The following is a 54,485-nucleotide window of genomic DNA, read 5'->3' on the forward strand; positions in this document are numbered from 1 at the left end:
CCCCCCCCCCCCCCCCCCCCCCCCCCCCCCCCCCCCCCCCCCCCCCCCCCCCCCCCCCCCCCCCCCCCCCCCCCCCCCCCCCCCCCCCCCCCCCGCCGCAGGACCGGCGTGGCCCGTCCACGGGTGGACGGCGGCGGAGGCGGGTAGCGGCAGCCCATGGCCGAGCTCTCCCCCGGACACCTGCAGGGCCTGCGGGTCGCCGTCACCGGCGCCAGCGGCAACGTCGGGACGGCGCTGCTGCGGCGGCTCACCGACCCGGCGCACGGCATCGCCGAGGTGCGGGGCCTCGCCCGCCGCCGCCCGCCCGGGACCGCGCCGTACACCGGGGTCGACTGGCACCTGGCCGACCTGGGCGAGCAGGCGAGCGAGGAGGACCTGGCCCGCGCCCTCGACGGTGTGGACGCCGTCGTCCACCTGGCGTGGGCGCTGCAGCCGGGCCGGCAGCCCGAGCGGCTGCACGCGGTCAACGTCGACGGCACCTACCGGGTGGCGCGTGCTGCCGCCCGAGCCGGCGTGGCCCACGTCGTGCACATGTCCTCGCTGGGCGCCTACGCCGCCGGCGCCCGGGACCAGGAGGTGCGGGAGGACTGGCCGGTCACCGGCATCCCCAGCTCCCAGTACAGCCGGGACAAGAGCTCGGCCGAGCGCGTCGTCCGCCAGGTGCTCGGCCACCGGCCGGAGACCACGCTGACCGTCGTCCGCCCGACGCTGGTCCTCCAGCCGGAGGCCGCCAGCGAGATCGGCCGCTACTTCCTCGGGCCGCTGCTGTTCGCCGCGGCGCGGGCCCTGCCGGGGCCGGTCGCGCAGGTGCTGCCGCTGCCGCTGCCCGCGCTGCGGGTGGGCTTCGTGCACGCCGACGACGTCGCCGACGCGATCGTCCGCATCCTCGACCGGCGGGCGCCGGGACCGTTCAACCTGGCCGCGGAACCGACGCTGGACGCCGACGGGCTGGCCCGCGCGCTGGGCACCCGGCGCATCCCGGTGCCCGCCGTGGTCCTCCGGGCCGCCCTCGCCGCCGCGTACGCCGCCCACCTGGTACCCACCGAGCCCGGCTGGCTGGACCTGGGCCTGGGCGCGCCCTCCCTGGACACCACCCGGGCCCGCACGCAGCTGGGCTGGGCCCCGGAGCAGGCCGGGGACGACGTGCTGCGCCGGTTCGTCGAGGCGCTGGGCCGGGGAGAGGGCGCGCCCGGGCCCCTGCTGCGGCCGGCCGGTGGCCCGTCGCGGGACCCGGCCGGCGATCCGGCGAACGTTCCGGGCGGCAGCTGAGGCAGCGGCCGCGGTCAGGCCGGCGCGTCCCGCGGGGTCACGAAGACCGCCTCGGCGTCGGCCAGGACCTCCCCCGCACCGCCCTCGACCCCGAGCCCGGCCCGGACGCAGGTGCGCCGTCCCTCCTGGCCCACCACCTCGCCGGTGAGCAGCAGCGGGACGCCGACGGGCACCGGCCGGCGGTAGCGGACCGTCAGGGTGGCGGTGACGCCGGCCCGGCCGGTGGCCCGGGCGGAGGTCTGCGCCAGCACGGCGTCGAGGACCGCGGCCAGGACACCCCCGTGGACGAGTCCGGGGAACCCCTCGTACGCCCGGCCCACCGTCACCCGGCCGACGGCCCGGCCCTGCTCGTCGACGCCTGGCGCGAGCATGGGCGCCACGGGGCTGCCCGGCCCGTAGACCGGGTTGTACGCGGGCACGCCCCCACCGGGGACGTCCACCGCGGCGGGCCGGCCCGGCTCGCGCTGCACCGCCCGCAGGCGCTCGGCCAGCTCGCGCACCGCGCCGGCGGCGGCGCCGAGGTCCGCGTCGGCCACCTCGGTGCCGACGGCGGCGTCCGCGAGGTCGCGCAGCGCCGCCCCCAGCTCCGCCACCGCCTCCCGGCGGCCTGCCCCGGTCCCGGGGGGCGCCGCCGCGAGCGGGTCAGCCACGCGGCATGCCCGCCTCGCGCAGCAGCCCGCCGCCGATGATCACCCGCTGCACCTCGCTGGTGCCCTCGTACAGCCGGTACAGGCGGGCGTCGCGGTAGAAGCGCTCCACCGGCGTGCTGCGCAGGTAGCCCATGCCGCCGTGCACCTGGACGGCGCGGTCGGTGGCCCGGCCGACCATCTCCGAGCAGAAGAGCTTGGCCGAGCTGGGGCCGATCGAGGTGTCCTCGCCGGTGTCGTAGCGGGCGGCGACGTCGCGGACGAGTGCCCGGCCGGCGACGAGCTCGGTGTGCATGTCGGCGATCAGCGCCTGGACCAGCTGGAACCGGCCGATCGGCGCGCCGCCCTGCCTGGCGGTGGCGGCGTGGGCCACGGACTCGTCGAGCACCCGCTGGGCCATGCCCACGCACATCGCCGCGATGTGCAGCCGCCCGCGGGAGAGCACCGTCAGCGCCTTGGCGTAGCCGCGCCCCTCCTCGCCGACCAGCGCGTCGGCCGGCACGCGGACGTCGTCGAAGAAGACCTCCGACGTCCAGGCGCCCGACTGGCCCATCTTCTCGTCCTTGGCGCCCAGCGAGACCCCCGGCGCCGTCGCGTCGACGACGAAGCTGGAGATGCCCCGCCCGCCGCGCTGCTCGGGGTCGCTGCGGGCGAAGACCACGAACAGGTCGGCGATCGGCGCGTTGGTGATGTACCGCTTGCTGCCGCTGATGACCCACTCGTCGCCGTCCCGGCGGGCGGTGGTGCGCAGGCCGGCGGGGTCGGAGCCGGCCTCGGCCTCGGTGAGGGCGAAGGAGCCGATGAGCTCCCCGGCAGCGAGTCGCGGCAGGTACCGCTTCTTCTGCTCCTCGCTGCCGAAGCGCGCGATGACCTGCCCGGCGATGCCGTTGTTGGTGCCGAACAGCGACCGGAACGCCGGGGTGGTGTAGCCGAACTCGAAGGCGAGCTCGACGTCCTCGCTCATGGTGACGCCGAGACCGCCGTACTCCTCGGGCAGCGCGTAGCCGAACAGGCCCATGTCGGCGATGGCGCCGCGCAGCTCCTCGGGGATGCGGTCGTGCCGGTCGATCTCCTCCTCGCGGGGGACGACCACCTCCCGCACCAGCTGGCGAACAGCGTCCCGGATCTGGCTGAAGTCCTCGGCGTCCACCGCCCCATCGTGCCGGAGGAGATCTGTCGGCGTGACACCGACAGATCTCCTCCGCGGAGGTCAGGCCAGGGCGTCGAGGCGGGCCATGTCCTCGTCGGAGAGGGTGAGCCGGGCCGCGCCCAGGTTCTCGGTCAGGTGATCGACGGACTTGGTGCCCGGGATGGGCAGCACGACCGGGGACTTCTGCAGCAGCCAGGCCAGCGCCACCTGGGACGGAGTGGCGCCCAGCTCGCGGGCGATGTCGGCGACCGGGCTGTGCGGGGCGGCGAGGTCACCGGTGGCGATCGGGAACCACGGGATGAAGCCGATGCCCTCTGCGGTCGCGTGGTCCAGGACGTCCTGGGACTGCCGGTTGGTCAGGTTGTAGAGGTTCTGCACGCTGACGATCTCGACGATCTCGCGCGCGGCGCGCAGCTGCTCGACCGACACCTCCGAGACCCCGATGTGCCGGACCTTGCCCTCCTCCTGCAGTTCCGCGAACACGCCGAGCTGGTCGGCGAGGGGGACGTCGGGGTCGATGCGGTGCAGCTGGATGAGGTCGATCCGCTCCAGCCGCAGGTGCCGCAGCGAGAGCTCGACCTGCTGGCGCAGGTAGGCGGGGCGGCCGACCGGGGTCCAGATGCCGGGGCCCTGCCGGGTGAGCCCGGCCTTGGTCGCGATGACCAGTCCCTCCGGATAGGGGTGCAGCGCCTCGGCGAGGATCAGCTCGCTGACGAAGGGGCCGTAGGAGTCGGCGGTGTCGATGAAGTCCACGCCCTGCTCGACGGCGGCGCGCACCACGCGCAGGGCGCCGTCGCGGTCGGCCGGCTCACCCCACACGCCGGGGCCCGGCAGCTGCATCGCGCCGTAGCCGAGCCGGTGCACGGGCAGGTCCCCGCCGAGGGAGAAGGTGTCGCTCAGCTGTGCGGTCGTCATGCCGGGTGCCAGCGCGTCCCCCCGCGCGCGTGTTCCCGCCGGCGTGTTCGATGACCGGGTGAGTTCCGACCGGGTGGGACAGATCGTCGTGCTGCGGCACGGGCAGACGGAGTGGAGCCGCAGCGGGCAGCACACCGGGGGAACCGACCTGCCGCTGCTGCCCGAGGGCGAGGAGCAGGCCCGCGCGCTGGCCCCGCGGCTGGCCGAGCGGCGCTTCGCCGAGGTGTGGACCAGCCCGATGCAGCGCGCCCGGCGGACGGCGGAGCTGGCCGGGTTGACCGCGACCGGGATCGACCCCGACCTGGTGGAGCTGGACTACGGCGGCTACGAGGGGCGCACGACCGCCGAGATCAGCGAGGAGCTGGGCCGGCAGTGGTCGGTCTGGCGCGACGGCGTCGTCCCCGGCGACACCCCCGGGGAGACCCTGGCGCAGGTCGCCGAGCGGGTCGACCGGGTGCTGGACCGCGCCCGCGCGCGGCTGGCGGACGGCGACGTGGCGCTGGTCGCCCACGGCCACGTGCTGCGGGTCCTGACCGCCCGCTGGCTGGGGCTCGGCCCGGAGGCCGGTGCCCTGCTGGCGCTGCCCGCCGGGGCCTACGGCGTCCTCGGGCACGAGCACGCCCGGCCGGTGCTCACCGGCTGGGGGCTGTGAGCTCCGCCGCGGGCTCCTGCACGGGCTCCAGCACCGGCTCGAGCACGACCGGGCGGCCGAAGAACCAGCCCTGACCGAGGTCGACGCCCAGCGCGGTGACCCGCTCGGCGGTCGCCTCGTCCTCCACCCCCTCGGCGACGACCAGCGCGTCGACCCGGTGGGACGCGTCGACCACGGCGCGGACCATCGTCCGCGCCATCTCGTCGGGCAGCGCCTGCACCAGCCGCTTGCCGAGCTTGACCACGTCGGGGCGCACCGTGGCGAGCAGCTCGCGGCTGGCCCAGCCGGCGGCGACGTCGTCCAGCGCCACCCGCCAGCCCAGCTCCCGGTACTGCTCGAGCACCGAGAGCAGGTGCCCGTGCTCGGCCACGGCGGAGGGCTCGGCCACCTCGATGACCAGCCGCTCGGGCTCGAGGCCGGCGTCGGCCATCAGCTGCCGGGTGCTGGCCAGATCGGCGTCGGGACGGTGGACGGAGGTGGGGTGGGTGTTGACGAACAGGTCGGCGTCGCCCAGCCACGGCGCGGCCCCGGCGACGGCGCACTCCCGGCCGATGCGGTCCAGCCGCGGCAGCCAGTCGGCCGACGCGGCGACGAAGAACAGGTCGCCGCCCCCCACCTCGCGCCCGTCGACCAGACCGCGCAGCAGCGCCTCGTGCGCGACGACCGCGCCGTCGGCCAGCCGGACGACCGGCTGGTAGACGCTCCACAGCTCGGCCTCGGCCAGGACGCCGACCTCGGCGGTGATCCCGCGGCGGGCGAGCTCCACGGCCAGGGTCGGCGCGGTGAGCAGGCGGGTGACCAGCGCCGTGTACTCCCCCGGGGGGTCGGTGGCCACGCGCACCACCTCGGCCTCGGCGGTGGTGAGCTCCCGAGAGAGCCGGTCGAACAGCCGCTCCACGCCCAGGCCGTCGCGCTCGTCGGTCAGGTCCAGCAGCCCCTCGGCCCGGTAGACCGACAGCCCGACCGCCCGGGCGATGCCGGCCACCACGGGCAGCACGCTCCCGACCGGGCTGGCCATCAGCAGGCGGGTCGCCACCTCCGGCAGCTCCCACGTCTCGCGCCGCCGGCTCGTGCTGATGGTGCTGGGCACCCCAGCAGGATGACCGAGGTCGTGCCCGGTCACGGGCAGGCGCGCGGAGCCACCCCGTCGGGCGACTTCCCCGGTCCGGGATCCGCGAGATCCGGAACTTCACAGCTTGAGTGTCTAAGGTCGAGGACATGACGACCGTCGTGAGCCCCGAGACCCCGCGCACCAGCCGAGGAGGCCGGCCGCGCGATCCCAGCCGGGACGGGGTGATCCGGGAGGCGATCCTGCGCCTGCTCGGCGACGTCGGGTACGGCGCGCTGACGATGGACGCCGTGGCCGCCGAGGCCGGGGTGGGCAAGGCGACGATCTACCGGCGCTGGCGGACCAAGCAGGACCTGGTCGTCGACACCGTCTCGGTGATGAACCAGTCGCTGGCCACGCCGGTCGACACCGGCTCGCTCGAGGGCGACATCCGCGAGGTCATCCACCGCTTCGTCGACCTCATCAACGGCCCGGTGGGCACGGCGATCCGCTCGCTGCTGCCGGTGATGCAGCACCAGCCGGAGCTTCGCCGGGCGTTCGACACCGGCTTCCTGGGCACCTGGCGGTCCTTCTACGCCCAGATGTGGCAGCGCGCCGAGGCCCGTGGCGAGCTGACCAGCGGCGTCGAGGGGTCCACGGTGGCCGAGGCCACGACGGCCCTGCTCGTGCAGCGCTGGCTCTACACCGACCGGCCGGTCGACCACCCCTACGCCGACGAGGTGCTCGAGACCGTCGTCCTCCCGCTGCTGCGCACCCGGCGTCCCTGAGCCGGGCGGGGTCACCAGCCCCGCGTGCCCGGCTCGCCCTTGAACGGGCCGACGACGTCCGGGGTGATCCACCCGCCGTAGAAGTCACCGGCCTGCGCCCGCACCTCGACCCCGTCGACCCGGGCGGCGTCGACCCGGCTCGGGTAGAACGCGACGGCTCCGCGCAGGTGCTCGTAGCCCGCGGTGGGCCGCTCGTAGGACCAGCCGACCGAGCGCACGCCGCGGCCGTCGACGACGGCGTCCCAGTAGCTCGCGACGCCCTTCCACTCGCACCACGAGGCGCCCTCCCCGGGCTGCAGCACGCCGGGCTCGACGTCCTCGCGGGGCACGTAGTAGACGGGCGGGTGGCTGGTCTCGCAGACCCGCACCGCCCGGGTGGTCCGTGCGACCACCCGTCCGCCGAGCTCGACCTCGACCAGCCGCCCGGTCACCTCGGCCGACGGCGGGCGCGGGTAGTCCCAGACGGACTCCTGCCCCGGCCCGACGGGGTCGCGGCGAGGGGCAGGCATCGGCGGGTCAGCGCGTGCGCTTGCCGGTGAGCGCGCTGCGCCGGCGCCGGCGCCCGCGCACCGAGTTGACGACGACGACGGTGACGAACACGCCGACCGCGCCGACGGTGGCCTTGCCCGCCGGGGACTGGAAGAACCGCACGACGGCGGCCTGCCCCTGCGCCTTCAGCCGGGCGGGGCTGCTCCGGTGGGCCAGCTGGTCGAGCGTGGCCGCCAGCGACTCACGGGCAGCGTCGATCTCCAGCTGGATCTGTCGGGGGTCGCGAGGGGGCACGCCGACAGCCTGCCAGAACGCCCCCGTCCCGGCGCGCGGCCGCGGTGCCGGGCACCCGCACGGGCGACCCGCCCCCTCTCCCTCCGCGAGATCTGCACACTCGTCGCCATCAGCCGGCGATGCCGTCGAGTGTGCAGATCTCGTCGAACGCAGTGGGGGCAGCAGGGCCCCGGCCGTAGACTCCGGGGCCGCGCGGGAGTGGTGTAACGGCAGCCACGCCAGACTTAGGATCTGGTGCCTTCGGGCGTGCGGGTTCGACTCCCGCCTCCCGCACAGCGGCGTCCGGGGACGACACTGGGCACCCATGGGCACTCCCAGCCGGCTCCTCCGCACCCGGCTCCCCGCCGCGCCTCCCGAGGGCGACGTCCGCGAGCGCGTCTGCGCCGGGCTCGTCGGGGACGTGGTCGAGATCGGCTACGGCGCCGGGCTCAACCACCCCCACCTGCCGCCGGAGGTCACCGGGGTATGGGCGATCGAGCCCTCGCCGGCCGCGCTGCACCGCGCCGGGACCGGCCGCGGCGACCCCGCCGTCCCGGTCGTCGTCGCCGGCGCCGACGCGCAGCGGCTGCCCTTCCCCGACGACCGGTTCGACTCGGCGCTGTCCACCTGGGTGCTCTGCGGGCTGCCCGACCCGGCGGCGGCGCTGGCCGAGGTCGCCCGCGTGCTGCGCCCCGGCGGCGTCCTGCACTTCGTCGAGCACGGCCGGTCGCCGGACCCGGCGGTGCGTCGCTGGCAGCGCCGCGGCCCGCGGGCCGAGCGGCTGCGCACCGCGTGCTCGCTGGACGACGACGTGGCGGCGCTGCTGGCCGCCTCGCCGCTGACCGTGACCGAGCTGGTGCGCTACGACGAGCCGGGCCAGCCGAGCTGGGCCGGGTACACCTTCGAGGGCCGCGCGACCGCTCAGTTGGCGAACCGCTCCCGGTAGTCCTCCCCCGGCTCGTAGGCCACGCCCGCGGCGACGAGGTCGTCGATCTCCCGCTGCGAGAGGCCGATGCCGTCGAGGACCTCCCGGGTGTGCTGGCCGACCAGCGGCGCCGGCCCGGCGATGCGGCCCGGCGTCTCGGAGAAGTCGATCAGGTGCCCGAACTGGCGGGTGCGACCGAAGACCGGGTGCTCGTACTCGGCCACCAGGCCCAGCCGCACGTTGTCGGCGTCGTACAGCGGGGCGACGCCGCCCTGGGTGTCCAGCGGCAGCTCGCACGGCACCCCGGCGGAGTCCAGCGCGCGCTTCCAGTTCCAGCTGGTGCGCCGGGCGAACGCCGCCTCCAGCGCGGCCTCGACCTCCTCGCGCGGATCCCCGCGGCGGCCGGTCAGCTCGTCGGCGCCGACGGCCGCGCACAGCGCCGCCCACTGCCCGTCGGTGGTGGCGCACACCTGCAGGTACTGGTCGTCCTGGCAGCGGTAGAGCCGGTAGCCGGGGCCGACGCCGTGCAGCCCGGCGTCCAGGTGCGGCCGCTCCAGCGGCACCCCGTCGACCAGCAGCGCGTCGGAGGCGAACACGGCGCCGCCGTCGAGCAGCGACGTCCACAGCTCCTGCCCCTGACCGGTGCGGTCCCGGTGGGCCAGCGCGAGCAGGACGCCGACCACCGACAGCACCGCGTTGGCCTGGTCGGTGAAGCCGAAGCGCACGTACAGCGGGCGCTGCCCCAGGTGCACCGCGCCCTGCTCGAACTCGATGCCGCTGCTGGCCTGGTACAGCGGGTCCAGGCCGCCGGAGCGGCCGAGCGGGTCGGGCAGCCCGTAGGCGTAGGTGTTGCAGTAGATGACGCCTTCGTTGACCGCCCGGCAGTCGGCGTAGCCGATGCCGATCCGGTCGGCGACGCCGCGGGTCATGTTGTGGTGGACGACGTCGGCGGTGCGCACCACCTCGAGCGCGATCTCGCGGCCGCGGGGGTTCTTCAGGTCCAGCGCCAGCGAACGCTTGCCCCGCTGGCAGCCGTTGAACGGCGCCTGCGCCATCCGCATGGCGTCGCCGGTGACCGGCTCGATCTTGACCACGTCCATGCCGAGGTCGCCCAGCAGCATCGGGCCGAACGGTCCGGCGAGGTACTGCCCGACGTCGACCAGCCGCAGCCCACCCAGCGCCGTCGGCCGCGCCGGGCCGCCCGACGGGACCGGCGCGGTCCGCTCGGCACCCCAGCCGGAGGCGCGCAGCGCCGCGCCGTGCTCGTCCAGCCGGGGCCGCGGCGAGACGATCGCGCCGGGCGTGCCCAGGAGGTGGACGGGCACGCCCATCTGCGTGGTCGCGCCCAGCTCCGGGTCGGTCACCTGCGCGACCATGCCGTTGGCGGCCAGCTGCGGGTGCGGCTCGGCCAGCGACTGCTCGGCCGGGACCACCGGCTCGCACGCGTGGTTCTCGTCCCGCAGGACGGCGGCCAGGTCGGCGGTCTTCCAGGTGGCGAAGGCGGCGACCCGCTCGGCGTGCCAGGCCTCCCGCTGCTCGGCCGGTGCGGACGCCTGCAGGTAGGGGTGCGGCTGGTCCAGGCCGAGGATCTCCTCGATCGACCGCTTCGGCGTCAGCCCGGAGAGCACGGAGAGGTGGATCCACCCGTCGGCGGTCTGCCAGATCATCCCCTGGTGGATGCCGGGCGGGTACGTCTTCGCCATGACCTCGTGGAACGCCGGCGCCCAGTGCTCGACGTCCTGCCAGATCTGGGTCGTGTACAGGAACAGGCCCTGCAGCAGCGACGTCCGCACGTGCTGGCCGCGACCGGTGGTGGCGCGCTGGCGGAGCGCGGCGAGGATGCCCATGGGTGCCAGGAAGACCGCGCCGAGGGTCGGCGTCGGCGCGTGGTTGTACACCGGCCCCGGCCGCCAGCCGGGCTGCTCGAACTGGGCGCCGCCCGCGGCCTGGACCAGCGCGTCCCAGCCGGGGCGCTGCTCGTTGCGGTGGCCGACCGGCCAGGCCGGGACCGAGCAGTAGACCAGCGCCGGGTGCCGCGCGTGCACCGCGTCGTAGCCGAGGCCCAGCCGGTCCATGACACCCGGTCGGAAGCCCTCGACCAGGACGTCGGCGCCGGCCAGCAGCTCCTCGAGCACCGCGGCGTCCTCGGCGTCGGTCAGGTCCAGCGCGATCGACCGGCGGCTGCGGTGCCAGACGGCGCTGCCGTGGTAGCCGCGGAACGGATCGCCCCCCGGCGGCTCCACCTTGACCACGTCGGCACCGTGCTCGGCCAGCATGGTGACGCCCACCGAGGCGCCCGGGCCCCAGGTGAGATCGAGGATCCGGATGCCGTCCAGGGCGCTGCCCGACCGAGTCGTCACGGGCGGAGTGTGTCGGCGCTCACCGGGCGGCACAATGCTCCCGGCCTGGATACCGTCAGGCATTCCATAGAGGGAGGACGACGATGTCCGAGGCGGCAGCCGCCGATCCCGCGGCCTGGGCCGAGGCCGGCCTGGCCTTCCGCGTGGAGGAGGGCGTCGCCTGGCTCGTCCTCGACCGCCCGCAGGTGCGCAACGCGATCCACCACCCGCTGCGCAATGCCTTGCTCGCCGCGATCGAGGAGGTCCGCGCCGACCCGGCGATCCGCGCCGCGGTGGTCACCGGGAACGGGACCGCGTTCTGCGCCGGCGCCGACCTGATGTCGCCGCCGCACATCGAGATCCCGCCCGACCGGCAGCGCGGCGCCCCGGCCAACGTCGCCCGCGAGGACGGCCGGCGCTTCGGCTGGTGGCGGCTGGCGCGGGCAATCTGGGAGAACGAGAAGCCGTTCGTCGCCGCCGTCAACGGCCCGGCCTACGGGGGCGGCTGCAACCTCGCGCTGGCCTGCGACCTGGTCGTCGCCGCGGAGTCGGCCCGGTTCAGCGAGGTCTTCGTGACCCGCGGCCTCCCGCTCGAGGGCGCCGCCGCCTACCTGCTCACCCGGTCGCTCAGCCCGGTCCGGGCCAAGGAGATGGCGCTGTTCGGCGACCCGGTCGACGGGCGGACGGCGGCCGAGTGGGGGCTGGCCAACCGCTGCGTGCCCGACGACCAGCTGGTGGAGTTCGCCGGCGGCTGGGCCCGGCGGCTGGCCGCGGGCCCGACGATCGGCATCGGCCACGTGAAGGGCCAGGTCAACGAGGCGTTCGAGCAGAGCATGGAGCAGGTGGCCCGGCACGAGGTGACGCTGCTGGGCCTCGGTATCGGGAGCGACGCGCAGGAGGCCATGCAGGCCTTCCGGGAGCGCCGCGAGCCCCGGTTCACCGGCCGGTGAGCGCCCCCAAGGTGCTCGTCGAGCGACACGGGCACGTGCTGGTCGTGACGATCAACCGGCCCGAGGTGCGCAACGCCGTCGACGGCGAGGTGCACATGACGATCGGCCGGCTGCTCGACGAGGTGGACGCCGACCCCGACGTCCGCGTCGTCGTGATCACCGGCGCCGGGGGCAGGGCGTTCTGCGCCGGCGCGGACCTGAAGGCCAACGCCCGCGGCGAGAGCGTGCTGCCGCGGGGGTTCGAGCACTGGGGCTTCGCCGGCTGGGTGCGCCACCCGATCGGCAAGCCGACGATCGCCGCGGTCAACGGGGCAGCGATGGGCGGCGGCGCGGAGCTGCTGCTCTCCTGCGACCTCGCCGTCGCCGCCGAGCACGCCGTCATCGGGCTGCCGGAGGTGACGATCGGCATGATCGCCGCCGACGGCGGCCCGTTCCGGGCGCTGGCGCAGCTCCCCCAGCGCGTCGGCATGGAGCTGGTGCTGACCGGTGATCCGATCACGGCCGCTCGGGCGCTGGACCTGAACCTGGTCAACCGGGTCGTGCCGGGCCCGCAGGTGCTCGACGCCGCCCTGGCACTGGCCGGCCGGATCGCGGCCAACGCCCCGCTGGCGGTGCAGGCCAGCAAGCGGATCGCCCTCGGCCTGCGCGGCGGCGAGCGGCCGGCCGAGCGGCTGCACTGGGAGCTCACCCGGGAGCACGCGCACGCCACCGCCGGGTCGGCCGACGCGCGGGAGGGCGTGCGCGCCTTCCTGGAGAAGCGCCCGCCCGTCTGGACCGGCCGGTGAGGCTCGGGATGCCGCTGTCCTACAGCGGTGGGTTCCGCGAGGCGGCGGCAGTGATCGGCGAGTACGAGGCCGCCGGCCTCGACGTCGTCCTCGTCCCGGAGGCGTGGTCGTTCGACGCGGTCAGCCAGCTCGGCTACCTGGCCGCACGGACGACGACGCTGCAGCTGGCCGCGGGCATCCTCAACGTCTACTCCCGCACCCCCGCGCTGCTGGCGATGACCGCCGCCGGGCTGGACGCCGTCTCGGGCGGCCGCTTCACCCTGGGCCTGGGCGCCTCCGGCCCGCAGGTCGTCGAGGGCTGGCACGGTGTCCCCTACACCGCGCCGCTGGCCCGGACCCGCGAGGTCGTGGAGATCTGCCGGTCGGTGTGGCGGCGCGAGCGGGTCCTGCACGACGGCCGCCACGTCTCGGTGCCACTGACGCCGGAGCGCGGCGGCAGCGGTCTCGGGAAGCCGCTGGAGCTGATCGACCACCCGGTCCGCGCGCGCATCCCGCTGATGCTGGCCGCGCTCGGGCCGCGCAACGTCGCGCTGGCCGCCGAGCTGTTCGAGGCGTGGGAGCCGATCTTCTACCTGCCCGAGCGCGCGGCGGACGCCTTCGGCGGCCCGCTGGCCGAGGGCTCCGCCCGCCGCGACCCGGCGCTGGGCCCGCTGGACGTCGTCGCCGACACCCACCTGCTGGTCACCGAGGACGCCGACCGGGCCGAGCGGGCCCTGCGGCGGGTGCGCCGGCACCTGGCGCTCTACATCGGCGGGATGGGCGCCCGGGACCGCAACTTCTACAACGACCTCGCCGTCCGCTACGGCTTCCCGGACGCCGCCCGCAAGGTGCAGGAGCACTACCTCGGCGGCCGCCCGCAGCAGGCCGCCGCCGCGCTTCCCGAGGAGCTGGTGCGCGGGGTGTCGCTGGTCGGGCCGCGCGGGTTCGTGGCCGAGCGGGTCGCCGCCTTCCGCGAGGCGGGCGCCACCACGCTCAACGCGACGCCCCTGGGCGAGGACCACGCCGCCCGGCTGGAGTCGCTGACCGCGCTGCGGGCTCTCACCGGCTGACCGCCGTCCTGCCCGGCCGGCCGACGGCGGGGTCAGCGGGACGCCGGCCGGACGCGACACGCCGAGCGCCGCGACGCACCGGGGTCGGGCAGATCACGTCGGTGTGTTTCCGCAGCTCAGCGCTGTGCGCGGGGACCAGGAGCCGGGCGACGGCGGCGGCTGCGTCGTAGCGTGGGGAAACGGCCGCCCTCCCGCCGACGCGGGCCGGCCGCCGCCTGCACGTGCCCGGACACGACCCCTCGGAGCCCATGTCCCCGCCCCGCCCCGCCCCCACCGAGCGCCTCGCCGTCCCCGACGGTGAGCCGGAGAAGAAGAAGATCTCGCTCAGCCCCGTGCAGGTCACCGCCGGTGCGATGGCCTCGGTCTCCTCGGCCGTGGTGGCCTCCTTCTTCGGTGTGGCCGGCACCCTCATCGGTGCCGCGCTGGCCAGCGTCATCAGCACCGTGAGCGCCGCGCTCTACTCGACCTCGCTGGCCCGGACCAACGATCGCCTGCGCCAGGTGCGGGTCCAGCTGGCCGCGCCGGGATCGCCCGGCTCGCCCGGGCGGACGGCCGCGGACACCGCGGACCCCGCGGGGGCGACGGCGGTGCTGGACGGCCCGGCGGACGGGCCGGATGCGGTGGCCCGGCCGGACGACGAGCAGGACGGGTCGGAGCCGGACGACGCCGCGGCCGGGACGCGCGTGCTGCCCGCGGCGCTGGACCCCCGGCGGGCTCCGGCTCCCCGCGCGACGCGCTGGCCCCGGGTGGCCGGCTACGCCGTGGCGATCTTCGGCCTGGCCATGGGGATCGTCACGGGCGTCGAGATCGTCAGTCAGCAGCCGGTGTCCGCCCTGGTCGGGGCACAGGAGGCCTCGTCGACCACGACGCTCGGGGAGCTGACGCGCACCTCGTCGTCGCCGGCGGAGGACCCCGGCGCGCCGGCGCCGACGACGACGCCCGCCCCCGCGACGGAGACCCCCGGCGACGGCACCGGCACCGGCACCACGGCGCCGACCACCGCCGCCCCGACGACTCCCGGTCCGACCACCGGGACGCCGACGGAGGCGCCTCCGCCGACCGGCACCCCGACCGCCGGCCCGACCGAGGGCACCGAGGCGCCGCCGACCGGCCCGTCCCCGCAGCCGCCGGACGGCGGGGCCGCACCCGGCGGAGGCGGCGGCGCCGCACCCGGCGGCGCCGGCGGGATCCCGCCCGCGGCTCCGGCGCCGTGAGGCCCTGACCGGGGGCGGAACTCAGGTCAGGAGAACGCGCAGGTCCAGCGCCACCGAGGGCAGGTCCGGGTCGTCGTCGTCCACGACGGCGAGCAGCCGCACCTCGTCCCCCGAGGCCTCGCGCAGGGCCAACCCCTCGAGCTTGTGCACCCGTCCGCCCGCTGCCGGCAGCGGCGCGACGTCGACCACGCGGTGGTCCTCGACGAGTGCGAGGGCGGTGGCGACGACCGGGCCGTCGTCGACCGCGTTCGGGGTGTCCTCGGCCGCGGCGGCCAGCAGCGTGCGGCCGTCGGGCAGCGCCACGGCGTCGGTGACCGCGAGCCCGACCCCGCCGACCTCGCCGAGGTGGTAGCGGCGGACGGCCCCGACCGGGACGGCGGCGGCGCCGGTCCGCCCGAGCACCGCGCCGACGAGCTCGGCCAGCGGCAGGTCCACGCCGGTCGAGGCCACCCCCGCGGCGAGGTTCCCGCGCTGGTACCAGCGGACCGTGTCCCCGTGCCGGCTGCCGCCCTCGAGGTTCAGCTGCCCGAGCGGGACGCCGGCCGCCTCGGCGACCCGCCGGTACAGCGGGGCGAGGTCGGCGGCGACGACGACCGGCGCCACACCCTCCAGCCGCACCAGCACCCCGGTCATGCGGCGGCGCGAGGACCCCGAGCCCAGGGCCAGCACCGCCGGCGCGCCGTCGACGTCGACCGGGCAGGCGACCTCGAGGTCGGGCTTGAGGTGCTTGGTCCCCGCTGCGGCGGAGAACCGGTCGAGCCCCTCGACCGGGGGCAGCAGCCGCACCGGGACGACCGACGTCCCGCGGCGCCAGGCCGCCGAGGTCGCGTCGTCCTGCACCACCAGCCAGCCGTCGCCCAGCGGGGCCACCCCGGAGGCCGCGCTCACCGGCGTCCCGTCGTCGAACCGCAGCGCGTCGACCGTCTCCACGAGGACCTCCACGCCGGACCGGTGCCCACCGCGGGACCCGCTCACGCGGGCGGCGGGTCAGCGCTGGGCCGTCGCTCCCACGACCGAGTGCGGGAACGGGTCGGCGCCGTCGCGGAAGGCCGCGACCTCGGCGAACACCGGCAGCACGGCTGCGGCGGCGAGCACGGCGAGCGAGGCGGCCAGCTTGCGGAGGACGGACGGCACCGCCCGATCCAAGCCGACGACGCCCGCACCGTGGGGCCCCGGCGCCCAGGTCCGCCCGATCCGGGGACACCGGGACGCCTCAGGCGCCTCCGGAGCCGACCAGCGCCCGGTGCAGGACGGCGATCAGCTCGGTGCGCGTGATGATCCCGACCAGCCGGCCGGCGTCGTCGACCACCGGCAGGGTGCGCAGACCCCGGTCGGTCATCAGCTCGACCAGCTCGGCGACCGGGGTGCCGGCGCGGACGGTGGTCACCGGTGCGGTCATCACCCGCTCGACCGGGTCGAACTCCACGATGTCGCGGTTGAACAGGTCGAACACGGTGATGATCCCGACCACCCGGTCGTCGTCGTCGACCACCGGCACCGCCTTCACGTGGTGCTGGTTGATCACCATCCGCGCCCGGTACAGGGTGTCTCGCGGCCGCACGCTGATCACGTCGCGGGCCATCAGCGTGCCGACCCGCAGGCTGCCCAGCCGCCGGTCCAGCGCGTGCGTCTCGGCGTCCCGGACGAGCGCGACCACGTCACCGGGGAGCACGTCGAGGCCGCGGTCCAGCCGCACGATGGCGCGGGCGACGTCCTCGGTCGAGACGCCGACCCGCTCGCTCGGCGCCGGGTCGGTCCCCTGCGCCGACGGGGGCGGCGGGGGCACGTGCGGGTAGGGCCGGCCGGTGAGGTTGTTCACCAGCGCCCCCACGACGAGCAGCACGACGGTGTTGACGCCGACCGGGAGGACGGCAAACGCGTACCCCTGCTCGGCGACCGCGGACCCCCCGACGGCTGCGAACAGCGCGCAGGCACCGCCGGGTGGGTGCACGCACCGCAGCAGCATCATCACCGCGATGGCCGCGCCGACGGCGACCGCGGCGGCGAGTGTGACGTCGTCCAGCAGCCTGCCCGCCGTCACCCCGACCAGCGTGGAGACGACGTTGCCGACGAGCAGCGACCACGGCTGGGCCAGTGGGCTGGCCGGGGCGGCGAACAGCAGCACCGCGGTGGCGCCCATCGGGGCCACGATGAACGGGAGCGCCTCCGGGCCGCCGGGCAGCACCCGGGCCGCGAGCGCGGCGAGGGCGATGCCGACGCAGGCACCGAGCCCGCCGCGGGCCAGGTCCACCGGCCGGTAGCCGACCGGCCCGGGACGCAGGGAGCCCAGCCAGGCCCGGCGATCGGCGTGCACCCCGTCGTCCTCCCCCGACGGCTGCGCCGCCGTCGACGCGGGGACCCTAGCCCGCCGTGCGGGCGGCGACGGGGTCCGGCGCCTCACCCGTCCGGGGGACGCCGGGGTGGCGGTCGCTGTGCCCGTGCCCGGGGACTGCCGACCCTCCGGTCATGACTGCTGTCCTCCCCCGCACCACCGGCCGGCACCGCGCTCCCGAGACCGCTGCCGAGCCGGGCCGCCCCCCGGCCGACGAGCTCCTGTGGGCCGACGCGGCGGCGTTCCGCGCGGCCTGGACGCGCGGCCGGCACGCCGCTCCGGAGCCCTCCGGGCGGCACGCCGCGGCCGAGGACGGCGACGTCTTCGACTGGCTGGGCTTCGCCCCCGCGACGGACTGACCGGGTGCTGCGCCTCAGCGTCCCCCGAGCGCCCCGGCGACCACCGGGACCAGGGCCGCGAAGGCCTGCGCCCGGTGGCTCCTCGCGTCCTTCTCCGCAGGGTCGAGCTCGGCGCTGGTGAGCTCGAGCCCGTCCGGCACGAACACCGGGTCGTAGCCGAAGCCGTGGGTGCCCCGCTCCGCGCGGACGACCCGGCCCCGCCACTCGCGCTGCACGACTTCCTCGGCGCCCTCCGGCGTCACGAGCGCGGCGGCGCAGACGAACGCCGCGCCGCGTCGCTCGTCGGGCACGTCGGCGATCTGGGCGAGCAGCAGCGCGGTGTTGGCGCGGTCGTCGCCGTGCCGCCCCGACCAGCGCGCCGACAGGATCCCGGGCATGCCGTTGAGGGCGTCCACGGTGATGCCCGAGTCGTCGGCGACCGCCGGCAGGCCGGTGTACCGCACCGCTTCCCGGGCCTTGAGCAGGGCGTTCTCCGCGAAGGTCGCCCCGGTCTCGGGTGCCTCGGGGTACTCGGGCACGTCGCGCAGCCCGACGACCTCGACCCCCGGGACGGCACCGGCGAGCAGCCGCTGCAGCTCCGCGAGCTTCCCGGCGTTGCGGGTGGCCAGGACCAGCCGGGCGGTCATGCCGACAGCGCCCGCTGCTGGATCGCGGTGAGCTCCGCGCAGCCGGCGACGGCGAGGTCGAGCAGCGCGTCGAGCGTCGGCCGGTCGAACACCGCCCCCTCCGCCGTCCCCTGCACCTCGACGAAACCGCCGTTGCCGGTGCACACGACGTTCATGTCCGTGCCGGCCCGCACGTCCTCCTCGTAGGCGAGGTCCAGCCGCGGCTCGCCGTCGACGACGCCGACGCTGACCGCCGCGACGGATTCCACGATCGCCGTCGGCTTCGCGAGCTTGCGCCGCTCCCCCAGCCACGAGACGGCATCGGCGAGGGCCACGTACGCGCCGGTGATCGCCGCGGTCCGGGTGCCGCCGTCGGCCTGGAGGACGTCGCAGTCCACGGCGATGCTGTTCTCGCCCAGCGCACCGAGGTCGATGGCGGCGCGCAGCGAGCGGCCGATCAGCCGGCTGATCTCGTGCGTGCGGCCACCGATGCGGCCCTTCACCGACTCGCGGTCACCGCGGGTGTGCGTCGCTCGCGGCAGCATGGCGTACTCCGCGGTCACCCAGCCCAGGCCCGAGCCCTTGCGCCAGCGGGGCACGCCCTCGGTCACGCTCGCGGCGCACAGCACCCGGGTGCGGCCGAACTCCACGAGCACCGATCCCTCGGCGTGGTCCAGCCAGTTGCGGGTGATCGACACCGGACGCAACTGGTCGGCGGCGCGGCCGTCGGGGCGGGACGTCGGGCTCTGCGGCGCGGGGGTCACGTGAGCCGACAGTAGTGCGCCCTCCGTCCCGGCACGCCGGGAACGGGGGCGCGCGCAGCGTCGCTAGCGTGGCCGGACATGGCGACCACCCCCGCGTCCGAGGAACGCCGGCTGCGTTGGGAGGCCCGCACCGAGTGGCCGCTGATCCTCGCGGCCGTGCTGTTCCTCGCGGCCTACGCCTGGCCGATCATCGACCCGGACCTGTCCCCGACCCGGGCGGCGCTCTGCGCGGCGGTGACGTGGGCGACGTGGGGCATGTTCGCGGCCGACTACCTGGTGCGCCTGGCGCTGGCCGGTCACCGGTGGCGCTTCCTCCGGTCGACCCCGCTGGACCTGGCGGTCGTCGTCCTCCCGGTGCTGCGGCCGCTGCGGCTGCTGCGGCTCGTGACGCTGCTGTCGGTGCTCAACCGGCATGCCGGGCGATCCCTGCGCGGCCGGGTGATGATCTACGTGGTCGGGGCGACGTCGCTGGTCATGTTCGTCGCCGCGCTGGCCCTCCTCGACGCCGAGCGCGGCGCCCCGGACGGCAACGTGGACAGTTTCGGTGACGCCCTGTGGTGGTCCTTCGCGACCGTGACCACGGTGGGCTACGGCGACCGGTACCCGGTCACCGTGCAGGGCCGGGTGGTCGCGGCCGGGCTCATGCTGGCCGGCATCGCGCTGCTCGGCGTCGTCACGGCCACGCTCGCGTCGTGGCTGGTCGAGCGGGTGCGGCAGGTCGGCGAGGAGTCGGAGGCGGTGACCCGCGGCGACCTGCGCGCGCTCACGGCCGAGCTCGCGAGGTTGCGCGCCCAGGTGGCCGCACTGCCGGCGGGGACGCCCTTCGGCGCCGACGGGGACGCGCACCGGAGCCCGTCCCCGCCGGGGTGACCTCCCCGCCCGCCCGGCCGGCGACGGCCGGCCACGGCAGGATCGGCGCATGCGATCCGAGCTCCGCTCCGTCCGGACCGGCGGGGCGCCCGCCGTCGTCGACCTGACCGACGAGTGCGCCGAGTTCGTCTCCGGCGAGGCCGACGGGCTGCTGCAGGTCTTCGTGCCGCACGCGACCGCCGGCGTGGCGATCATCGAGACCGGCTCCGGCAGCGACCCGGACCTGCTCGCCGCGCTCGACGAGCTGCTCCCCCGCGACGACCGCTGGCGGCACCGCCACGGCAGCCCCGGCCACGGCCGCGACCACGTGCTCCCGGCCTTCGTGCCACCGCACGCGACCGTGCCGGTGCTGGAGGGGCGGCTCCAGCTGGGGACCTGGCAGCGGATCTGCCTGGTCGACACGAACCAGGACAACCCGCAGCGGCACGTGCGGCTGTCGTTCCTCGCCGGCTGACCACCGCGGTCCGCTCCTCCGGCGGCCTCCGGTGGGCCTCCGGTGGGTGTCGCCCGACGGGTGTCCCGCAGCGCGGCCGTCGCGCCCGGCGTGGAGCGGGCAGGCCGGGCACGGCAGGATGCGCGGCATGACCGACACCGCCGCCACTCAGGACGCCGCGCCCGTCCGCCTGTCCCCCGGTGACCCGGCGCCGGACTTCACGCTGCCCGATGCCGACGGCAACCCGGTCTCGCTGGCCGACCACCGCGGGCGCCGCGTGATCGTGTACTGCTACCCGGCGGCGCTCACCCCCGGCTGCACCACCCAGGCGGTGGACTTCACCGCCGCGGCCGGGGAGCTGGCCGAGGCCGGGCTGGACATCATCGGCATCTCGCCCGACCCGCCGGCCCAGCTGCTGCGCTTCCGGGAGAAGGAGCAGCTGGGCATCACGCTGGTGTCCGACGTCGACAAGTCGGTGCTCACCGCCTACGGCGCCTTCGGCCCCAAGAAGCTGTACGGCAAGGAGGTCATCGGCGTGATCCGGTCGACCTTCGTGATCGACGGCGAGGGCCGCATCGAGAGGGCCGCCTACAACGTCAAGGCCACCGGCCACGTCGCCAAGCTGCGCCGGGACCTCGGCCTGGGCTGACCTCGCGCACGGTTCGCGGCCGAGCCGGCCACCTGGCCCCCCGTGCCGACGACGATCCTCCCGCTGCGCGCCGGATCACGACACCCCTCCGGTCACGCCGCCCAGGTGCCCGGCCGAGGCTGGCAGGTCGGCGGGCACGGGTAGCCGTCGTCCCAGGGGTAGCGCCCGTCGGCGTGCGGCCAGGCCAGCTGGTAGGCGGGCACGGAGTGCTCCGGCGGCCGGCAGTACCAGCGGTTGGCGCCGAGCACGACGTCGCCGGGGTTGGGGCAGGTCTCCACCACCAGCTCGCGCACCCCGTCGTCGCCGCGGAGGACCTCACCGGGGACCAGGTCCCGGCCCGCGGCGACCAGCCCGGCGGCCCACTGGAGCATCGCGTGCGCCGCCTCGGGGCCGACGCCGACCACCACCAGTTCCGGGTGGCCCAGGCCGAACAGGCCGATGGTGTAGGCGAAGGCCGGCTGGCCGGGCTCCTCGCCGGGGCCGACGTGCTGCACCGCCCAGCGGTGCTCGCGGATCACGGCGGCGAGGTGGGCGTCCTCCTGGTCGAGCCAGGCGGTGGTCTGCGGGTCGAGGGACATGGCCCCAGCCTGGCCGCCGGGGATGCCGGGATGCCGCCGGCCGGCGCCCGGGGTGTGGACGGCGCCGCTCCTGGGTGCAGGCGCCGGGAACCGTCGTCCCCGCGTGCTACGCCCCGCCACCCGCCTGTTCGGTCCCCTGCTCGCCGGCCTGCCGCGCGCGGGCGCGGCGGCGGCCCTCGTGCATGGCCGCGACCCGCGCCACCGGGATGGTGTGGCCCTCGGCCACCACGTCGGCCGGCAGCCGCTGGGGTTCGGGCAGCGCCGTCGCCCACGGGTCCCCGGGTCCGAGCAGCTCGGCCGCCGTCGTCACCGTGACCCGGCCGGGGTCGGCGTCGTCGAGATCGGCCCAGGCGACCGGGGCCGAGACCGGCAGGCCCGGGCGGATCCGCGGGCTGTAGGCGGCCACGATCGTCGTCGTGCCCGACCGGGTGGAGTCCACGAACACCCGCCCGTGCCGGTCCTCCTTGATGTAGGCGGTCGTGGCCAGCTCCGGATCCAGCCGCTCGGCACGGGCGGCCAGCGCCCGGGTGGCGGCCGCGGCGTCGACCGGGTCGGCGTCCCGGATCGGGACGACCACGTGCACGCCCTTGGAGCCGCTCGTCTTGACCGCCCCGGCCAGACCGGCGTCGGACAGGGCGCGCCGCACGACGTGCGCGGTGCGCACCACCACGTCGAACCCGGCCCCCTCGGGCGGATCGAGGTCGAGGACCAGCCCGGTCGGGCCCGCGGCCCCGGCCGGCAGGAAGGGCACGTGGAACTCCACCGCACGCTGGTTCGCCAGCCACAGCAGCGTGCGGCGGTCGTCGCACAGCACCTGGTGGATCTCCCGGTGGGTCGAGGCCGACCAGACCGGCACGGTGCGCACCCAGCCCGGGGCGCCCTTGGGCACGTTGCGCTGCATGAACGGTGCCGAGCCCGGGCGCACCCGCATCACCGACAGCGGCCGGCCGGCGAGCAGCGGGACGAGCCGGTCGGCGAAGGCGTCGAGGTGGTCGACCAGGTCGCCCTTGGTCACCCCGAGCCCGTCGCCCAGCGGTGAGGCCAGCGAGGTCAGCCGGACGCCGTCCCGTTCGTCATCGACCACCCGGCCACCGTGCCGCCCCGGACCGACCCGGGCAAGGCGGAGCGGCTCTGCGTCCCTCGGTCCCCGGGCGACCTAGACGTCGTAGCTCGCGCCGGGCCGGACCAGCTCGGCGGCCGGGAACGCGGCGCGGGCGGCCGCCAGCTGCGCGGCCGGGTCGACCCAGGCGGGCACGTGCGTGACCAGCAGCCGGCCGACGCCGGCGGTGGCCGCGAGCTCGCCGGCCTGCCGGCCGGTCATGTGCAGGGCCGGCGGCTGCTCGGGGCCGTCGGGGTGGGCGGCCTCGGCCAGCAGCACGTCCGCCCCGCCGGCGAGGGCGGCGACGCGGGCACTGGGGCCGGTGTCACCGGTGTAGACCAGCGACGAGCCGCCGGCGGTCAGCCGGACGGCGTGGCACTCGATGGGGTGCTCGGTCCGCGCGGTGCGCAGCTCGAACGGGCCGAGCCGGTCGGTCGCCGGCGCCGGGCGGAAGTCGAAGACGTCGGTCAGCGGCTTGCCGCCCTCCTCGCAGATCACCGCCAGGCGCTGGTCGGCGCCCGGCGGCGCGACGAGCGGGATCCGGCGGCCCGGGCTGCGGCCCGACCAGCGGTGCCAGACGACGAGGGGCGCGACGTCCATGCAGTGGTCGGCGTGCAGGTGGCTGAGGTAGACCGCGTCGACCGAGCCGGGGTCCACGATCGCCTGCAGTGGCCCGAACGCCCCGTTGCCCAGGTCCACGAGCACGCGGAAGCCCTCGTGCTCCACCAGGTAGCAGGAAGCCGCCGACGCCGGCCCCGGTCCGCTGCCCGAGCAGCCGACGACCGTCAGCCTCACCGATGCCCCCGCGTCCGCATGGTGGGGAAGGCTAGTGGCCCCGGCGCAGGACCCTGCGCCGAGCCCGCGACGTGCTGGAGCGGCCCCCTCGCCGAGGCCTGCTGCGAGCGCAGCGAGGTGTGGGGGCGAGGGGGTCCCCGCTCAGGCCCAGAGCTGGCCCTCCAGGGCCGACGTCGCCTCGTCGAGGGTGCCGGCGTAGGCGCCGGTGGACAGGTACTTCCAGCCGCCGTCGCAGACGATGAAGACGATGTCGGCCCTGCGGCCGGCGGCGACCTCCTTGTCGGCGATGCCGAGCGCGGCGTGCAGGATGGCCCCGGTCGAGATGCCGGCGAAGATGCCCTCCCGCTCGACGAGCTGGCGGGTGCGGTGGACGGCGTCCTCCGGCCCGACGCTGAACCGGGAGTCCAGCAGCGAGGCGTCGTACAGCTCCGGGATGAACCCCTCGTCGATGTTGCGCAGCCCGTAGACCAGCTCCCCGTAGCGCGGCTCCGCGGCGACCACCTGCACGCCCGGCTTGTGCTCGCGGAAGTACCGGGAGCAGCCCATGAGGGTGCCGGTGGTGCCCAGACCCGCCACGAAGTGGGTGATCGACGGCAGGTCCGCGAGGATCTCCGGCGCCGTGCCGGTGTAGTGCGCCTCGGCGTTGGCCGGGTTCCCGTACTGGTAGAGCATCACCCAGTCGTCGTGCTCGGCCGCCAACTGCTTGGCCATCGCCACGGCCTGGTTGGAGCCACCGGCGGCCGGCGAGCTGATGATCTGCGCGCCGTACATCTCCAGCAGCTGGCGCCGCTCGATCGAGGTGTTCTCCGGCATCACGCACACGAGCCGGTAGCCGCGCTGCCGGGCGACCATCGCCAGCGAGATGCCGGTGTTGCCGCTGGTCGGCTCGAGGATGGTGGCCCCCGGCTGCAGCAACCCGTCCTTCTCCGCCGCCTCGATCATCGAGATCGCCGCGCGGTCCTTGATCGACCCCGTCGGGTTGTGGTCCTCGAGCTTGGCCCACAGCCGGACGTCGGGGGTCGGCGACAACCGGGGCAGCCCCACGAGCGGGGTGCCGCCGAGGGAGTCGACGAGGGAGGCGTAGCGCGCCATGGCAGGGCTCTTCCGGACGGGGTCGGGGACGGACGGTGGCGCGACGGCTCAGCAGCCGCCGGCGACCGCCGGGAGGATGGTGACCGAGTCGCCGTCCTTGACCTGGGTGTCGAGCGCACCGGTGAAGCGCACGTCCTCGTCGTTGACGTAGACGTTCACGAAGCGGTGCAGCTTGCCCTCCTCGGTGACGAGGCGGTTCTTCAGGCCGGGGTGCTGGCCGTCGAGGTCGTCGACGAGCGCGCCGAGGGTGGCGCCGCTGCCCTGCACGGTCTTGGCCCCACCGGTGTGGGTGCGCAGGATGGTCGGGATCCGGACCTCGATGGCCATGGCGTGCGGTTCTCCTCTGCGGGGTCTTGCGGGATGCGGGCACCGCTGCGCGGCAGCGGGGTGGTGCGTCTGTGCGGGCAACGCCCACCCGCCGCCGGGGATTCCGGTCGACGCACGGTCGGCCCGTGGCCCCCTGCAGGGACCCGCGGCGCGCGGAGCGCGTCGTGGGGAGCAGGGGGTCCTCTGTCAGTCGTAGACGACGGTGGTCGGCGAGTGGCCGAACAGGTAGGACTCGACGACCTCGACGTCCTCCTCGGTGACCTGACCGTCGACGATGCGGAAGCTGCGGAACTCGACCTCGTCACCGGCCAACCCCGTCTGCTCCCCGTGGTGGCGGGTCGACACCAGCACGTAGTGGGCCTCGGGCTCGGAGGCGTAGCTGATGTCGGTGCGCGAGGGATATGCCTCGGTCGCGGTGTGCGAGTGGTAGATGACGACCGGCACCTCGTCCCGGTCGTCCATGGCCCGGTACAGCCGCAGCAGGTCGCCGGAGTCGAACTCGTAGAACGTGGGCGAGCGGGCCGCGTTGAGCATCGGGATGAACCGCTCGGGGCGGTCGCTGCCCTCGGGGCCGGCGACGACGCCACAGGCCTCGTCCGGGTGGTCCTCCCGGGCATGGGCCACGATGGCGTCGTAGATCGCGCGGTCGATGCGCAGCACGGCGCCCAGTCTAGGCGCCCCCCTCCGCGGCCCTCTGCCGTCCTCCCGCCGGGGGATCTGCCCGGACGTGGGCGACGCCGCACCCCGCGGCCGACGTCGCCCCACCCGGCAGGGGTTACGGTCTCGTGTCGTGCTGGTGAACCTGCTCCTGGCCGCCGTGGTGGCGCTGCTCGCGCTCCCGGCGCTGTACCTGGGCGCCCGGGGGCTGCTCGGGCGCCGGGGCCGGTTCAGCGGCGACCCGGGGACCGACCGGTTCACGCTGGTCGTGCTCGTGGTGCTGCGGGTTCTGGCCCTGCTCCTGCTCCTGGGCTGCGCCGGGCTGACGTTGGTGTCGACGATCGGCGCGACGGTCCAGGACGTCGACCTGCACGGTTTCGTCTACGTGTTCTTCGCGCTGAGCGTGCTGCTCGCGGTGCTGGTGCTGGTTACCTTCGGCCGGCGCGCCCGGAGGCGAGGGAGTCCACGAGCGACCCCTGCACGGCGGTGAGCCAGTAGTAGACGGCGAGCTGCTGGTCGGTCTCGCCGGCCAGGTCCATCGGCGGCTCGGTGTCGGCGTCGACGCCCAGCCGGGTGCCCAGCGCCAGCCGCAGGTCGTTGGTGGTGCGCAGCCACGCCTCCGCCTGGTCGGCGTCCAGCCGCACCTGGCCGCCCTCGGCCGGCAGGGTGGCCCGGACCGTGGCCAGGTCCTCGGCCTTCCCGGCGACCAGGCCGGTGCGGGTCAGCTCGCGGTACTCGGCGGCCAGGCGCGGGTCGCCGCGGTGCCCCTCGGGCAGCAACCGGGCGAGGACCTCGTCGCCCTCGACGTCGTCCTGCTCGCCGGTGAGCAGCTGCTCGAGCTGGTCGAGCAGCAGCCCGACGATGCCGGCCTCGGCGGGGTCCAGGCGGGCGACGTGCTCGTCACCCTTCCGCCGGAAGGGCCTCACGAGTCCTTCTGGTAGCTCGCCCACAGCCCGTAGGCGTGCAGCCGGCTGGTGTCGTGCTCCATCCGCTCGCGCGGTCCGGAGCTGACGATCGCCTTGCCCTCGTGGTGCACCTGCAGCATCAGCTCCGTGGCCTTCGCCTCGTCGTAGCCGAACAGCTCCTGGAAGACGTACGTGACGTAGGTCATCAGGTTGACCGGGTCGTCCCAGACGATGGTCACCCAGGGACGGTCGAGGTCGTTCTCCTCCTCGACGACGGTCTCGGGCGTCCGTGTCGGCGCGAGCGGTCCGGCCACGCCGTAGAGCTTAAGGCGCCCGGCAGGTCGGGGCGCCCGGGCCTGCCTAGGCTCGGGCCCATGCCGACCGGAACCGCCCTGCTCACCGACCGGTACGAGCTGACGATGGTCGCCGCCGCCCTGGCCGACGGCACCGCCGACCGCGACTGCGTCTTCGAGGTGTTCGCCCGCCGCCTGCCGCACGGCCGGCGCTACGGAGTGGTCGCGGGCACCGGCCGGCTGCTGGAGGCGCTGCCCGCCTTCCGCTTCGGCGACGAGGAGCTCGCCACGCTGCGCGCCCAGGGCGTGACCGACGCCCGGCTGCTGGACTGGCTGGCCGACTTCCGCTTCCGCGGGGACGTCGACGGCTACGCCGAGGGCGAGTTCTTCTTCCCCGGGTCCCCGGTGCTCACGGTGCGCGCGCCCTTCGCCGAGGGCGTGCTGCTGGAGACGCTGGTGCTGTCGGTGCTCAACCACGACAGCGCGATCGCGTCGGCCGCGGCCCGCATGGTCGGTGCCGCCTGCGACCGGCCGGTCATCGAGATGGGGTCGCGCCGCACCCACGAGCGGGCCGCCGTGGCGGCGGCCCGGGCCGCCTCGCTGGTGGGCTTCGCCTCCAGCTCCAACCTCGAGGCGGGTCGCCGCTACGGCGTCGCGACCACCGGCACCAGCGCGCACGCCTTCACGCTGCTGCACGACGACGAGGCCTCGGCGTTCCGGGCGCAGGTGGCGACCCTCGGCCGCGGCACCACGCTGCTGGTGGACACCTACGACGTCGAGCAGGGCATCCGCACCGCCGTCGAGGTGGCCGGACCCGAGCTCGGCGCCATCCGGCTGGACTCCGGGGACCTGCCCACCCTGGCCACGCGCGCCCGCGAGCTGCTCGACTCCCTCGGCGCGACGCGGACCCGCATCATCGTCACCAGCGACCTCGACGAGTACGCGATCGCGGGACTCATGGCCGCGCCGGTCGACGGATACGGCGTCGGGACCTCGCTGGTCACCGGGTCCGGGGCGCCGACCGCCGGGATGGTCTACAAGCTGGTCGAGCGCGACGGCGTCCCGGTGGCCAAGCGGTCCGAGGGCAAGAACTCCGTGGGCGGGCGCAAGCACGCCGTCCGCCGGCACGACGCCGCCGGGACGGCGACCGCGGAGGTCGTGTGCAGTGCCCCGATCGAGCCCCGGGACGGCGACCGGCAGCTGGTCGTCGACCTCGTACGCGGCGGCCGGGTGTGCCGCGAGCTGTCCCCGCCCGACGCGCTGGCCGAGGCCCGCGCGCACCACGAGCGGGTGCGGGCGACCATGCCCGCGGAGGCCTTCGCCCTCTCCCGCGGCGACTGCGCGATCGAGACCATCCACCAGTGACGACCCCGACTGCGACCCCGAGGACCCCCATGACCCGCGCCCTGCTGGTGATCGACGTCCAGAACGACTTCTGCGAGGGCGGCAGCCTCGCGGTGTCCGGTGGGGCCGACGTGGCCGCCGCCATCAGCGAGCACGCCCGGACGGCGGCCGGGGACTACGCCCACGTCGTCGCCACCCGGGATCACCACGTCGACCCCGGCGGGCACTTCTCGGCCTTGCCGGACTTCGTCGACAGCTGGCCGGCGCACTGCGTCGTCGGGACCGGCGGCGTGGAGCTGCACCCGCGGCTGGACCGCGACCCGATCGAGGCGGTGTTCGACAAGGGTGAGTACGCCGCTGCCTACTCCGGCTTCGAGGCGCGGTCGGAGGGGACGCCGCTGGCCGAGTGGCTGCGCGCCCGCGGGGTGGACGCCGTCGACGTCGTCGGCATCGCCACCGACCACTGCGTGCGCGCCACCGCCCTGGACGCCGTGGCGGAGGGCTTCGCCACGCGGGTGCTCCTGCCCCTCACCGCGGGCGTCTCCGAGGCGACCACCGAGGCCGCCCTCGACCAGCTCCGCACCGCGGGTGTCCAGCTCGAGGGGTCGGTGCACCGCCCGAGCTGAGCACGACCGCGACGTGACCGGAGCCGCTCCGCGGGCAGTGGTGCCCGAGTGGGACCCGGAGGGTTCCGCGAAGGGTGCGACGAAACGGCTCAGCGCAGCAGGCGGACGGCACCTGGCCGCGGTGTCGGCCGGTAGGCCGACAGATCACAGGGCGTCCAGTACTTCATCCCGCGTGAAGCCCAGGACCTGGAGGACGGCGTCCAGGTAGGGCTGGTTGAGCGCCGCGTGCGCCTGCTCCCGGACGACGGGCTTGGCGTTGAAGGCGATGCCCAGGCCGGCGGCGTTCAGCATGTCCAGGTCGTTCGCCCCGTCGCCGACCGCGACGGTCTGCTCGAGCGGGATGCCGTGCTGCGCGGCGAAGCGGGCCAGCGCGCGCGCCTTGCCGGCACGGTCGACGATCTCGCCGACCAGTCCCCCGGTCAGCCGGCCGTCGGAGACCTCGAGGGTGTTGGCCGCCGCGAAGTCCAGACCGAGGCTCTCGGCCAGCGGGTCGGTGATCTGCGTGAACCCGCCGCTGACGATGCCGCAGCGGAAGCCCAGCCGCTGCAGCGTGCGGATGAGCGTGCGGGCGCCGGGCGTGAGCACCAGCGCCTCGCGGACCTCGTCGAGCACCTCGACCGGCAACCCGGCGAGCGCCCCGACGCGGGCGCGCAGCGACTCGGCGAAGTCCAGCTCGCCGTTCATCGCGGCCGCGGTGATGCGTGCGACCTCGGCCGCCCGTCCGGCGCGGGCCGCCAGCTCGTCGATCACCTCGCCCCGGACGAGCGTCGAGTCGACGTCCAGGACGATCAGCCGCTTGCTCCGCCGGGCGAGGCCGACCTGCTCCACGGCGATGTCGGTGCCGGTCTCGGCGGCGACCTCGGCCAGCACGGTCCGCAGCTCGGTCGCCTCCGCCCCGGAGACGGTGAGCTCGAAGCTGGTGACCGGGACGTCGGACAGCCGGCGCACGGCGTCGATGTTGGCGCCCGCGCCCGCGATCGCGGCGGCCGCGCCCGCGACGGCGCCCGGCGTCACCGGCCGGCCCAGCAGGATCACGTGGTGCGGCCGGTCGCCGCCGGCAGCGGCGACGTCGGGGCCGGCCGGCTCGACCCCCACCTGCATGCCGGTCTCCTCGGCGACGCGCGCTGCCAGCCCGGTCAGGCGGGCGACCAGCGCCTGGTCGTCGCCCTCGCCGGCCGGCGCCGCGACGAGGACGCCGAGCACCAGCTGCCCGTGCACGACCACCTGCTCCACGTCGACGACCTCGACCCACGGCAGGCCGTCGGCGGGGGACGCCAGGGCCGCGAACAGCCGGGCGGTGACGCCGGGGCGGTCGGGCCCGCTCACGGTCAGGACGGCGCCGGGCCGGCCGGCGGTCTCCCGGGCGAGCGTGCGGGGGGCGGGGTCCAGCGACACGGCGCCATCGTGCCGCACCGCCCCCGGCGGCCCCGGCACCGGTCACCGCCGGGCCGCCGTGACGCGGCGACGCCCCGCCGGCCGGGAAGGCCGACGGGGCGTCGTCGCGGTGAGGTGCCGGAACAGGCGGCTAGGTGAAGTCGGGGTCGTTCTCGCCCTGACGCCGGCCGGCCGTCCCGCCGATCTCGCTGACACCGGCGTAGGGCTCCTGCCGCTTGCCGACGTGCGCCTCGCGGTGCAGGCGTTCCACGAGGTGCGGGTAGTGCGCCTCGAAGGCCGGCCGCTCGGACCGGATCCGCGGGATCGACACGAAGTTGTGCCGCGGCGGCGGCGAGGAGGTGGCCCACTCCAGCGAGTTGCCGTGGCCCCACGGGTCGTCGCGCAGGGCGAGCTTCCCGTACTTCCACGACTTGAACACGTTGTAGAGGAACGGGATGGTCGAGGCTCCGAGCACGAAGGACCCGATCGTGGAGACCGTGTTCAGGAACGCGAAGCCGTCGATGTCCTGGTAGTTCGCGTACCGGCGCGGGAAGCCCTCGCCGCCCAGCCAGTGCTGCACCAGGAACGTGGCGTGGAAGCCGACGAAGGTCAGCCAGAAGTGCAGCTTGCCGATCCGCTCGTCCATCATCCGGCCGGCCATCTTGGGGAACCAGAAGTAGATGCCGGCGTAGGCCGCGAACACCACGGTGCCGAAGACGACGTAGTGGAAGTGGGCGACGACGAAGTAACTGTCGTTGAGGTGCCAGTCCAGCGGCGGGCTGGCCAGCAGCACGCCGGTGAGCCCGCCGAGGAGGAAGGTGACCAGGAAGCCGAGCGAGAACAGCATCGGCGTCTCGAAGGTCATCTGGCCGCGCCACATGGTGCCGATCCAGTTGAAGAACTTGATGCCGGTCGGCACGGCGATCAGGTAGGTCATGAAGGCGAAGAAGGGCAGCAGCACCGCGCCGGTCGCGTACATGTGGTGCGCCCACACCGCGACGGACAGGACGGCGATCAGCAGCGTCGCCCCGACCATGCCCTTGTAGCCGAACAGCGGCTTGCGGCTGAAGACCGGGATGATCTCGGTGACGATGCCGAAGAACGGCAGCGCGATGATGTAGACCTCGGGGTGACCGAAGAACCAGAACAGGTGCTGCCACAGCATCGCCCCGCCGTTCTCGCGGGAGAAGATCAGCGCGCCGAGGTTGCGGTCGGCCAGCATGCCCATGATCGCCGCGGTCAGGATCGGGAACGCGAACAGGACCAGCAGGCTGGTGACCAGCGTGTTCCAGACGAAGATCGGCATCCGGAACAGGGTCATGCCCGGCGCCCGCAGGCAGACGATCGTGGCGATGAAGTTGACGGCACCCAGGATCGTGCCCAGACCGCTGACCGCCAGGCCGGCGAACCACAGGGTCGCGCCCGCGCCCGGGGAGTGGACCGCGTCGGACAGCGGCGCGTAGGCGTACCAGCCGAAGTCGGCCGCGCCGCTGGGCGTGAGGAAGCCGGAGACGGCGATGAGCGACCCGAAGGAGAACAGCCAGTACGACAGGGCGTTCAGCCGCGGGAAGGCGACGTCCGGGGCACCGATCTGCAGCGGCATGATCAGGTTCGCGAACGCGAAGAACAGCGGCGTCGCGAACATCAGCAGCATGACCGTGCCGTGCATCGTGACGAGCTGGTTGTACTGCTCGGGCGAGAGGTACTGCAGGCCCGGTTGCGCCAGCTCCCCGCGCATCAGCATGGCCATCAGCCCGCCGAGCATGAAGTAGGCGAACGAGGTGACCATGTACATCAGGCCGATGGTCTTGTGGTCGGTGGTCCGCAGCAGGTTCGAGACCCGCGAGCCCTTCTCGACCTCGCGAGCCGGGCTGGGCCGGCTCACGATCGGTGCTGGCGCGATCGTCACAGCGCGAGCTTAGACCGTGCCGCGGGCGGACCTCACGCCGACGCCGGGGCTCGGGATCACGGTGCGGTCACGGTGCGGTCACGCCGCCCGCAGCCAGCTGCTGACCTGCACGGACACGGTGACCCGGACCGGTTCCGCGAGCCCGGCCAGGCCGGCCGCGACGGCGCCGGGCGGCTGGTGCCGGGCGTGCGGGCCCATCCCGACGAGGGTGGCCACGGCCGGCCGCGGCAGCTCGAGGACCTCCCGGTGGACCGTCACCGCCCCCGGCTCCAGGTGGGGGGCCAGCGTGCCCGCCAGGCGGGCGTCCTTGTCGGGGTCCACGCGCAGCAGGCGCAGCGGGCCCACCAGCTCCGCGAGGTGGTCCGGCCCCGGCGTGACGACCACCAGCCGGCCGCCGGGCCGCAGCACCCGCGCGGTCTCGGGCCCGTTGCGGGGGGCGAAGACGCCGAGCACGCGGTCGACGGCGGCGTCGCGGACCGGCAGCCGGGCCCAGGCGTCGGCGACGACGGCGAGCACCCGCGGCGAGGCGGCGGCGGCCCGGCGGGCCGCGTACCGCGAGGCGTCCAGCACGACGCCGACCGCGCCGGGCAGCCGGTCGAGCACGGCGGCCAGGTGGTGGCCGGTGCCGCCGCCGAGGTCGAGCAGCGCGGCCGGCCGCGCCCCTGCCAGCGCCGCGTCGGCCAGCGCCGCGGTGACTCCGGCGAAGGCGCCCGAACCGAGGAAGGCCACGCGGTCGGCGACCATCTGCGCGGTGTCACCGGCCGCCGGCGCGCGCCCCGGCGGGAGGAGAGTGACGTGCCCCTGCCGGGCGCGGTCGAACGCGTGCCCGGCCGCGCAGCGCAGGCCCGTGTCGTCGTCGACCGGCGCGAGCGGTGCGGCGCACACCGGACAGGCCAGCAGGGCGACCGCGGCGGCGGGGAACGGCCGCCGTCCGCTCACCGGGGGATCCGGTGCAGGGTGACGTCGCGCAGCGCGCCGTCCTCGGCGACGGCGGTGAGGTACGTGCCGTGCGGCTGGCGGCGGCGGTCGGTGGGCGAGCCCGGGTTGAGCAGCCGCAGGCCGGTCGCAGCGGTGGTGTCCCACGGGATGTGGCTGTGCCCGAAGACCAGCACGTCGGTGTCGGGGAAGCGGGCCGCGCAGCGGGCCTCGCGGCCCTTCGCGTCGCCGGTCTCGTGGACGACGGCGAGCCGGACCCCCTCGACCTCCGCCCGGGCGACCTCCGGCAGGCGGGTGCGCAGCGGCCCGTGGTCGTTGTTCCCGTGCACCGCCAGCAGCCGCCGGGCGCGCCGCTCGATCTCGTCGAGGAGGGCGACGTCGACCCAGTCGCCGGCGTGCACCACCAGGTCGGCGGCCTCGACGGCCTCCCACAGCACTCCGGGCAGGTCGCGCGAGCGCCTGGGGACGTGCGTGTCGGCCGTCATGACCAGCGAGAGGGGCACGGATCGATGGTCGCAGGCCGGCTCGACGCCGTCCGCTCGACACCGTCCGGTCAGCGCCGGTCGGCCGCCATCGCCCTGAGGCGGGCGTTGTAGGCCTCGAGCTCCGCGTCCTCGGTGCGGTCGGCGGCGCGGTCCAGGCGCCGGGCGCGGCGCTCCTCCGAGCGCATCCAGGAGAACAGGACGACGGCGAGCACCAGCGCGGTCGGCAGCTCGCCGAAGGACCAGGCGATGCCTCCGGCCACGCCCTGGTCCTGCAGCGGGTCGATCCCCCAGCCGGCCGGCGGCTCGGCGAAGCTGTCGACCACCAGCGAGGTCGCCATCATCACGGCGACACCGAAGAAGGCGTGGAAGGGCACCGGCGCGAGCAGCTCGAGCATGCGGCCGCCGTGGCCGGTCTGCCGGGGCCACGGGTCCTGCGCGAGCACCGGCCCGAAGAACAGCAGCCCGGTGACGACGAAGTGGCAGAGCATGAACTGGTGCCCGACGGGCGAGGACATCAGGGCGTCGAAGACCGGGGTGAAGTAGATGCCGTAGAGGCTGGCGATGAACAGCGGCACGGTGAACAGCGGTGAGGCGACCGCCTGCGCCGGCCGGCTGTGCAGCCCGTCGAGCAGCAGCGCCCGCGGCGCCCCGGCCACTCCCTTGCCGCGGGGCAGCGCGCGCAGCGCGAGCGTGACCGGCGCCGCGACCAGCAGCAGCAGCGGCGAGAGCATCGACAGCACCATGTGCTGGGTCATGTGGACGCTGAACAGCACCATGCTGTAGCCGTTGAACCACGTGCCGGTGACCGCGACGATCGACAGGGTGCCCGCGGCCCAGGCGGCGGTCCGCCACCACGGCCAGGACACCCCGCTCCGGCGCAGCCGGGCGACGCCGACCAGGTAGAGGACCAGGCCGAGCAGGCTGAGCACCGGCAGCACCGACCACGCGTCCAGGTGCGGCAGGAACAGCCGCCCCGGCGACGGCGGTTCGCCGGGAACCCACATGCCCGAGTGGTGCCCGTGGTCCACCGCTTGCCTCCAGCCCCTGCCGACGTCGCCGTCCACTGTCCCACCTGGTGACGCGCTGCAGCGGCCGCCCTTCAGGGGCCCGCGCCGAGCCTGCGAGGCGTGGGGGGAAGGGTGGTCCTTCTTCAGTCGTGGACGGGGGCCTCGTGCGCGGCGTGGGTGGCGGGCTCGAGCTGGAACGTGCAGTGCGCCACGTCGAAGCAGTCACCGAGGCAGGCGCACAGGTCGTCGAGCACGCGGCCGCCGTGGCCGCCGGCGAGGGCCTCGTCGCTGACCACGACGTGAGCGGAGAGCACCGGCAGCCCCGAGGTGATCGTCCAGGCGTGCAGGTCGTGCACGGCCAGCACGCCGTCGACCCCCAGGATGTGGGCGCGCACCTGGTCGAGGTCCACCCCGCGCGGGGCCGCCTCGAGCAGCACGTCGAGGGCCTCGCGCAGCAGTGACCAGGCGCGGGGCAGGACCAGGGCTCCGATGAGCAGCGAGGCCACCGTGTCGGCCGGCGTCCACCCGGTGAGCGCGATGGTCAGCGCCGCGACGATCACGGCCACCGAGCCCAGGGCGTCGGAGAACACCTCGAGGTAGGCGCCGCGGATGTTCAGCGACTCCCCCCGCCCTCGGTGCAGCAGCCCCAGGCCGATCAGGTTCACGAGCAGGCCGGCGACGGCGGCGACCAGCATCACCGGCGCGTGCACGTCGGCCGGGGCGGAGACCCGGCGCACCGCCTCGACCACCACGTAGCCGCCGACGCCCAGCAGCAGCAGGCCGTTGGCGACGGCGGCGAGGATCTCGACCCGCTGCCAGCCGAAGGTGCGCCGCCCGCGCGGCGGCCGCTGGGCGAGCGAGACGGCACCCAGGGCCAGGCCGATGCCCAGCGCGTCGGTGGCCATGTGCCCGGCGTCGGCCAGCAGCGCGAGCGACCCGGAGACGACGGCCCCGGCCACCTCGGCGCCGAGGACGGCGAGGGTGAGCGCCAGCACCCACGCCAGCCGGCGGCGCTGACCGGCCGCGGCCGTGCCGTGGAGACCGTGGTCGTGACCGGAGGAGTGACCGTGCGCGTGCCCCGCACCCATCAGCGGCTCACCTCCCCGGGCCGTACCCCCCGGGAAGTGTGCCCGACGTCGGCCTCCCTGCAGGGGCCGCCACGAGCGTGCGAGTGGCGGGAAGCAGGGAGGTCCTCCCTCAGATGTCGACGCCGCGCTCCCGCAGCCACGGGATCGGGTCCACCTTGGTGCCGTTCAGCCCGCCCACGTGCACCTCGAAGTGCAGGTGCGGTCCGGTCGACTGGCCGCGGTTGCCCAGCAGCGCGATCGTGTCGCCGGCGCGGACCACCTGGCCGGGTGCGACGAGGATCTCCTCCATGTGCCCGTAGACGGTGACGTCGCCGTTCTCGTGCTGGATGTAGATCACGTTCCCGTAGCCGCTGGCCGGTCCGGCCTCCAGGACGACGCCGTCCATGGCCGCGTACTCGGGGGTGTACATGGGCGCGGCCAGGTCGATGCCGGAGTGCATGGTTCCCCAGCGGGGTCCGAAGCCGCTGGTGAGCCGGGCGCCCTGGACCGGGAGGACGGCCCGGGGGCGGGCGGCCTCGGCGAGGGCGAGCTCGGTCAGCTGGTCGGCCTCCTGCTGGGCGACCGCGGCGGCGTACCGCTCCATGTCCCGGGTGGTCCGGCTGGCGGCCATCTCGGCGAGCTGCGCGGCCTCGGCGACGACCGGCGCCGGGGCCTCGGGCGCGGTGTCCTCGATGCCCAGGGCGCGGGCGACGCTCACCGACTCGCCGACCGGCTGCGCAGGCTCGGCCGACGCCCTCGTCTCCGCGCCGGCGACCACGCCGAGGCCGGCGGCGGTGACCAGCGCGGCGGCCAGGTAGACGACGGGACGGCGGCGGGCCAGCGCGGTGCGGTGCCGCCCGCGACCGGCCCGGACGACCGGGACCGTGCACGTCTCGGCGGCCTCACCGTCGGCGGCCTCAGCGTCAGCGTCGGCGGCGGGCTCGTCGGCGGGGGCGGGAACCACGACCGGCGCGGCGGCCTCGTCCGCGACCTCCCCGAGGCCGGCCAGCGCCGTGGCCTCCGCCTGACCGGTGAGGTCCGCGAGGTCCTCCGGCGCGGTCAGGTGGGTGCGGTCGTCGGCCTCGGCCGGAGCGGGCCGGAGCGCCCGCCTCGCCCGGAGACGGAGCGGCCACCCGCTCCCTCGTCGGCTCGTGCCCTCCGGGCGCGGACCCGGGACGATCGGTGGGACCTCGCCCGCCGGCGGTACCGGGCGAGCCGGAGCTGCCGCCGCCTTGCCGTCGAGAGGGGTGCCGGGACCCGGGACGGGTGCCGTCGCCTCGTCGAGGACGGGGTCGTGGTGGAGCTGGGACATGCACCTGACTTCCGCAGGGGGCAAGGACGTGTTGCGTGGGGTCCCGGGGAGAGGACGGCAGCCATGTAAACACGCCGTGACCGGTTCGTGATCTCTGAGGCGGGGTAGTACCTATTGCTGCTGTGGCGCAGGCCACTGACCTGCACCGTTGTCATTCGGCTCTGCGTCTAACCGATCTCACGCTGAGTGGTCGACGCGCCGTCGAACACCGATCCGGGGCGCGATGAGGCTCACCACCGGGCAGAGGCCTCTGGTCGGACCCCTCCGACGCCGAGTAAGAGGAGCCCCCCGCATGCGCGCAGTGACCTGGCACGGCCGAGCCGACGTCCGGGTGGACACCGTCCCCGACCCGACGATCCAGGACCCCACCGACGTCGTCGTCGAGGTGACGTCCAGCGGCATCTGCGGCTCCGATCTCCACCTCATCGAGGTCATGGCGCCGTTCATGAGCGTCGGCGACGTCATGGGCCACGAGCCCATGGGGATCGTCCGGGAGGTCGGCCGGGACGTGACCGCCGTCAAGCCCGGGGACCGCGTCGTCGTCCCCTTCAACATCTCCTGCGGCACCTGCTGGATGTGCTCGCAGGGCCTGCAGTCCCAGTGCGAGACCACGCAGAACCGCGAGCAGGGCTTCGGCGCCTCGCTGTTCGGCTACACGAAGCTCTACGGGCAGGTGCCCGGCGGGCAGGCGGAGTACCTGCGCGTGCCGTTCGGCAACACGCTGCCGATCAAGGTCCCCGACGGGCTGCCCGACGACCGCTGGGTCTACCTCTCCGACGTCCTGCCGACGGCCTGGCAGGCGGTGCAGTACGCGGCCGTGCCGCCCGACGGGACGCTGCTGGTCCTCGGCCTCGGCCCGATCGGTGACATGTGCACCCGGATCGCCTCCCACCTGGGCATCGAGAGGGTGTGGGCCTCCGACGTCGTCCCCGAGCGGATCGCCCGGGCCACGCGCCGCGGCACGCAGGTCATCCGCTCCACCGAGCAGGCCGAGGTGGTGCAGGCCATCCGGGACGCCACCGACGGCCGCGGGCCCGATGCCGTCATCGACGCCGTCGGCATGGAGGCGCACGGCTCACCGCTGGCCTCGATCGCGCAGAAGGCGACGGCGATCGTGCCCGACGCGATCATGGAGAAGGTCATGCAGGTGGCCGGCGTCGACCGGCTCGCGGCGCTGAACACCGCGATCGAGGCCGTGCGGCGCGGCGGGACCATCTCGCTGTCGGGTGTCTACGGCGGGGCGACCGACCCGCTGCCGCTGATGCGGATGTTCGACAAGCAGATCCAGCTGCGGATGGGTCAGGCCAACGTGTGGCGGTGGGTGCCCGACATCCTGCCGATCCTCGCCGAGGGCGACCCGCTGGGCGTCGACGACTTCGCGACCCACCACGTGCCGCTCGAGCAGGCCCCGGAGGCCTACAAGAACTTCCGGGAAAAGAAGGACGGCGCGGTCAAGGTGCTGCTCACCCCCTGACTGCGGCCGCGGAGGAGATCCGCGGGCGTCACGCCCACGGATCTCCTCCGCCAGGCCCGGCCGTCAGCCGGCGGCGTGGCGGGCGACCAGCAGGTCGACGCCGGCGTCGAGCGTCGCGCGGGCGGCCGGGGTGTCGCGGTCGACCAGCCACGTCGTCGTCGCGCCGTCGACCAGCGCGACCAGCAGCCGGGCCGGCTCGGCGACCGGCTCCCGCCACGCCGTCCCGGTCACCGCCGCGGCCCGCTCCAGCAGGTCGGTCGCCGCCGCGGCGTAGGCCCGGTACTGCTGCCGGGCGACCGGCCGCAGGGCCGGGTCGCGCACCGCGTGCAGGGTCAGCTCCAGCATCAGCTGCTCGACGCCGGGGGCCGCCTCCAGGTGGGCGAGGTAGCCGCCGGCAGCGCCCCGCAGGCAGCCGGCCAGCCCGGCAGCGGGGTCCAGCTCCGCGGTGGCGGCGGCCAGCTCCCGGCCCACGACCCGGCGGACCAGCTCGGCGAGCAGCTCGTCGCGGGAGGCGAAGGCGTAGTGGAAGCTCGCCAGCGACATCCCCGCCTCGGCGACGACGGCGCGGGTGGTGCCGGCGGCGAGCCCGTTCCGGGCCATCACCCGCAGCGCGGCCTCGGCCAGGGCCTCGCGCCGGTCGGCCACGGCCAGCCGGGCCACCTCAGGCCGGCCCGAGCACGTGGTCGAGGTGCGCGCTGCCGAGGACGCCGCCGGGGTCGAGCCGCCCGCGCAGCGCGGTGAACTCGGCGAAGCGCGGGTACCTGCCGGCCAGCGCGGCCGCGTCCAGGGAGTGCAGCTTGCCCCAGTGCGGCCGTCCGCCCACGGCGCCGGCGATCGCCTCGACGGTCCGGAAGTACTCCCCCGGCTCGCTGCGCGCCGGCACGTGGACGGCGACGTAGGCGGTCTCGCGGCCGTGGGCCGTCGACAGCGGGACGTCGTCGGCCGCGGCCACCCGCACCTCGACGGGGAACGGCACCCGCCAGTCGCTCGCGTCGACCACCCGGCGCAGCTCCGCCAGCACGGCCGGCGCGGCGTCCCGGGGCACGGCGTACTCCATCTCGCGGAACCGGACCCGCCGGCGGGAGACGAAGACGCGGTGCGCGGCGTCGGTGTACGTGCGGGGCGCCAGCGCCCCCGCGGAGAACCGCGCCAGCGGGCCGACCAGCGCGGGCACCCGCCGGCCGGTGGCCACGACGGCCGCGAGCCCGGCGTTGGCCAGCAGCTCGTCGTCCCAGAGCGCCCGCAGCCGGGGCAGCGGCGCCACCTCGGTCAGCGGCACTCGGGTGTTGCGCTTGGTCAGGCACCGGTCGGTGTGCGGGAACCAGTAGAACTCGACGTGGTCGGTGGACGACATGAACGCGTCGAAGCCCTCCAGCAGCTCCGGCAGCGCCGCCGGGCCCTCCTCGGCGCGCAGCGCGAAGGCGGGCACGGCCTGCAGGGTCACGGTGTCGAGCACGCCGAGCGCGCCGAGGGAGATGCGGGCGGCGGAGAAGACGGCCGGGTGCTCCTCGGGCGAGCAGCGCAGCACCGCACCGTCGGGCGTCACGAGCTGCAGGCCTCGGACCTGGGTGCCCAGGCCGCCGAAGGCCGCGCCGGTGCCGTGCGTGCCGGTGGACAGGGCGCCGGCGACGGTCTGCCGGTCGATGTCGCCGAGGTTGGTCAGCGCCCAGCCACGGGCGGCGAGCTCGGTGGTCAGCCGGTGCAGCGGCATCCCGGCCTGGACGGTGACCAGGCCGGTGGCGTCGACGTCGACCAGAGCGGCATGCCGGTCGAGGGCCAGCCCGACGTCGTCCGGGCGGCCGACGGCGGTGAAGGAGTGACCGCTGCCCAGCGGGCGGACCCGCCGTCCCTGCGCGGCGGCGGAGGTGAGTGCCGCGGCGATGGCGTCGGTGCCCGCCGGGTGCACGACGGTCACGCCGTCGGCCCGCTGGTCGCCCGCCCAGTTGCGCCACCGCTCGCCCACGCCGGCAGGCTATTGGGACGGTTGACCCAGTCCGTCGCGGCACAGCATGCTCCCCGACCGTGGACCGTTCCGTCAGCGAGGGCGAGAGCGCCCGGGCCCGGCTGGACGCGGCGACGGCCGACCTCGACCCGCCGCTGGCCGTGCTCGACCTCGACGCCCTCGACGCGAACGCCGCCGACCTGGTGCGCCGCGCCGGCGGCCGGCCGATCCGGGTGGCGAGCAAGTCGGTGCGCAGCCGACCGGTGCTGCGGCGGGTGCTCGCACGGCCCGGCTTCTCCGGCGTGCTCGCCTACTCGGCGGCGGAGGCGCTGTGGCTGGCCGGCGGGCACGACCCGGTGTGCGACGACGTCGTCGTCGGCTACCCCACCGCCGACCGCTCCGCCCTGCGCCGGCTGACCACCGACCCGGCGCTGGCCGGCCGCGTCACGCTCATGATCGACTCGACCGACCACCTCGACCTCGTCGACGCGGTCGCCGCCCCCGGCTCCCGGCCGCACGTGCGGGTCTGCCTGGACCTCGACGCGTCGCTGCGGGCAGCGGGCGGGCGGCTGCACGTCGGCGTCCGACGGTCCCCGGTGCACACCCCGGCACAGGCGGCCGCGCTGGCCCGTGCCGTCGTGCAGCGGCCGGGATTCCGGCTGGTGGGCCTCATGGCCTACGAGGCGCAGGTGGCCGGGGTGCAGGACGCGCCCCCCGGGCGGCCGCTGCGCGGGCTGGCGGTACGCCGGGTGCACGCGATGTCCGTGCGGGAGCTGCGCGGGCGGCGGGCAGCCGCCGTCGCCGCCGTGCGCGACGTCGCGGAGCTGGAGTTCGTCAACGGCGGCGGCACCGGGAGCCTGGAGTCGACGGCGGCCGACCCCGCGGTCACGGAGGTGGCGGCCGGGTCGGGGCTGTACTCCCCCGCCCTGTTCGACGGGTACCGCGCCTTCCGCGGCCGGCCCGCCGCGCTGTTCGCCCTGCCGGTGACCCGCCGCCCGGCGCCCGGGACGGTCACGGTGGCCGGCGGCGGGTGGATCGCCTCGGGGCCGCCCGGTGCCGACCGGCTGCCGGTCCCGGTGCACCCGGCGGGGCTGCGGACCACCGGGACCGAGGGCGCCGGCGAGGTGCAGACGCCGCTGCGCGGGGCCGCGGCCGACCGGCTGGCGATCGGTGACCGCGTGTGGTTCCGCCACGCCAAGGCCGGCGAGCTCGCCGAGCACGTAGACGTCCTGCACGTCCTCGCCGGCGGGGACCTCACGGGCACCGTCGCGACCTACCGCGGCGAGGGCCGCTCGTTCGGCTGACCCACGCCCGCGGCGGGTCGTGCCACGATGGGGGTGTGACTCGCCCGACTCCGCAGCGTGACGCCATCCGGATGCTGTTCGAGGACCTCGAGGGATTCCACAGCGCGCAGGACGTCTACGCCAAGCTCCGCTCGTCCGGCGGCAAGGTCGGCCTGTCCACCGTCTACCGCGCGGTGCAGTCGCTGGCCGACGACGGCGAGCTGGACTCCATCCGCACCGACAGCGGCGAGGCGCTGTACCGGCGCTGCAGCAGCCAGCACCACCACCACCTCGTGTGCCGCTCGTGCGGCCGCACCGTGGAGGTGGCCGGCCCGGCCGTCGAGCGCTGGGCCGACGAGGTGGCCGGCGAGCACGGCTTCGCCGACGTCAGCCACACCCTGGAGATCTTCGGCACCTGCGCGGACTGCCGGGCCGCCGCGAACTGACGCCTCACGCCGGTCGCAGCAGCGGCGGCGGGCCGATGCCCGCGACCGCCTCGCGGAGCTCGGCGGGCACGTCGCGGCACGGGTCGGTGGTCGGCCCGACACCGGCCACCCAGCGGGACAGCGCGGCGGCGCGCTCGGGCGCCTCGATGCCCCCCAGCCACAGCGCCGGCGACGTGGCGCCGTCCGGCGCCCGGTGCGCCACGCCCGCCAGCGCGCCGAGCGAGCACCGGCCCAGGCACCCGGCCGTGACGAGGACGGCGCCGCGGCTGCCCGCGACCGCCGCCGAGACGCCCGCCGCGCCCGCGTCACCGGCCAGCCGGTGCAGCGCCGCGCAGCGGTGGCCCTGGCACAGGATGACCAGCGGGCCGCCCGGGTCGGCCACGGCTCAGCTCCCGCTGCCGGGCCGGGACCGCCGGCCGTAGCGCTGCTCGAAGCGCTCGACCCGCCCGGCGGTGTCCATGACCCGCTGGCTGCCGGTCCAGAAGGGGTGCGAGGCCGCGGAGATGTCCACGACGACCAGCGGCAGGACCTCCCCGTCGAGCTCGACGGTCTGGCTCGTCGCGATGGTGGACCGGGTGCGGTAGGTGGCGCCGCTCGCCGCGTCGCGGAAGACGACGGTGCGGTACTCGGGGTGGATGCCGGATCGCATCAGTTCTCCTCTCGGGTGGTGGCGTGCGCGCTCTCGTCGTCCGCCGGGGTCGATGCCTCGCAGGGGTCGGCGTGCCAGTCGCCGAAGGGGTCCGGCCACCGCGACCAGGCGTCCTGACCCGCGGCCAGTTCCTCGTCGGTCAGCAGCGCGGACTCCAGCGCCGCGGTCACCACGGCCGGCGGCTGGCGGTGGCTGAGCACGACGACGTCGACGTCGCGGTCGCCGTGCAGCGGGTCCCAGCGCAGCGCGGCGGCGACGCGGCGCTCCGGGCTGACACCGGCCCACAACGCGTGGTCGTCGGGGTCGGTGGCCAGCCACGGGCCGGCGTCGCCGATGCGCAGCCCGCCACCGGCGGACTCCAGCCACAGCGCCCGGTCCGGGCGGGTGGCCAGCCAGAGCCGGCCGCGGCTGCACACCACCCCGTCGAGGAGCACGTCGAGGGCGTCGTGCAGCCGCTCGGGGTGGAAGGGCCGGTGCGCCGTCACGTGGACCAGCGCGATCCCGGCGTCCTCCTCGAGCGGTGGCTCGCCGGCCAGCAGCGGGTCGTGGGCGCTGGGGACGCGGCCGCGCCGGGCGTCGGGCCCGATGGCCGCGAGCACGTCCTCCGGCCCGCGCCGCCAGCGCTCGAGGTCGGCGCGGGGCACGCCGGGGACCATCCGGTCCAGCACCGCCTCCAGCCGGGCGGCCTGCCAGCCGTCCCGGGGCCGGCCGGCCAGGAGCACCGCGTCGGCGAAGGTCACCTGGCCGACGGCGACCTGGGCGAGCGTGCGCTCGTCGTCCGGGGTGGCGTTCAGCCCCCGGTCGGCGAGATCGTCCTCGCCGGTTGCGTCGTCCAGCCACGCGGCCGCGTCGAGGACGGCGACGACCGCCTCGACCCGCACCGAGTCCCCGGCGGTCTCCACCGCGCCGTCGTCGAGGACCACCGCGTCCAGCGCCCAGCACAGGTGCTCCGGCTCGAGCGCCGGGTCCAGGTGGACGACGATCCGCGTCACCTCCACCCGCCGGGCGAGGGTGCGCAGCAGCGGCAGGAGGTCCAGCCGCAACGTGCAGCTGACGCAGCCGTGGGCGAGCTCGAGCGCCTCGCGCGCGGTCCGGGGCCCGCCGGGCCCGTGCTCGGTCACGGTGCGCAGCACGACCCCGGACCCGAGGTCGCGCACGTCGTGGTGGACGACGACCGTGCCGGGTCGTGCGGTGCCCAGCGCCCCGGCAGCGGCGCCGGTGAGCGCGCGGTCGAGGCCGGTCACGAGCAGGACGGGGGTGCGCTGGTCCGTCGGCATGCCCCCACCCTATCCGGAATGGGAATCGTTCTCGCTAGGGTGGTGGCACCTACCGAGGAGGAACCATGTCGACCTACTGCGAGGTGACCGGCCGCAGGCCCGGCTTCGGCCGGTCGGTGAGCCACTCGCACCGGCGGACGCCGCGGCGCTTCGACCCGAACCTGCAGAACCGCCGGTTCTGGCTGCCCAGCGAGAACCGCTACGTGCGCCTGACCGTCTCCGCCAAGGGCATCAAGACCATCGACGTCCAGGGCATCGAGGCCGTCGTCGCACGGTTGCGCCGGACCGACCCCGCAGTGCGGCGGCGGCTCGGCGCGGGGCGAGGTGCCTGATGGCGCGAGCGACCGACATCCGGCCGATCGTCCGGCTCAAGTCCACGGCCGGCACCGGCTACACCTACGTGACCCGCAAGAACCGGCGCAACGACCCCGACCGGCTCGTGCTGCGCAAGTACGACCCGATCGTGCGCCGGCACGTCGACTTCCGCGAGGAGCGCTGATGGCCAAGACCTCGAAGATCGCCGCCGACGCCCGCCGCCGCGCGGTGGTGGCCCGGTACGCCGAGCGGAGGGCGGCGCTGCGCGAGGCCGCCCGCACCGCCGCGACCGCGCAGGAGCGGGCGGCCGCCCGCCCGGCGCTGCAGCGGCTGCCCCGCGACGCCAGCCCGACGCGGCTGCGCAACCGCGACGTCGTCGACGGCCGCCCGCGGGGGCACCTGCGCGACTTCGGCCTCTCGCGGGTGCGCTTCCGCGAGATGGCCCACCGCGGCGAGCTGCCCGGCATCCGGAAGTCGAGCTGGTGACCGGGCAGCGGCGGCCGCCGGCGCGGCGCCGGCGGGAGCTGCCCGAGCCGTTCGTCTGGCACGACGTCGCCGTGCTGCGCACGTACCTGTCCGATCGCGGCAAGATCCGCTCGCGGCGGGTGTCCGGCCTGTCGGCCCAGCAGCACCGCCTGGTCGCCCGGGCCGTCAAGAGCGCCCGGGAGATGGCACTGCTGCCCTGTCCCACCTCCCGCCGCTGACCGGACACGGCGAGCGGGGAGCCCCCTCGCGGGCGCCCGCTATGGCAGGGTCTCCGGCTCGGAACGGCAATCGTTCCTAAGCGACCGACGGAGGGTCCGTGTCCACCGCAGCACCGGCGACCGCCCCCGGTCCCGCGACCACCGCGCCGCGGCGCCGGGGGCCCCACTCCGGCGACGTCCTGCTGGTCGTCCTCGGCCTCATCGCCGTCCTGCACTTCCTGCGGCCGGCGGTGTTCGACGAGCCGGCCGTCCAGGCCTGGTCCACGGTGTTCGTGGCCGTGTGCCTGCAGGCGCTGCCCTTCCTGGTGTTCGGCGTGCTGCTGTCGGCGGCGATCAGCACCTTCGTCCCGGCGTCGTTCTTCACCCGGGCCCTGCCCCGCCGGCCCGCCGCCGCCGTGCCCGTGGCCGGGCTGAGCGGAGCGGTGCTGCCGGGCTGCGAGTGCGCCTCGGTCCCGGTGGCCGGCAGCCTGATGCGCCGGGGGGTTCCGCCCGCCGCCGCCCTGGCCTTCCTGCTCTCCGCGCCGGCGATCAACCCGGTGGTCCTCGTGGCGACGGCCGTCGCCTTCCCCGGGCAGCCGGAGATGGTCCTGGCGCGCTTCGTGGCCTCGGTGCTGGTGGCCCTGGTCATGGGTTGGCTGTGGGCGTCGTTCGGCCGGCCCGGGTGGCTGCGGCTGCGCGAGGGGCACGTCCCCGCCCCCGGCGAGCGCCGGCTGGAGACCTTCCGCGCCGGCGTCCAGCACGACCTGCTGCACGCCGGCGGTTTCCTCGTCGTCGGCGGCCTGACCGCCGCGACCCTCAACACCGTCGTCCCGCGGGCGTGGCTCGACGCCGTCGCCGACTCCCCGGTGCTGTCGGTGCTCGTCCTGGCCGCGCTCGCCGTCGTCCTGGCGATCTGCTCGGAGGCCGACGCGTTCGTCGCGGCGAGCCTGGTGGGCTTCTCCCCCACCGCCAAGCTGGTCTTCCTCGTCGTCGGGCCCGCGGTCGACGTGAAGCTCATCGCCCTGCAGGCCGGCACGTTCGGTCCCCGCTTCGCGGCCCGCTTCGCCCCCGTCACCCTGGTCGTCGCCGTGCTCGCCGCGGTCGCCGTCGGCGCCGTCCTGCTGTGAGGAGGCCGTCGTGGACCGCATGACCTCGCACGCCGTCCTGCTCCTGCTGGGCGGGTACGTCCTGCAGGTGGCGCTGACCGACGCCCACCTGGCCTACGTGCAGGGCGCTTTCCGGCCGTTCCTGCTGATCGCGGCGGTCGTGCTGCTGGCCGTCGCGCTGCTCGGGCTGCTGCGGGTGTGGCGGCAGCGGAGCACGGCCGACGACGACCCCGAGGGAGAGGACCACACCCCCGACGGCCACGACCACGACGACGACGAGCACGGTCACGCGCACGGCGCGCCGCGGGTGGCTTGGCTGCTGGTGGCACCGGTCGTCGTCCTCGCCCTGGTGGCCCCACCGGCGCTCGGCTCGTTCACCGTGGCCCGGCAGACCACGCCGGCGGAGGTGCCGACGGGCGCGGTCGCCGACTCCCTCGGCCCGGACGACGAGGGGCAGGACCACCGCACCCTGCCGCTCGTCCAGTACCGCTGGCGCGCGCTGCACGACGACGTGTCGCCGCTGGAGGGCCGGCAGGTCCGGCTGACGGGCTTCGTCGTCCCGCGGGAGGGCGGCGGCTGGTACGTGGCCCGGATCCGCATCTCCTGCTGCGCGGCCGACGCCGTCGGGGTCACCGTCGTCGTCGACGGGCCGCAGGGCGACCTGGTGCCCGACCAGTGGGTCGAGGTCGTCGGCACCTGGGCGCCTCCGGTGACCCACCCGAGCCTGGGCTTCCCCGAGGCGGTCATCGCACCGGTCGACGTCCGGCCGATCGAGACACCCGCCGACCCCTACGTCTTCTGATCCGGCGCGGTCAGGACCGGGCCGCCCGGACCGGGTCGTCGAGCGGGCGGAGCCGCTCGCCGCGGCACGGACCTCCCCATCCGGAGCCAGGTGAGGCTACCCTAAGCCGACCCGCCGGCGGCTGCCGCGCGGACCACCCTCGTGCCGCCGGACGGGCGCCGTCCACCGCCGATCGACCGGAAGGACCCCATGCCCGCGAGCACGACGCCGCACGTCCCGACCGCCGCCGGTGGTGCCCGGTGACCGGCACCGCGGCGGCCGGCCTGCCCGTCGTCGACGTCGACCTCCCGGCGCACGAGGCGGCCGAGCTCGCCGAGGGGCTCGACCACGTCGGCGACGAGCACGCCGACACCGTGCTCCTGGTCGCCCGGGCGCTCGGCCGGCAGCCGGACGCGCGGTCGGCCGAGATCCTGGGCGTGGGGACCGACGGTCTCCGGCTGGCCGTCGCGGGCCCCGACGGCGCCGACCGGCCGGTGCACGTCCCCTTCGCCTCGCCCGCCCGCACGTCGCTGGAGATCTACGGGGCGCTGATGGGACTGGTGGCCGCCGCGCGCGGGGTCGTCGGCGCCGGCGAGCCGCTCACCTCGATCGAGGCCGAGCACCTCGAGGACCAGCGGATGACCACCGTGGCCGCGACGGTCGCCGCCCGCCGCCTGCTGGCGCCGAACCTGCTCGAGCTGACGCTGGCCGGGCTCGCCCCGCTGCCGGTGCGGGGCGGGGACGAGTACGCCGTCCTGATGCCCGATCCGCCGGCCGAGGTGCTCAGGACCGGCTTCACCGCCGCCGACATGGCGGGGATCCCGCTGGAGGACGCACCCCGCGCCGCCTACACGATGCGTTCGCGGCGGGCCGCCGTCGGCGAGGGTGTCGTGTGGCTGGTGCTGCACGGCGACGAGGGGGCGGTGAGCAGCCGCCTGGCCGCCGCCGGGCCGGGCGCTCCGGTCGCGGTGTGGGGCACCCGCCGCAGCTACGCCCCGCCGGAGGGCGTCCGCACCCACCTGCTGGTCTGCGACGAGACGGCGCTGGGCGCCGTCGCCGCCGTCCTGGACGGGCTGCCCGAGGAGGCCCGGGCGGTGGTCGTGGCCGAGACGGCCGATGCCGGCGTCCGGATCGAGCTCCCGACCCGCCCCGGCGTCGAGCTGCGCTGGGTCCACCGGTCGGGCGCGGCGCCGGGCACGACCCCCGCGCTGCTCGACGGCGTGCGGGCGGCGCTGGCCGGGAGCCCGGTGCTGGACGACCTCGACGGGCTGTTCGTGTTCGGCGCCGGGGAGGCCGCGCGCATGCGCGAGCTGCGCACCACCCTGCGGCGCGAGACGGGCCTGGCGCGCGACCGGGTCCGGCTGACCGGCTACTGGAACGCCGCCCGCTGACTCCGGCGGCTCAGACCCGGGAGCGGGCCAGCAGGTACACGAAGTACGGCGCGCCGATGACGGCGACGGCCAGGCCCGACGGCAGCTCCGAGGGGGCCAGCACCGTGCGGCCGACGACGTCGGCCACGCCGAGCAGGGCTGCGCCGACCAGCAGCGACACCGGCACCGAGCGCGCGTGCCGGCCGCCGACCAGCGCCCGCGCCAGGTGCGGCGCGACGAGCCCGACGAAGGCCACGACGCCGACGGCGACCACGCTGGTCGCGGCGAGCAGCGCGGCCACGGTGAGGACGAGCAGCCGGACCCGCTCGAGCCCGACGCCCACCAGCCGCGGGGTGTCCTCGTCGAGCGCCAGCAGGTCCAGCTCGCGGCGGACGGCGACGGCGAGCGGGATCGCGACCAGCAGCGTGAGCGCCACCGGCACCACCTCGCCCCAGGAGCGGCCGTAGGTCGTCCCGGAGAGGAACGTGAAGATCCGCGGCGTGTCGAAGGGGTTGGCCCGCAGCAGCAGGAAGGTCGTCACCGCCACCGAGCCGTACCAGATGCCGATCCCGATGAGGACGAGCCGGTCGGCATCCAGGCCCCGCCGCCAGGCCAGGCCGTAGACGACGGCGAAGGCGACGAGCGCACCGGCGGTCGCCGCGGCCAGCGTGGTGGCGCCGCCCGCGCCGGCGCCACCGGCGACGACGACCGCGCCCAGCCCGGCACCGCCGGTGATCCCGAGCAGGCCCGGCTCGGCCAGCGGGTTGCGGCAGGTGGCCTGCACCAGCGATCCGGACAGCGCCAGGGCCGCTCCGGCGAGCAGTGCGGCGGCGACGCGGGGGGCACGCTCGTCCAGCGCGAAGCGGATGAACGGCGAGCCCTCGCCGCCCAGCCACAGGCCGATGTCGCCGGTCCGCAGCCACGTGTTGCCGGCGAGCAGACCGAGCAGGGCGACGCCGGCCACCACCGCGACGACGACGGCGAGCACGATGCCGAACCGCCGGGCGCTGCGGGTCGGCGCACCGGAGGCCGCGGGCTGCCGCGTCGGTCCGGAGTCGCGGCTCCGGCGCGCCAGGACCACGAGCAGCAGCGCTCCGAGCAGCGTCGTGGTGATGCCGGTGGGGATGCGGATCGCCTCGTCGGCCCCCAGCACGGCGCGGATCACCGCGTCGGCCAGCACGACGACGATCGCCCCGACCAGACCCGCGGCGGGCACGAGGACGGCGTGCCGCTGCAGCGCCGGCACCACGCGCGCGAGCAGCCTGGCCACCACCGGCGCGGCCAGCCCGACGAAACCGATCGGGCCGGCCAGGGTGACCGACGCCGCCGTGAGCAGCACCGCCAGCAGGGTGCCGATGACCCGCGTCGAGCGCACCGGCACGCCCAGGACACCGGCGGTGTCGTCCCCGAGCCCGAGCAGGTCCAGCCGGCGGGCGAGCAGCAGCGCGCCCAGCGTGGCCAGCAGCACCACCGGCAGCGCCCGCTGGAAGGCCGCCATCCCCAGCTGGCTCAGCGAGCCGCCACCCCAGGCGAACAGGCCGGTCGTCTGCTGCTCGAAGAGGATGAGCAGCGCCGCCGTGCCCGACTGCAGGGCCAGCGCGACCGCGGTGCCGGCCAGGACCAGGCGGGTGGTCGAGGTGCCCCCGCCGCCGGCCAGCCCGAGCACCAGACCGGCGGCGAGCAGCCCGCCGGCGAAGGCGACCGCGCCGGAGGCGGCGATCGGGATGGTCAGCCCGAAGGCCGCCACCGCGGTGACGGCGAAGTAGGCGCCCCCGGTCACCGCCAGCGTGTCCGGTGAGGCCAGCGCGTTGCGGGCCAGGGACTGGAAGAGGGCGCCGGCCACCCCGAGGGCGAAGCCGACGGTGATCCCGGCGGCCAGCCGCGGGATGCGCGAGCCGACGAGGACGTCGCGGGTGCCGCCGTCGATGTCGTCGCGGCCGGTCAGCAGCCCGACCAGGTCCCCGGCCCCCACCCCCGACGTGCCCTGGGTGAGGTGCCAGCCCGCCACCACCAGCAGGCCGCCGAGCAGGACCAGCAGGGCGGCCGCGGCACCCACGAGACGCGCGGCGCCGGCCGGCCGCAGGGCCGCGACCGACGTCCTCGGGTCTTCGGGTGCGGCCGCCGCGGCGGCTGCCGCATCGGTGAGCGGGCCCGCGGCCACCGAGCTGCGCTCGGGGGCCGCGGGCAGGTGGTCGGGCCGGGTCACGGACCGGTCAGCTCGTCAGCAGGCCGACGTAGGCATCCAGCGCCTGCTCCGCCGAGCGCGGGCCGCCGAAGGTCCAGATCCCGGTCGGGAACGCGTAGGCGCGCCCCTCGGCCACGGCCGGGATCGACGTCCAGGCGTCGTTGCCCTCGAGCAGCGGCAGGATCTCGTAGTCCGGCGTCTCGGTCCCGGTGTAGAAGAAGGTGGCGTCGCCGACCTGCCGCATCCCCTCGATGTCGGTCGAGCCCAGGCCGTACTGCTCGTCGACCGGGCCGGTCCAGGCGTTGGTGAGGCCGAGCTCCTCGCCGAGCTCACCGAACAGCGAGCCCTGCCCGAACGGCCGGAAGGTGACGTTCCCGCCCTGGGCGTAGCCGTCGAAGTACACGAAGTCGGTGACGGTGACGTCGGCGTCCTCCACCGTCTGCTTGGCCTCCTCGAGCGAGGCCTCGAACTCCTCGAGCACCGTCTCCGCGCGGTCGGTCCGCCCGGTCGCCTCGGCGATCGTGGTGAACGTGTCCTGCATGTTCTGGATGGGGTCGGCCGCGTCGGCGCCGACCGTGGCCAGCACCGGGACGTCGTACTCGTCCAGCCGCGCGATCAGCGGGTCGTCCGGGTAGGTCTCGACGATCACCAGGTCCGGGTTCGTCGCGAACAGCGCGTCGAGGTTGGGCTCGCCGCGCTGGCCGACGTCCTCCACCCCGTCGGGGAGCTCCTCGGCGGTGTTCCACAGCGAGTAGCCCTCGGGGTCGGCGACGGCGACGGGCGTGAGGCACAGCGAGAGGACCATCTCGGTCTGCTGCCACTCCAGCACGGCCACCCGCTCGGCGGGGGCGTCGAGCTCCACGGTGCGCCCGATCGCGTCGGTGACGCTCACCGGGTCGGTCGACGGCTCGACGCCGTCGCAGCCCTCGGCGCCGGACGTGGCCCCGGCCTCGGTGCCGCCGCCGGACTCCGAGTCGTCGGTGGTGCCGCAGGCGGTCAGCGCCATCGACGAGGCGACGACCGCGAACACGGTGCGGGTGAGGGCTCTGCTGGGCATGGGGGTCTCCTGTGTCGTACGGGGTGGTGCGGGTTCTGGGAGGGGGGGCGGGCTCAGCCGGGTGCCGGGACCGGCCGGCGGCGCCGCTCGTGGTGGCGGGCCCGGGGCTCGACGCGCAGCAGGCCGGTGTCGGGGTCGGTGTGCACCGCGATGGGCAGCTCGTAGACCGCGGACAGGTGCTCGGCCGTGAGCACGTCCTCGGGTCGGCCGGCGGCGACGATCCGCCCGCGCTGCAGCAGCACCACCGTGTCGGCGACCGTGGCGGCGTGGTTGAGGTCGTGCAGCACGACGCCGATCGCCGTCCCGTGGTCGTCGGCGAGCTGGCGGACCAGGTCGAGGGTCTCCACCTGGTAGCGCAGGTCGAGGTGGTTGGTCGGCTCGTCCAGCAGGAGGACGCCGGTGTCCTGCGCCAGGCAGGTGGCCAGCCACACGCGCTGCAGCTCTCCGCCGGAGAGCTGGTCGATCGGCCGGGCCCCCATCGCCGACACCCCGGTCAGCGCCATCGCGGAGTCGATGGCGGCGCGGTCGGCGTCGTCGAGCGCCGCGAAGCGCCGCCGGTGCGGGTGCCGGCCGAAGGAGACGACGTCGCGCACGCCCAGGCCGGAGGGGTGCGGCCTGGACTGGGACAGGAGGGTCACCCGGCGGGCGAACTCGCGGGCGGACAGCGGGGCGGCGTCCTCGAGCCGGTCGCCGGCGTCCCCGACGCTGATCCGCCCCGCGTCGAGCGCGTGCAACCGCGCCAGCGAGCGCAGGACGGTGGACTTGCCGCTGCCGTTGGGGCCCAGCAGCGCGGTGACCGCGCCCGGCCGCATCCGCACCGAGACCCCGTGGACGACGGTGGTGCCGGAGTAGCCGAGGACGAGGTCGTCACCGTGCAGGGCCATCGCCGCCATGGTCGGTGAGGCTAACCTAACTACTCGCGAGACTCCACGCCGGTCCGCCGATCACCCGGGGACGTGGCTCCCTGGAGACACGACGACGGGCTCCCCCGCTGGAGCCGGGGGAGCCCGTCGCCGAGCAGCAGCCGGGGGTCAGCCGGTGACCACCGCGATCTCGTTCGGGGTCACGTCGAGCTCGCCGGTGGCGAGGACCTCACCGGTGGCCAGGTCCACGGCGTGCACCGCGTTCGCGGCGGGCTCGGTCACGTAGGCGATGCCGTCGTGGACCTTCAGCGCCGGGTGCGGGTCCTGCCAGTCCTCCGGCCCCTCCCAGGGCGCGACCACGGGGTAGGAGGCCAGCACCTCGCCCGACCCGGGGTCGAGCAGGTGCACGTTGCCGTCGGTGGTGAGCAGCACGGCCTCGTCCTGCGGCCGGCGGGCCAGGTCGCGGAAGGTGTACTCGGCACCCTCGGGGAGCGGGACGGCCCGCAGCGAGGCGGTGGCGGTGTCGATCAGCACGACCTGGGAGAGCAGGTAGCCCTCGGCGTCGGGGTTGGTGCGGTAGTCACCCAGCGCCACCGGGGAGCTCTCGGTGGTGAAGATGTTGCCGATGCGCCCGAACTCGTCGGGGGCGTCGACCTTGGTGAACTCGCCGTCGTAGATCAGGACGCCGTCCTGGCAGCCGAACACGGCCACCTCGCCGGCGACGGTGCCCTCGCCGTGCACGCCCGGGCACTCCTCGTTGCGGGCGACCTCCTCGCCGGAGGGGTCGAGCACCCGCACGCCGGTCCGCGCCTCCTCGGTGCCCAGGGTGGACAGCAGGCTGCCGTCCTCGAGCTCGATGGCCACGCCGTGGTGGGCCTCCTCCGACTCCCAGGTCTGCGTCTCGGGCAGCCCGTCGGCGTCGAGCAGGTCGGCGGTGGCGAAGGAGGTGATGTCGCCGGTGCCGTCGGCGAAGAGCACCGTCCGGTCACCGTGGACGACGACGTGCCCGGCCTCCTCGGCCTCGAAGACGTCGTCGGTCAGCTCGGAGTCCGCGGCGTAGGAGGTGCCGCCGTCGGTCCACACGCCGGTGTCGAGGACCTGGAAGCCCTCGGCGGTCGTCACCATCACGTGCCGGCCGTCGCCGGCGGGGTTGACGCGCAGGAACCCGTCCATCTCGTGGTCGCCGACGACCTCGAGGGTCGTGCCGTCGAGCACGAGCAGACCACCGTCGTAGGTGAGCGTGACCCGCGGCTGCGGCGCGGGCAGCTCGGTCGCGGACGAGGCGGGGGAGGTGTCGGCCGACGAGGTCGACGCCGGCGCGGAGGAGGTCGAGCCCGCGGCGCCGGAGTCGGAGTCCGACGAGCACGCGGCCGGGAGCAGGCCCGCGGCGCCGAGCGCCGACAGGCGGATGAGGGAGGGACGTGCAGTGATCATGCGGAGGAGCATAGCGGGAATGATTCTCATTCTGCACACCGGGGGTCACCGCAGGCCCGCCACGATGTCCTCGGTGTTGGCCCGCATCATCTGCAGGTAGGTCTCGGCTCCCCCGCCCGCGGCGGTGAGCGACTCGGTGAACAGCGGGACGACGGCGACGTCCAGACCGGCCTGCTCGGCGAGCACCTGCACCAGGCGGTCGGGTTGCGAGGAGTCGGCGAAGACGGTGCGCACCCCCGCCTCGCGCACGGCCGTGGCCAGCTCGTCCAGGTCGCTGGCGCTGGGCGAGGCCAGGGTCGTGCCGCTGGGGATCACCGCGCCGACGACCGTGAACCCGAAGCGCTCGGCGAGGTAGCCGAAGACGTGGTGGTTGGTCACCAGGTTCCGCCGGCCGGGCGGGATCAGGGCGAACTGCTCGGCCATCCACGCCTCCAGGTCGGTGACCTCGGCGCGGTAGCTCGCGACGTCCTCGGCCAGCCGGTCGGCGTCGATGCCGTCGACCCCGGCGAGGTCGGCGCCGAGCGCGTCGACCACGGCGAGCATCTGCCCGGGATCGGTCCAGAAGTGCGGATCGGTGCCCGATTCGTCCTCGGCGGTCCACTCGACGGGCTGCACCGAGTCGCCGGCCTCCACCACCCGGACGCCGTCCTCGCGCGCCGCCTCGACGTGGCGGGCGACGCCCTCCTCCAGGCCGAGCCCGTTCGCGACCAGCAGGTCGGCCTCGCGCATCCGGGCGGCCTCCTGCGCCGACACCTCGAAGGAGTGCGGGTCGGCACCCGGAGGCATGAGCGTCACCACCTCGGCCTGGTCGCCGACGAGCTCGGCGACGACGTCGCCGAGGATGTTCGTGGTGACCACGACCAGCGGCCGGCCGTCCCCGTCGGTGCCGCACCCGGCCAGTGCCGCCGCCGCCAGCAGGGCGCCGGCGAGCGCTCCCGCGAGCCGCCTCATCGCCCGGTCTCCGCGAGGTGGACGGGCGCGACCTCGGCCGGGAAGGTCCGCGCAAGGCGGGCGCCGTCGGCGTAGTCGATCTCCAGCAGCATGTTGCCGGCGGGGTCGTTGACGTACGCCCGGTTCGCGTCGACCTGCAGGTCCACCTCGTCCAGCCGGTCGACCGGCAGCAGCGGCTCGGTGGCCGCCACCGGCTCGCCCGGCGTGAGGACGACGACCCGCCCGGCGCTGTCGATCCCGACGACCCGGTCGTCGGGATCGCTGGCCGCCACCGCCCGCACCCAGGGCGTGTCGGTGGGCAGGAGCTCCCAGCTGCGTGCCCGGGTGTCGAGCACCCAGACGCCCCGCTGACCCGCCA

At 75.7% G+C, this 54,485-nt stretch carries 63 protein-coding genes and 1 tRNA gene (1 of these 64 running past the window's edge); 26 read left to right on the forward strand and 38 right to left on the reverse strand.

Annotated elements, in window-relative coordinates:
• Positions 1-156 precede the first annotated feature (156 nt).
• A complete protein-coding gene (locus ACK586_RS09110; RefSeq protein ID WP_409330153.1) occupies positions 157-1,269 on the forward strand; it encodes an NAD-dependent epimerase/dehydratase family protein in 1,113 nt (370 codons plus the stop codon).
• 14 nt (positions 1,270-1,283) lie between these two features.
• Here ACK586_RS09110 and ACK586_RS09115 read toward each other — a convergent pair whose 3' ends face one another.
• The 3 genes from ACK586_RS09115 to ACK586_RS09125 are packed head-to-tail and all read right to left on the reverse strand — an operon-like array spanning position 1,284 to position 3,981.
• On the reverse strand, positions 1,284-1,919 hold the full coding sequence (locus ACK586_RS09115; RefSeq protein WP_409330154.1) for a PaaI family thioesterase: 636 nt from the start codon (positions 1,917-1,919) through the stop codon (positions 1,284-1,286).
• On the reverse strand, positions 1,912-3,066 hold the full coding sequence (locus tag ACK586_RS09120; protein WP_409330155.1) for an acyl-CoA dehydrogenase family protein: 1,155 nt from the start codon (positions 3,064-3,066) through the stop codon (positions 1,912-1,914). The genes ACK586_RS09115 and ACK586_RS09120 overlap by 8 nt, the downstream gene beginning before the upstream one ends.
• A 60-nt stretch (positions 3,067-3,126) precedes the next feature.
• Positions 3,127-3,981 carry an aldo/keto reductase gene (locus tag ACK586_RS09125; protein WP_409330156.1) on the reverse strand — a complete coding sequence of 285 codons (855 nt, stop codon included), beginning with the start codon at positions 3,979-3,981 and terminating at the stop codon, positions 3,127-3,129.
• 58 nt (positions 3,982-4,039) lie between these two features.
• On the opposite strand from ACK586_RS09125, the gene ACK586_RS09130 reads away from it, so the two are divergent.
• Positions 4,040-4,633 carry a histidine phosphatase family protein gene (locus tag ACK586_RS09130; RefSeq protein ID WP_409330157.1) on the forward strand — a complete coding sequence of 198 codons (594 nt, stop codon included), beginning with the start codon at positions 4,040-4,042 and terminating at the stop codon, positions 4,631-4,633.
• Here ACK586_RS09130 and ACK586_RS09135 read toward each other — a convergent pair.
• Positions 4,614-5,723: an EAL domain-containing protein gene (locus ACK586_RS09135; RefSeq protein WP_409330158.1), complete on the reverse strand. Its 1,110-nt coding sequence runs from the start codon at positions 5,721-5,723 to the stop codon at positions 4,614-4,616. The genes ACK586_RS09130 and ACK586_RS09135 overlap by 20 nt on opposite strands.
• Before the next feature lie 128 nt (positions 5,724-5,851).
• Here ACK586_RS09135 and ACK586_RS09140 point away from each other — a divergent pair, with 128 nt between their 5' ends.
• A complete protein-coding gene (locus ACK586_RS09140) occupies positions 5,852-6,469 on the forward strand; it encodes a TetR/AcrR family transcriptional regulator (protein ID WP_409330159.1) in 618 nt (205 codons plus the stop codon).
• Positions 6,470-6,480: 11 nt separating this feature from the next.
• Here ACK586_RS09140 and ACK586_RS09145 read toward each other — a convergent pair whose 3' ends face one another.
• Together ACK586_RS09145 and ACK586_RS09150 are read right to left on the reverse strand one after the other, a co-directional pair.
• Positions 6,481-6,978, reverse strand: a complete 498-nt coding sequence (locus ACK586_RS09145) for a DUF427 domain-containing protein (protein WP_409330160.1) — start codon at positions 6,976-6,978, stop codon at positions 6,481-6,483.
• 7 nt (positions 6,979-6,985) lie between these two features.
• Positions 6,986-7,252, reverse strand: a complete 267-nt coding sequence (locus tag ACK586_RS09150; protein WP_409330161.1) for a DUF3618 domain-containing protein — start codon at positions 7,250-7,252, stop codon at positions 6,986-6,988.
• Between the two features lie 192 nt (positions 7,253-7,444).
• Between ACK586_RS09150 and ACK586_RS09155 the strand changes: the two genes are divergently transcribed.
• Together ACK586_RS09155 and ACK586_RS09160 are read left to right on the forward strand one after the other, a co-directional pair.
• A tRNA-Leu gene (locus ACK586_RS09155) sits at positions 7,445-7,525 on the forward strand.
• Between the two features lie 31 nt (positions 7,526-7,556).
• Positions 7,557-8,177, forward strand: coding sequence for a class I SAM-dependent methyltransferase (locus tag ACK586_RS09160; protein WP_409330162.1), 621 nt, complete (start codon positions 7,557-7,559; stop codon positions 8,175-8,177).
• Here ACK586_RS09160 and ACK586_RS09165 read toward each other — a convergent pair.
• A complete protein-coding gene (locus ACK586_RS09165) occupies positions 8,153-10,516 on the reverse strand; it encodes a CaiB/BaiF CoA transferase family protein (RefSeq protein ID WP_409330163.1) in 2,364 nt (787 codons plus the stop codon). The two genes, ACK586_RS09160 and ACK586_RS09165, sit on opposite strands and share 25 nt — an antisense overlap.
• An 83-nt stretch (positions 10,517-10,599) precedes the next feature.
• On the opposite strand from ACK586_RS09165, the gene ACK586_RS09170 reads away from it, so the two are divergent.
• The 4 genes from ACK586_RS09170 (at position 10,600) to ACK586_RS09185 (ending at position 14,493) form a co-directional block, all read left to right on the forward strand.
• Positions 10,600-11,445 carry an enoyl-CoA hydratase/isomerase family protein gene (locus ACK586_RS09170; RefSeq protein ID WP_409330164.1) on the forward strand — a complete coding sequence of 282 codons (846 nt, stop codon included), beginning with the start codon at positions 10,600-10,602 and terminating at the stop codon, positions 11,443-11,445.
• Positions 11,442-12,230 carry an enoyl-CoA hydratase-related protein gene (locus ACK586_RS09175; protein ID WP_409330165.1) on the forward strand — a complete coding sequence of 263 codons (789 nt, stop codon included), beginning with the start codon at positions 11,442-11,444 and terminating at the stop codon, positions 12,228-12,230. Before ACK586_RS09170 ends, ACK586_RS09175 begins: the two co-directional genes overlap by 4 nt.
• Positions 12,227-13,279 (forward strand): LLM class F420-dependent oxidoreductase, encoded by a 1,053-nt coding sequence (locus ACK586_RS09180; RefSeq protein WP_409330166.1) that lies wholly within the window; start codon positions 12,227-12,229, stop codon positions 13,277-13,279. The genes ACK586_RS09175 and ACK586_RS09180 overlap by 4 nt, the downstream gene beginning before the upstream one ends.
• A gap of 248 nt (positions 13,280-13,527) precedes the next feature.
• Positions 13,528-14,493, forward strand: a complete 966-nt coding sequence (locus ACK586_RS09185; protein ID WP_409330167.1) for a hypothetical protein — start codon at positions 13,528-13,530, stop codon at positions 14,491-14,493.
• A 21-nt stretch (positions 14,494-14,514) separates the two neighbouring features.
• Here the strand turns inward: ACK586_RS09185 and ACK586_RS09190 are convergent, their stop codons facing one another.
• The 3 genes from ACK586_RS09190 to ACK586_RS09200 form a co-directional block, all read right to left on the reverse strand.
• Entirely contained in the window at positions 14,515-15,423 is a 909-nt protein-coding gene (locus ACK586_RS09190; protein WP_409330168.1) for a DUF6910 family protein, read from the reverse strand.
• Positions 15,424-15,480: 57 nt separating this feature from the next.
• Positions 15,481-15,627 (reverse strand): hypothetical protein, encoded by a 147-nt coding sequence (locus tag ACK586_RS09195; RefSeq protein WP_409330169.1) that lies wholly within the window; start codon positions 15,625-15,627, stop codon positions 15,481-15,483.
• A gap of 79 nt (positions 15,628-15,706) precedes the next feature.
• A complete protein-coding gene (locus ACK586_RS09200) occupies positions 15,707-16,807 on the reverse strand; it encodes an HPP family protein (RefSeq protein ID WP_409330170.1) in 1,101 nt (366 codons plus the stop codon).
• Between the two features lie 152 nt (positions 16,808-16,959).
• Here ACK586_RS09200 and ACK586_RS09205 point away from each other — a divergent pair, with 152 nt between their 5' ends.
• On the forward strand, positions 16,960-17,184 hold the full coding sequence (locus ACK586_RS09205; RefSeq protein ID WP_409330171.1) for a hypothetical protein: 225 nt from the start codon (positions 16,960-16,962) through the stop codon (positions 17,182-17,184).
• A 14-nt stretch (positions 17,185-17,198) separates the two neighbouring features.
• Here ACK586_RS09205 and rdgB read toward each other — a convergent pair whose 3' ends face one another.
• Together rdgB and rph are read right to left on the reverse strand one after the other, a co-directional pair.
• Positions 17,199-17,810, reverse strand: a complete 612-nt coding sequence (gene rdgB / locus ACK586_RS09210; RefSeq protein ID WP_409330172.1) for an RdgB/HAM1 family non-canonical purine NTP pyrophosphatase — start codon at positions 17,808-17,810, stop codon at positions 17,199-17,201.
• Complete coding sequence (rph, locus tag ACK586_RS09215) at positions 17,807-18,553, reverse strand: ribonuclease PH (protein ID WP_409330173.1); 747 nt, start codon at positions 18,551-18,553, stop codon at positions 17,807-17,809. The genes rdgB and rph overlap by 4 nt, the downstream gene beginning before the upstream one ends.
• Before the next feature lie 78 nt (positions 18,554-18,631).
• Here rph and ACK586_RS09220 point away from each other — a divergent pair, with 78 nt between their 5' ends.
• From ACK586_RS09220 to bcp, 3 genes are all read left to right on the forward strand, one after another.
• Entirely contained in the window at positions 18,632-19,423 is a 792-nt protein-coding gene (locus ACK586_RS09220) for a potassium channel family protein (protein ID WP_409330174.1), read from the forward strand.
• Between the two features lie 49 nt (positions 19,424-19,472).
• The gene (locus tag ACK586_RS09225; RefSeq protein WP_409330175.1) at positions 19,473-19,877 is read left to right on the forward strand and encodes a YjbQ family protein; all 405 of its coding nucleotides are present in this window, start codon (positions 19,473-19,475) and stop codon (positions 19,875-19,877) included.
• Positions 19,878-20,004: 127 nt separating this feature from the next.
• Positions 20,005-20,505, forward strand: coding sequence for a thioredoxin-dependent thiol peroxidase (gene bcp / locus ACK586_RS09230; RefSeq protein WP_409330176.1), 501 nt, complete (start codon positions 20,005-20,007; stop codon positions 20,503-20,505).
• Between the two features lie 92 nt (positions 20,506-20,597).
• Here bcp and ACK586_RS09235 read toward each other — a convergent pair whose 3' ends face one another.
• From ACK586_RS09235 to ACK586_RS09260, 6 genes are all read right to left on the reverse strand, one after another.
• The gene (locus ACK586_RS09235) at positions 20,598-21,083 is read right to left on the reverse strand and encodes a DUF4262 domain-containing protein (protein ID WP_409330177.1); all 486 of its coding nucleotides are present in this window, start codon (positions 21,081-21,083) and stop codon (positions 20,598-20,600) included.
• Positions 21,084-21,189: 106 nt separating this feature from the next.
• Positions 21,190-22,167: a DNA polymerase domain-containing protein gene (locus ACK586_RS09240; RefSeq protein WP_409330178.1), complete on the reverse strand. Its 978-nt coding sequence runs from the start codon at positions 22,165-22,167 to the stop codon at positions 21,190-21,192.
• A 72-nt stretch (positions 22,168-22,239) separates the two neighbouring features.
• Positions 22,240-22,977, reverse strand: coding sequence for an MBL fold metallo-hydrolase (locus ACK586_RS09245; protein ID WP_409330179.1), 738 nt, complete (start codon positions 22,975-22,977; stop codon positions 22,240-22,242).
• A gap of 141 nt (positions 22,978-23,118) precedes the next feature.
• Positions 23,119-24,069, reverse strand: coding sequence for a PLP-dependent cysteine synthase family protein (locus tag ACK586_RS09250; RefSeq protein WP_409330180.1), 951 nt, complete (start codon positions 24,067-24,069; stop codon positions 23,119-23,121).
• 48 nt (positions 24,070-24,117) lie between these two features.
• A complete protein-coding gene (locus ACK586_RS09255) occupies positions 24,118-24,396 on the reverse strand; it encodes a MoaD/ThiS family protein (protein ID WP_409330181.1) in 279 nt (92 codons plus the stop codon).
• A 186-nt stretch (positions 24,397-24,582) separates the two neighbouring features.
• Complete coding sequence (locus ACK586_RS09260) at positions 24,583-25,056, reverse strand: M67 family metallopeptidase (protein ID WP_409330182.1); 474 nt, start codon at positions 25,054-25,056, stop codon at positions 24,583-24,585.
• Between the two features lie 130 nt (positions 25,057-25,186).
• Between ACK586_RS09260 and ACK586_RS09265 the strand changes: the two genes are divergently transcribed.
• A complete protein-coding gene (locus ACK586_RS09265; RefSeq protein WP_409330183.1) occupies positions 25,187-25,543 on the forward strand; it encodes a hypothetical protein in 357 nt (118 codons plus the stop codon).
• Here the strand turns inward: ACK586_RS09265 and ACK586_RS09270 are convergent.
• Both ACK586_RS09270 and clpS read right to left on the reverse strand, forming a co-directional pair.
• Positions 25,482-25,979 carry a DUF2017 family protein gene (locus ACK586_RS09270; protein ID WP_409330184.1) on the reverse strand — a complete coding sequence of 166 codons (498 nt, stop codon included), beginning with the start codon at positions 25,977-25,979 and terminating at the stop codon, positions 25,482-25,484. The two genes, ACK586_RS09265 and ACK586_RS09270, sit on opposite strands and share 62 nt — an antisense overlap.
• Positions 25,976-26,272: an ATP-dependent Clp protease adapter ClpS gene (gene clpS, locus ACK586_RS09275; protein ID WP_409330185.1), complete on the reverse strand. Its 297-nt coding sequence runs from the start codon at positions 26,270-26,272 to the stop codon at positions 25,976-25,978. Before clpS ends, ACK586_RS09270 begins: the two co-directional genes overlap by 4 nt.
• A gap of 60 nt (positions 26,273-26,332) precedes the next feature.
• On the opposite strand from clpS, the gene ACK586_RS09280 reads away from it, so the two are divergent.
• The gene (locus ACK586_RS09280) at positions 26,333-27,616 is read left to right on the forward strand and encodes a nicotinate phosphoribosyltransferase (RefSeq protein ID WP_409330186.1); all 1,284 of its coding nucleotides are present in this window, start codon (positions 26,333-26,335) and stop codon (positions 27,614-27,616) included.
• A 29-nt stretch (positions 27,617-27,645) separates the two neighbouring features.
• Entirely contained in the window at positions 27,646-28,221 is a 576-nt protein-coding gene (locus ACK586_RS09285) for a nicotinamidase (protein WP_409330187.1), read from the forward strand.
• A 144-nt stretch (positions 28,222-28,365) separates the two neighbouring features.
• On the opposite strand, the gene serB is transcribed toward ACK586_RS09285, so the two are convergent.
• From serB to ACK586_RS09320, 7 genes are all read right to left on the reverse strand, one after another.
• On the reverse strand, positions 28,366-29,616 hold the full coding sequence (gene serB, locus ACK586_RS09290) for a phosphoserine phosphatase SerB (RefSeq protein ID WP_409330188.1): 1,251 nt from the start codon (positions 29,614-29,616) through the stop codon (positions 28,366-28,368).
• Between the two features lie 130 nt (positions 29,617-29,746).
• A complete protein-coding gene (ctaD, locus tag ACK586_RS09295) occupies positions 29,747-31,504 on the reverse strand; it encodes an aa3-type cytochrome oxidase subunit I (protein WP_409330189.1) in 1,758 nt (585 codons plus the stop codon).
• Positions 31,505-31,582: 78 nt separating this feature from the next.
• Complete coding sequence (locus tag ACK586_RS09300; RefSeq protein WP_409330190.1) at positions 31,583-32,443, reverse strand: putative RNA methyltransferase; 861 nt, start codon at positions 32,441-32,443, stop codon at positions 31,583-31,585.
• A complete protein-coding gene (locus tag ACK586_RS09305; RefSeq protein ID WP_409330191.1) occupies positions 32,440-32,943 on the reverse strand; it encodes a metallophosphoesterase family protein in 504 nt (167 codons plus the stop codon). The genes ACK586_RS09300 and ACK586_RS09305 overlap by 4 nt, the downstream gene beginning before the upstream one ends.
• A 50-nt stretch (positions 32,944-32,993) precedes the next feature.
• A complete protein-coding gene (locus tag ACK586_RS09310) occupies positions 32,994-33,953 on the reverse strand; it encodes a cytochrome c oxidase assembly protein (protein ID WP_409330192.1) in 960 nt (319 codons plus the stop codon).
• A gap of 122 nt (positions 33,954-34,075) precedes the next feature.
• Positions 34,076-35,020 carry a cation diffusion facilitator family transporter gene (locus ACK586_RS09315; RefSeq protein ID WP_409330193.1) on the reverse strand — a complete coding sequence of 315 codons (945 nt, stop codon included), beginning with the start codon at positions 35,018-35,020 and terminating at the stop codon, positions 34,076-34,078.
• Positions 35,021-35,129: 109 nt separating this feature from the next.
• Complete coding sequence (locus ACK586_RS09320) at positions 35,130-36,311, reverse strand: M23 family metallopeptidase (protein WP_409330194.1); 1,182 nt, start codon at positions 36,309-36,311, stop codon at positions 35,130-35,132.
• 292 nt (positions 36,312-36,603) lie between these two features.
• On the opposite strand from ACK586_RS09320, the gene ACK586_RS09325 reads away from it, so the two are divergent.
• A complete protein-coding gene (locus tag ACK586_RS09325; protein ID WP_409330195.1) occupies positions 36,604-37,785 on the forward strand; it encodes an alcohol dehydrogenase catalytic domain-containing protein in 1,182 nt (393 codons plus the stop codon).
• Between the two features lie 63 nt (positions 37,786-37,848).
• Here the strand turns inward: ACK586_RS09325 and ACK586_RS09330 are convergent, their stop codons facing one another.
• Together ACK586_RS09330 and ACK586_RS09335 are read right to left on the reverse strand one after the other, a co-directional pair.
• Entirely contained in the window at positions 37,849-38,430 is a 582-nt protein-coding gene (locus ACK586_RS09330; protein ID WP_409330196.1) for a TetR/AcrR family transcriptional regulator, read from the reverse strand.
• Positions 38,431-38,446: 16 nt separating this feature from the next.
• Positions 38,447-39,748, reverse strand: coding sequence for a D-arabinono-1,4-lactone oxidase (locus ACK586_RS09335; protein ID WP_409330197.1), 1,302 nt, complete (start codon positions 39,746-39,748; stop codon positions 38,447-38,449).
• A 59-nt stretch (positions 39,749-39,807) separates the two neighbouring features.
• Between ACK586_RS09335 and ACK586_RS09340 the strand changes: the two genes are divergently transcribed.
• Both ACK586_RS09340 and ACK586_RS09345 read left to right on the forward strand, forming a co-directional pair.
• A complete protein-coding gene (locus ACK586_RS09340) occupies positions 39,808-41,031 on the forward strand; it encodes an amino acid deaminase/aldolase (RefSeq protein ID WP_409330198.1) in 1,224 nt (407 codons plus the stop codon).
• A 35-nt stretch (positions 41,032-41,066) separates the two neighbouring features.
• Positions 41,067-41,456 carry a Fur family transcriptional regulator gene (locus tag ACK586_RS09345; protein WP_409330199.1) on the forward strand — a complete coding sequence of 130 codons (390 nt, stop codon included), beginning with the start codon at positions 41,067-41,069 and terminating at the stop codon, positions 41,454-41,456.
• A gap of 4 nt (positions 41,457-41,460) precedes the next feature.
• Here the strand turns inward: ACK586_RS09345 and ACK586_RS09350 are convergent, their stop codons facing one another.
• Genes ACK586_RS09350 through mrf form a run of 3 tightly spaced genes read right to left on the reverse strand, consistent with a single transcriptional unit; the run spans position 41,461 to position 43,382 of the window.
• Entirely contained in the window at positions 41,461-41,838 is a 378-nt protein-coding gene (locus ACK586_RS09350; RefSeq protein ID WP_409330200.1) for a hypothetical protein, read from the reverse strand.
• 3 nt (positions 41,839-41,841) lie between these two features.
• The gene (locus ACK586_RS09355) at positions 41,842-42,105 is read right to left on the reverse strand and encodes a type B 50S ribosomal protein L31 (RefSeq protein ID WP_409330201.1); all 264 of its coding nucleotides are present in this window, start codon (positions 42,103-42,105) and stop codon (positions 41,842-41,844) included.
• Entirely contained in the window at positions 42,105-43,382 is a 1,278-nt protein-coding gene (gene mrf, locus ACK586_RS09360; protein WP_409330202.1) for a ribosome hibernation factor-recruiting GTPase MRF, read from the reverse strand. The genes ACK586_RS09355 and mrf overlap by 1 nt, the downstream gene beginning before the upstream one ends.
• Positions 43,383-43,447: 65 nt before the next feature.
• Between mrf and rpmB the strand changes: the two genes are divergently transcribed.
• The 7 genes from rpmB to ACK586_RS09395 all read left to right on the forward strand — a co-directional run bounded on the left by rpmB (position 43,448) and on the right by ACK586_RS09395 (position 47,658).
• Positions 43,448-43,714 carry a 50S ribosomal protein L28 gene (gene rpmB / locus ACK586_RS09365; protein WP_409330203.1) on the forward strand — a complete coding sequence of 89 codons (267 nt, stop codon included), beginning with the start codon at positions 43,448-43,450 and terminating at the stop codon, positions 43,712-43,714.
• Positions 43,714-43,881, forward strand: coding sequence for a 50S ribosomal protein L33 (gene rpmG, locus ACK586_RS09370; RefSeq protein WP_089338437.1), 168 nt, complete (start codon positions 43,714-43,716; stop codon positions 43,879-43,881). The genes rpmB and rpmG overlap by 1 nt, the downstream gene beginning before the upstream one ends.
• Entirely contained in the window at positions 43,881-44,183 is a 303-nt protein-coding gene (rpsN, locus tag ACK586_RS09375) for a 30S ribosomal protein S14 (RefSeq protein ID WP_409330204.1), read from the forward strand. The genes rpmG and rpsN overlap by 1 nt, the downstream gene beginning before the upstream one ends.
• Positions 44,180-44,401, forward strand: a complete 222-nt coding sequence (gene rpsR, locus ACK586_RS09380; RefSeq protein ID WP_409330205.1) for a 30S ribosomal protein S18 — start codon at positions 44,180-44,182, stop codon at positions 44,399-44,401. Before rpsN ends, rpsR begins: the two co-directional genes overlap by 4 nt.
• A 98-nt stretch (positions 44,402-44,499) precedes the next feature.
• Positions 44,500-45,507: a permease gene (locus ACK586_RS09385; protein ID WP_409330206.1), complete on the forward strand. Its 1,008-nt coding sequence runs from the start codon at positions 44,500-44,502 to the stop codon at positions 45,505-45,507.
• Positions 45,508-45,526: 19 nt separating this feature from the next.
• A complete protein-coding gene (locus ACK586_RS09390) occupies positions 45,527-46,288 on the forward strand; it encodes a TIGR03943 family putative permease subunit (protein ID WP_409330270.1) in 762 nt (253 codons plus the stop codon).
• A gap of 239 nt (positions 46,289-46,527) precedes the next feature.
• Positions 46,528-47,658, forward strand: a complete 1,131-nt coding sequence (locus tag ACK586_RS09395; protein WP_409330207.1) for an SIP domain-containing protein — start codon at positions 46,528-46,530, stop codon at positions 47,656-47,658.
• 10 nt (positions 47,659-47,668) lie between these two features.
• Here the strand turns inward: ACK586_RS09395 and ACK586_RS09400 are convergent, their stop codons facing one another.
• The 6 genes from ACK586_RS09400 to ACK586_RS09425 form a co-directional block, all read right to left on the reverse strand.
• Positions 47,669-49,843, reverse strand: coding sequence for an iron ABC transporter permease (locus ACK586_RS09400; protein WP_409330208.1), 2,175 nt, complete (start codon positions 49,841-49,843; stop codon positions 47,669-47,671).
• Positions 49,844-49,850: 7 nt separating this feature from the next.
• Entirely contained in the window at positions 49,851-50,879 is a 1,029-nt protein-coding gene (locus tag ACK586_RS09405; protein WP_409330209.1) for an iron-siderophore ABC transporter substrate-binding protein, read from the reverse strand.
• Between the two features lie 53 nt (positions 50,880-50,932).
• The gene (locus tag ACK586_RS09410; RefSeq protein ID WP_409330210.1) at positions 50,933-51,772 is read right to left on the reverse strand and encodes an ABC transporter ATP-binding protein; all 840 of its coding nucleotides are present in this window, start codon (positions 51,770-51,772) and stop codon (positions 50,933-50,935) included.
• Positions 51,773-51,910: 138 nt separating this feature from the next.
• Positions 51,911-53,176 (reverse strand): zinc metallochaperone AztD, encoded by a 1,266-nt coding sequence (gene aztD, locus ACK586_RS09415; protein WP_409330211.1) that lies wholly within the window; start codon positions 53,174-53,176, stop codon positions 51,911-51,913.
• Between the two features lie 45 nt (positions 53,177-53,221).
• Positions 53,222-54,127, reverse strand: a complete 906-nt coding sequence (aztC, locus tag ACK586_RS09420) for a zinc ABC transporter substrate-binding protein AztC (protein ID WP_409330212.1) — start codon at positions 54,125-54,127, stop codon at positions 53,222-53,224.
• Positions 54,124-54,485, reverse strand: the 3' end of a protein-coding gene (locus tag ACK586_RS09425; protein WP_409330213.1) for a hypothetical protein. The gene runs 505 nt beyond the window's last position; only the last 362 of its 867 coding nucleotides appear in the window; its start codon lies beyond the right edge, outside the window; it ends in the stop codon at positions 54,124-54,126. The genes aztC and ACK586_RS09425 overlap by 4 nt, the downstream gene beginning before the upstream one ends.

The organism is Trujillonella humicola, assembly GCF_046233715.1.
GTDB lineage: Bacteria > Actinomycetota > Actinomycetes > Mycobacteriales > Geodermatophilaceae > Trujillonella > Trujillonella humicola.

Bases quoted from the DNA above. Each gene is read 5' to 3' on its own strand.
- ACK586_RS09110 (WP_409330153.1), top strand. From the start codon at position 157: ATGGCCGAGCTCTCCCCCGGACACCTGCAGGGCCTGCGGGTCGCCGTC.
- ACK586_RS09125 (WP_409330156.1), bottom strand. From the start codon at position 3,981: ATGACGACCGCACAGCTGAGCGACACCTTCTCCCTCGGCGGGGACCTG.
- ACK586_RS09140 (WP_409330159.1), top strand. From the start codon at position 5,852: ATGACGACCGTCGTGAGCCCCGAGACCCCGCGCACCAGCCGAGGAGGC.
- ACK586_RS09145 (WP_409330160.1), bottom strand. From the start codon at position 6,978: ATGCCTGCCCCTCGCCGCGACCCCGTCGGGCCGGGGCAGGAGTCCGTC.
- ACK586_RS09160 (WP_409330162.1), top strand. From the start codon at position 7,557: ATGGGCACTCCCAGCCGGCTCCTCCGCACCCGGCTCCCCGCCGCGCCT.
- ACK586_RS09170 (WP_409330164.1), top strand. From the start codon at position 10,600: ATGTCCGAGGCGGCAGCCGCCGATCCCGCGGCCTGGGCCGAGGCCGGC.
- ACK586_RS09185 (WP_409330167.1), top strand. From the start codon at position 13,528: ATGTCCCCGCCCCGCCCCGCCCCCACCGAGCGCCTCGCCGTCCCCGAC.
- ACK586_RS09205 (WP_409330171.1), top strand. From the start codon at position 16,960: ATGACTGCTGTCCTCCCCCGCACCACCGGCCGGCACCGCGCTCCCGAG.
- rdgB (WP_409330172.1), bottom strand. From the start codon at position 17,810: ATGACCGCCCGGCTGGTCCTGGCCACCCGCAACGCCGGGAAGCTCGCG.
- ACK586_RS09220 (WP_409330174.1), top strand. From the start codon at position 18,632: ATGGCGACCACCCCCGCGTCCGAGGAACGCCGGCTGCGTTGGGAGGCC.
- ACK586_RS09225 (WP_409330175.1), top strand. From the start codon at position 19,473: ATGCGATCCGAGCTCCGCTCCGTCCGGACCGGCGGGGCGCCCGCCGTC.
- bcp (WP_409330176.1), top strand. From the start codon at position 20,005: ATGACCGACACCGCCGCCACTCAGGACGCCGCGCCCGTCCGCCTGTCC.
- ACK586_RS09235 (WP_409330177.1), bottom strand. From the start codon at position 21,083: ATGTCCCTCGACCCGCAGACCACCGCCTGGCTCGACCAGGAGGACGCC.
- ACK586_RS09250 (WP_409330180.1), bottom strand. From the start codon at position 24,069: ATGGCGCGCTACGCCTCCCTCGTCGACTCCCTCGGCGGCACCCCGCTC.
- ACK586_RS09255 (WP_409330181.1), bottom strand. From the start codon at position 24,396: ATGGCCATCGAGGTCCGGATCCCGACCATCCTGCGCACCCACACCGGT.
- ACK586_RS09280 (WP_409330186.1), top strand. From the start codon at position 26,333: ATGCCGACCGGAACCGCCCTGCTCACCGACCGGTACGAGCTGACGATG.
- ACK586_RS09285 (WP_409330187.1), top strand. From the start codon at position 27,646: ATGACCCGCGCCCTGCTGGTGATCGACGTCCAGAACGACTTCTGCGAG.
- ACK586_RS09315 (WP_409330193.1), bottom strand. From the start codon at position 35,020: ATGGGTGCGGGGCACGCGCACGGTCACTCCTCCGGTCACGACCACGGT.
- ACK586_RS09320 (WP_409330194.1), bottom strand. From the start codon at position 36,311: ATGTCCCAGCTCCACCACGACCCCGTCCTCGACGAGGCGACGGCACCC.
- ACK586_RS09325 (WP_409330195.1), top strand. From the start codon at position 36,604: ATGCGCGCAGTGACCTGGCACGGCCGAGCCGACGTCCGGGTGGACACC.
- ACK586_RS09355 (WP_409330201.1), bottom strand. From the start codon at position 42,105: ATGCGATCCGGCATCCACCCCGAGTACCGCACCGTCGTCTTCCGCGAC.
- mrf (WP_409330202.1), bottom strand. From the start codon at position 43,382: ATGCCGACGGACCAGCGCACCCCCGTCCTGCTCGTGACCGGCCTCGAC.
- rpmB (WP_409330203.1), top strand. From the start codon at position 43,448: ATGTCGACCTACTGCGAGGTGACCGGCCGCAGGCCCGGCTTCGGCCGG.
- rpmG (WP_089338437.1), top strand. From the start codon at position 43,714: ATGGCGCGAGCGACCGACATCCGGCCGATCGTCCGGCTCAAGTCCACG.
- rpsN (WP_409330204.1), top strand. From the start codon at position 43,881: ATGGCCAAGACCTCGAAGATCGCCGCCGACGCCCGCCGCCGCGCGGTG.
- ACK586_RS09390 (WP_409330270.1), top strand. From the start codon at position 45,527: ATGACCTCGCACGCCGTCCTGCTCCTGCTGGGCGGGTACGTCCTGCAG.
- ACK586_RS09405 (WP_409330209.1), bottom strand. From the start codon at position 50,879: ATGCCCAGCAGAGCCCTCACCCGCACCGTGTTCGCGGTCGTCGCCTCG.
- ACK586_RS09410 (WP_409330210.1), bottom strand. From the start codon at position 51,772: ATGGCGGCGATGGCCCTGCACGGTGACGACCTCGTCCTCGGCTACTCC.
- aztD (WP_409330211.1), bottom strand. From the start codon at position 53,176: ATGATCACTGCACGTCCCTCCCTCATCCGCCTGTCGGCGCTCGGCGCC.
- aztC (WP_409330212.1), bottom strand. From the start codon at position 54,127: ATGAGGCGGCTCGCGGGAGCGCTCGCCGGCGCCCTGCTGGCGGCGGCG.